The 56953-nt window shown below is 41.9% G+C and carries 61 protein-coding genes and 2 pseudogenes (2 of these 63 running past the window's edge); 21 read left to right on the top strand and 42 right to left on the bottom strand.

Annotated elements, in window-relative coordinates; genetic code table 11:
• Both KW060_RS05125 and fliP read left to right on the top strand, forming a co-directional pair.
• Positions 1–308, top strand: the 3' portion of a protein-coding gene (locus tag KW060_RS05125; RefSeq protein ID WP_249035302.1) for a FliO/MopB family protein. 4 nt of this gene lie to the left of the window's left edge; the window shows 308 of its 312 coding nt (coding positions 5–312); its start codon lies beyond the left edge, outside the window; it ends in the stop codon at positions 306–308.
• Positions 309–333: 25 nt separating this feature from the next.
• On the top strand, positions 334–1107 hold the full coding sequence (fliP, locus tag KW060_RS05120; RefSeq protein WP_274757319.1) for a flagellar type III secretion system pore protein FliP: 774 nt from the start codon (positions 334–336) through the stop codon (positions 1105–1107).
• Between the two features lie 10 nt (positions 1108–1117).
• Here the strand turns inward: fliP and KW060_RS05115 are convergent, their stop codons facing one another.
• From KW060_RS05115 to KW060_RS05080, 8 genes are all read right to left on the bottom strand, one after another.
• Positions 1118–4054: a tetratricopeptide repeat protein gene (locus KW060_RS05115; RefSeq protein ID WP_249035300.1), complete on the bottom strand. Its 2937-nt coding sequence runs from the start codon at positions 4052–4054 to the stop codon at positions 1118–1120.
• Between the two features lie 13 nt (positions 4055–4067).
• The gene (locus KW060_RS05110) at positions 4068–4775 is read right to left on the bottom strand and encodes an OmpA/MotB family protein (protein ID WP_249035299.1); all 708 of its coding nucleotides are present in this window, start codon (positions 4773–4775) and stop codon (positions 4068–4070) included.
• Positions 4776–4778: 3 nt separating this feature from the next.
• Positions 4779–5411 carry a hypothetical protein gene (locus KW060_RS05105; RefSeq protein WP_249035298.1) on the bottom strand — a complete coding sequence of 211 codons (633 nt, stop codon included), beginning with the start codon at positions 5409–5411 and terminating at the stop codon, positions 4779–4781.
• 193 nt (positions 5412–5604) lie between these two features.
• Positions 5605–6258: a protein phosphatase CheZ gene (locus KW060_RS05100; RefSeq protein ID WP_249035297.1), complete on the bottom strand. Its 654-nt coding sequence runs from the start codon at positions 6256–6258 to the stop codon at positions 5605–5607.
• Between the two features lie 138 nt (positions 6259–6396).
• The gene (locus KW060_RS05095) at positions 6397–7056 is read right to left on the bottom strand and encodes a MotE family protein (RefSeq protein WP_249035296.1); all 660 of its coding nucleotides are present in this window, start codon (positions 7054–7056) and stop codon (positions 6397–6399) included.
• Positions 7053–7511 (bottom strand): DUF6468 domain-containing protein, encoded by a 459-nt coding sequence (locus KW060_RS05090; protein ID WP_249035295.1) that lies wholly within the window; start codon positions 7509–7511, stop codon positions 7053–7055. The genes KW060_RS05095 and KW060_RS05090 overlap by 4 nt, the downstream gene beginning before the upstream one ends.
• The gene (fliM, locus tag KW060_RS05085) at positions 7508–8596 is read right to left on the bottom strand and encodes a flagellar motor switch protein FliM (protein ID WP_249035294.1); all 1089 of its coding nucleotides are present in this window, start codon (positions 8594–8596) and stop codon (positions 7508–7510) included. The genes KW060_RS05090 and fliM overlap by 4 nt, the downstream gene beginning before the upstream one ends.
• A 25-nt stretch (positions 8597–8621) precedes the next feature.
• Positions 8622–9158 carry a flagellar basal body-associated FliL family protein gene (locus KW060_RS05080; RefSeq protein ID WP_249035293.1) on the bottom strand — a complete coding sequence of 179 codons (537 nt, stop codon included), beginning with the start codon at positions 9156–9158 and terminating at the stop codon, positions 8622–8624.
• Positions 9159–9453: 295 nt separating this feature from the next.
• On the opposite strand from KW060_RS05080, the gene KW060_RS05075 reads away from it, so the two are divergent.
• On the top strand, positions 9454–10245 hold the full coding sequence (locus tag KW060_RS05075; protein ID WP_249035292.1) for a flagellar hook-basal body protein: 792 nt from the start codon (positions 9454–9456) through the stop codon (positions 10243–10245).
• A 50-nt stretch (positions 10246–10295) separates the two neighbouring features.
• A pseudogene (locus KW060_RS05070) lies at positions 10296–10562 on the top strand (flagellar hook-basal body complex protein); the annotation flags it as partial.
• Positions 10563–10591: 29 nt separating this feature from the next.
• Here the strand turns inward: KW060_RS05070 and KW060_RS05065 are convergent.
• The 4 genes from KW060_RS05065 to KW060_RS05050 form a co-directional block, all read right to left on the bottom strand.
• A complete protein-coding gene (locus KW060_RS05065) occupies positions 10592–11053 on the bottom strand; it encodes a YybH family protein (protein ID WP_249035290.1) in 462 nt (153 codons plus the stop codon).
• A gap of 27 nt (positions 11054–11080) precedes the next feature.
• Positions 11081–11584 carry a hypothetical protein gene (locus tag KW060_RS05060; protein ID WP_249035289.1) on the bottom strand — a complete coding sequence of 168 codons (504 nt, stop codon included), beginning with the start codon at positions 11582–11584 and terminating at the stop codon, positions 11081–11083.
• A gap of 120 nt (positions 11585–11704) precedes the next feature.
• Positions 11705–12121 (bottom strand): RNA polymerase-binding protein DksA, encoded by a 417-nt coding sequence (dksA, locus tag KW060_RS05055; RefSeq protein WP_249035288.1) that lies wholly within the window; start codon positions 12119–12121, stop codon positions 11705–11707.
• Between the two features lie 132 nt (positions 12122–12253).
• Positions 12254–12679, bottom strand: coding sequence for a flagellar assembly protein FliX (locus tag KW060_RS05050; RefSeq protein ID WP_249035287.1), 426 nt, complete (start codon positions 12677–12679; stop codon positions 12254–12256).
• 301 nt (positions 12680–12980) lie between these two features.
• Here KW060_RS05050 and KW060_RS05045 point away from each other — a divergent pair, with 301 nt between their 5' ends.
• The 4 genes from KW060_RS05045 (at position 12981) to KW060_RS05030 (ending at position 16002) form a co-directional block, all read left to right on the top strand.
• Positions 12981–14171, top strand: coding sequence for a flagellar basal body P-ring protein FlgI (locus tag KW060_RS05045; RefSeq protein ID WP_249035286.1), 1191 nt, complete (start codon positions 12981–12983; stop codon positions 14169–14171).
• Position 14172: 1 nt separating this feature from the next.
• The gene (locus KW060_RS05040) at positions 14173–14502 is read left to right on the top strand and encodes a rod-binding protein (protein ID WP_249035285.1); all 330 of its coding nucleotides are present in this window, start codon (positions 14173–14175) and stop codon (positions 14500–14502) included.
• Entirely contained in the window at positions 14499–14954 is a 456-nt protein-coding gene (locus KW060_RS05035) for a hypothetical protein (RefSeq protein WP_249035284.1), read from the top strand. Before KW060_RS05040 ends, KW060_RS05035 begins: the two co-directional genes overlap by 4 nt.
• A gap of 349 nt (positions 14955–15303) precedes the next feature.
• Positions 15304–16002 (top strand): flagellin, encoded by a 699-nt coding sequence (locus KW060_RS05030; RefSeq protein WP_249035283.1) that lies wholly within the window; start codon positions 15304–15306, stop codon positions 16000–16002.
• Here the strand turns inward: KW060_RS05030 and KW060_RS05025 are convergent.
• The 6 genes and pseudogenes from KW060_RS05025 to flbT form a co-directional block, all read right to left on the bottom strand.
• Positions 15886–16488 (bottom strand): flagellin, encoded by a 603-nt coding sequence (locus KW060_RS05025; RefSeq protein WP_249035282.1) that lies wholly within the window; start codon positions 16486–16488, stop codon positions 15886–15888. The genes KW060_RS05030 and KW060_RS05025 overlap by 117 nt on opposite strands.
• A gap of 91 nt (positions 16489–16579) precedes the next feature.
• Entirely contained in the window at positions 16580–17395 is an 816-nt protein-coding gene (locus KW060_RS05020) for a flagellin (RefSeq protein WP_249035281.1), read from the bottom strand.
• 97 nt (positions 17396–17492) lie between these two features.
• Positions 17493–17906, bottom strand: a complete 414-nt coding sequence (locus tag KW060_RS05015; RefSeq protein ID WP_249035280.1) for a flagellar protein FlaG — start codon at positions 17904–17906, stop codon at positions 17493–17495.
• Between the two features lie 84 nt (positions 17907–17990).
• A pseudogene (locus tag KW060_RS15905) lies at positions 17991–18806 on the bottom strand (flagellin).
• A 241-nt stretch (positions 18807–19047) separates the two neighbouring features.
• Positions 19048–19515: a flagellar biosynthesis regulator FlaF gene (flaF, locus tag KW060_RS05000; protein ID WP_249035277.1), complete on the bottom strand. Its 468-nt coding sequence runs from the start codon at positions 19513–19515 to the stop codon at positions 19048–19050.
• Complete coding sequence (flbT, locus tag KW060_RS04995) at positions 19505–19900, bottom strand: flagellar biosynthesis repressor FlbT (RefSeq protein WP_249035276.1); 396 nt, start codon at positions 19898–19900, stop codon at positions 19505–19507. The genes flaF and flbT overlap by 11 nt, the downstream gene beginning before the upstream one ends.
• Before the next feature lie 163 nt (positions 19901–20063).
• Between flbT and KW060_RS04990 the strand changes: the two genes are divergently transcribed.
• Positions 20064–21740, top strand: a complete 1677-nt coding sequence (locus KW060_RS04990) for a tetratricopeptide repeat protein (protein WP_249035275.1) — start codon at positions 20064–20066, stop codon at positions 21738–21740.
• 4 nt (positions 21741–21744) lie between these two features.
• Here KW060_RS04990 and KW060_RS04985 read toward each other — a convergent pair whose 3' ends face one another.
• The gene (locus KW060_RS04985) at positions 21745–22257 is read right to left on the bottom strand and encodes a hypothetical protein (RefSeq protein WP_249035274.1); all 513 of its coding nucleotides are present in this window, start codon (positions 22255–22257) and stop codon (positions 21745–21747) included.
• Positions 22250–22801, bottom strand: coding sequence for a response regulator (locus KW060_RS04980; RefSeq protein WP_249035273.1), 552 nt, complete (start codon positions 22799–22801; stop codon positions 22250–22252). Before KW060_RS04980 ends, KW060_RS04985 begins: the two co-directional genes overlap by 8 nt.
• A 227-nt stretch (positions 22802–23028) precedes the next feature.
• Between KW060_RS04980 and KW060_RS04975 the strand changes: the two genes are divergently transcribed.
• Genes KW060_RS04975 through KW060_RS04960 form a run of 4 tightly spaced genes read left to right on the top strand, consistent with a single transcriptional unit; the run spans position 23029 to position 27895 of the window.
• Complete coding sequence (locus tag KW060_RS04975; RefSeq protein ID WP_249035272.1) at positions 23029–25017, top strand: coiled-coil domain-containing protein; 1989 nt, start codon at positions 23029–23031, stop codon at positions 25015–25017.
• Positions 25018–25052: 35 nt separating this feature from the next.
• Positions 25053–26096 (top strand): TRAP transporter substrate-binding protein, encoded by a 1044-nt coding sequence (locus KW060_RS04970; protein ID WP_249035271.1) that lies wholly within the window; start codon positions 25053–25055, stop codon positions 26094–26096.
• Between the two features lie 37 nt (positions 26097–26133).
• On the top strand, positions 26134–26565 hold the full coding sequence (locus tag KW060_RS04965) for a TRAP transporter small permease subunit (RefSeq protein ID WP_249035270.1): 432 nt from the start codon (positions 26134–26136) through the stop codon (positions 26563–26565).
• Positions 26558–27895, top strand: a complete 1338-nt coding sequence (locus KW060_RS04960; protein ID WP_249035269.1) for a TRAP transporter large permease — start codon at positions 26558–26560, stop codon at positions 27893–27895. The genes KW060_RS04965 and KW060_RS04960 overlap by 8 nt, the downstream gene beginning before the upstream one ends.
• Positions 27896–27897: 2 nt before the next feature.
• Here the strand turns inward: KW060_RS04960 and spbR are convergent, their stop codons facing one another.
• Positions 27898–29010 carry a SpbR family protein gene (gene spbR, locus KW060_RS04955; RefSeq protein WP_249035268.1) on the bottom strand — a complete coding sequence of 371 codons (1113 nt, stop codon included), beginning with the start codon at positions 29008–29010 and terminating at the stop codon, positions 27898–27900.
• A gap of 351 nt (positions 29011–29361) precedes the next feature.
• On the opposite strand from spbR, the gene KW060_RS04950 reads away from it, so the two are divergent.
• From KW060_RS04950 to KW060_RS04935, 4 genes are all read left to right on the top strand, one after another.
• Positions 29362–29748 (top strand): c-type cytochrome, encoded by a 387-nt coding sequence (locus KW060_RS04950; protein WP_249035267.1) that lies wholly within the window; start codon positions 29362–29364, stop codon positions 29746–29748.
• Between the two features lie 73 nt (positions 29749–29821).
• Positions 29822–30535 (top strand): MlaC/ttg2D family ABC transporter substrate-binding protein, encoded by a 714-nt coding sequence (locus tag KW060_RS04945; RefSeq protein ID WP_249035266.1) that lies wholly within the window; start codon positions 29822–29824, stop codon positions 30533–30535.
• Between the two features lie 31 nt (positions 30536–30566).
• On the top strand, positions 30567–30788 hold the full coding sequence (locus KW060_RS04940) for a DUF4170 domain-containing protein (protein ID WP_249035265.1): 222 nt from the start codon (positions 30567–30569) through the stop codon (positions 30786–30788).
• Between the two features lie 47 nt (positions 30789–30835).
• Positions 30836–32065: a glycerate kinase type-2 family protein gene (locus KW060_RS04935; protein WP_249035264.1), complete on the top strand. Its 1230-nt coding sequence runs from the start codon at positions 30836–30838 to the stop codon at positions 32063–32065.
• A gap of 4 nt (positions 32066–32069) precedes the next feature.
• On the opposite strand, the gene KW060_RS04930 is transcribed toward KW060_RS04935, so the two are convergent.
• From KW060_RS04930 to KW060_RS04920, 3 genes are read right to left on the bottom strand one after another with little or no spacing between them, the layout of a single operon-like run.
• Positions 32070–33332 carry an aminotransferase class V-fold PLP-dependent enzyme gene (locus KW060_RS04930; RefSeq protein WP_249035263.1) on the bottom strand — a complete coding sequence of 421 codons (1263 nt, stop codon included), beginning with the start codon at positions 33330–33332 and terminating at the stop codon, positions 32070–32072.
• Positions 33333–33340: 8 nt separating this feature from the next.
• Positions 33341–34624 carry an aminotransferase class V-fold PLP-dependent enzyme gene (locus tag KW060_RS04925; protein ID WP_249035262.1) on the bottom strand — a complete coding sequence of 428 codons (1284 nt, stop codon included), beginning with the start codon at positions 34622–34624 and terminating at the stop codon, positions 33341–33343.
• The gene (locus KW060_RS04920) at positions 34614–36149 is read right to left on the bottom strand and encodes a sodium/proline symporter (RefSeq protein ID WP_249035261.1); all 1536 of its coding nucleotides are present in this window, start codon (positions 36147–36149) and stop codon (positions 34614–34616) included. Before KW060_RS04920 ends, KW060_RS04925 begins: the two co-directional genes overlap by 11 nt.
• A 141-nt stretch (positions 36150–36290) precedes the next feature.
• On the opposite strand from KW060_RS04920, the gene KW060_RS04915 reads away from it, so the two are divergent.
• Both KW060_RS04915 and KW060_RS04910 read left to right on the top strand, forming a co-directional pair.
• Positions 36291–38069, top strand: a complete 1779-nt coding sequence (locus KW060_RS04915; protein WP_249035260.1) for an SLC13 family permease — start codon at positions 36291–36293, stop codon at positions 38067–38069.
• A 15-nt stretch (positions 38070–38084) separates the two neighbouring features.
• Positions 38085–38486, top strand: a complete 402-nt coding sequence (locus KW060_RS04910) for a hypothetical protein (RefSeq protein WP_249035259.1) — start codon at positions 38085–38087, stop codon at positions 38484–38486.
• 14 nt (positions 38487–38500) lie between these two features.
• Here KW060_RS04910 and KW060_RS04905 read toward each other — a convergent pair whose 3' ends face one another.
• The 13 genes from KW060_RS04905 to KW060_RS04850 all read right to left on the bottom strand — a co-directional run bounded on the left by KW060_RS04905 (position 38501) and on the right by KW060_RS04850 (position 51440).
• A complete protein-coding gene (locus tag KW060_RS04905) occupies positions 38501–40045 on the bottom strand; it encodes a rhodanese-like domain-containing protein (protein WP_249035258.1) in 1545 nt (514 codons plus the stop codon).
• Between the two features lies 1 nt (position 40046).
• Positions 40047–41033 carry a tetratricopeptide repeat protein gene (locus KW060_RS04900; RefSeq protein WP_249035257.1) on the bottom strand — a complete coding sequence of 329 codons (987 nt, stop codon included), beginning with the start codon at positions 41031–41033 and terminating at the stop codon, positions 40047–40049.
• Between the two features lie 39 nt (positions 41034–41072).
• Positions 41073–41993: a tetratricopeptide repeat protein gene (locus KW060_RS04895; protein WP_249035256.1), complete on the bottom strand. Its 921-nt coding sequence runs from the start codon at positions 41991–41993 to the stop codon at positions 41073–41075.
• A complete protein-coding gene (locus tag KW060_RS04890) occupies positions 41990–43459 on the bottom strand; it encodes an AMP-binding protein (RefSeq protein ID WP_249035255.1) in 1470 nt (489 codons plus the stop codon). Before KW060_RS04890 ends, KW060_RS04895 begins: the two co-directional genes overlap by 4 nt.
• A complete protein-coding gene (locus tag KW060_RS04885; protein WP_249035254.1) occupies positions 43452–44189 on the bottom strand; it encodes a copper homeostasis protein CutC in 738 nt (245 codons plus the stop codon). The genes KW060_RS04890 and KW060_RS04885 overlap by 8 nt, the downstream gene beginning before the upstream one ends.
• A gap of 21 nt (positions 44190–44210) precedes the next feature.
• Entirely contained in the window at positions 44211–44525 is a 315-nt protein-coding gene (locus tag KW060_RS15900) for a substrate-binding periplasmic protein (protein ID WP_420833158.1), read from the bottom strand.
• Between the two features lie 30 nt (positions 44526–44555).
• Complete coding sequence (locus tag KW060_RS15895) at positions 44556–44987, bottom strand: transporter substrate-binding domain-containing protein (RefSeq protein ID WP_420833157.1); 432 nt, start codon at positions 44985–44987, stop codon at positions 44556–44558.
• Positions 44988–45053: 66 nt separating this feature from the next.
• Positions 45054–45971 (bottom strand): isoaspartyl peptidase/L-asparaginase, encoded by a 918-nt coding sequence (locus KW060_RS04875; RefSeq protein ID WP_420833177.1) that lies wholly within the window; start codon positions 45969–45971, stop codon positions 45054–45056.
• A 92-nt stretch (positions 45972–46063) separates the two neighbouring features.
• A complete protein-coding gene (locus KW060_RS04870) occupies positions 46064–46795 on the bottom strand; it encodes an amino acid ABC transporter ATP-binding protein (protein WP_249035252.1) in 732 nt (243 codons plus the stop codon).
• Between the two features lie 9 nt (positions 46796–46804).
• Positions 46805–47482, bottom strand: coding sequence for an amino acid ABC transporter permease (locus tag KW060_RS04865; protein ID WP_249035251.1), 678 nt, complete (start codon positions 47480–47482; stop codon positions 46805–46807).
• Positions 47482–48147 carry an amino acid ABC transporter permease gene (locus KW060_RS04860; protein ID WP_249035250.1) on the bottom strand — a complete coding sequence of 222 codons (666 nt, stop codon included), beginning with the start codon at positions 48145–48147 and terminating at the stop codon, positions 47482–47484. Before KW060_RS04860 ends, KW060_RS04865 begins: the two co-directional genes overlap by 1 nt.
• A gap of 3 nt (positions 48148–48150) precedes the next feature.
• The gene (locus tag KW060_RS04855; RefSeq protein ID WP_249035249.1) at positions 48151–49089 is read right to left on the bottom strand and encodes a tetratricopeptide repeat protein; all 939 of its coding nucleotides are present in this window, start codon (positions 49087–49089) and stop codon (positions 48151–48153) included.
• Between the two features lie 98 nt (positions 49090–49187).
• Positions 49188–51440 (bottom strand): EAL domain-containing protein, encoded by a 2253-nt coding sequence (locus KW060_RS04850; protein ID WP_249035248.1) that lies wholly within the window; start codon positions 51438–51440, stop codon positions 49188–49190.
• Between the two features lie 229 nt (positions 51441–51669).
• Between KW060_RS04850 and KW060_RS04845 the strand changes: the two genes are divergently transcribed.
• Positions 51670–51936 carry a hypothetical protein gene (locus KW060_RS04845; protein ID WP_249035247.1) on the top strand — a complete coding sequence of 89 codons (267 nt, stop codon included), beginning with the start codon at positions 51670–51672 and terminating at the stop codon, positions 51934–51936.
• On the opposite strand, the gene KW060_RS04840 is transcribed toward KW060_RS04845, so the two are convergent.
• From KW060_RS04840 to KW060_RS04820, 5 genes are all read right to left on the bottom strand, one after another.
• Positions 51937–52386, bottom strand: coding sequence for an SRPBCC family protein (locus tag KW060_RS04840; RefSeq protein ID WP_249035246.1), 450 nt, complete (start codon positions 52384–52386; stop codon positions 51937–51939).
• A 1-nt stretch (position 52387) separates the two neighbouring features.
• On the bottom strand, positions 52388–52711 hold the full coding sequence (locus KW060_RS04835; protein WP_249035245.1) for an ArsR/SmtB family transcription factor: 324 nt from the start codon (positions 52709–52711) through the stop codon (positions 52388–52390).
• Positions 52712–52798: 87 nt separating this feature from the next.
• Positions 52799–53764, bottom strand: a complete 966-nt coding sequence (locus tag KW060_RS04830; protein ID WP_249035244.1) for a threonine/serine dehydratase — start codon at positions 53762–53764, stop codon at positions 52799–52801.
• A 24-nt stretch (positions 53765–53788) separates the two neighbouring features.
• Complete coding sequence (locus KW060_RS04825; RefSeq protein ID WP_249035243.1) at positions 53789–54625, bottom strand: alpha/beta fold hydrolase; 837 nt, start codon at positions 54623–54625, stop codon at positions 53789–53791.
• Positions 54625–55815 (bottom strand): P1 family peptidase, encoded by a 1191-nt coding sequence (locus KW060_RS04820; protein ID WP_249035242.1) that lies wholly within the window; start codon positions 55813–55815, stop codon positions 54625–54627. Before KW060_RS04820 ends, KW060_RS04825 begins: the two co-directional genes overlap by 1 nt.
• 240 nt (positions 55816–56055) lie before the next feature.
• On the opposite strand from KW060_RS04820, the gene alr reads away from it, so the two are divergent.
• Positions 56056–56953 carry the 5' portion of an alanine racemase gene (alr, locus tag KW060_RS04815; protein ID WP_249035241.1) on the top strand. It continues 311 nt past the right edge of the window, so the window shows 898 of its 1209 coding nt (coding positions 1–898); its start codon is at positions 56056–56058; its stop codon lies off the right edge, out of view.

Raw genomic sequence — 56953 nt, 5'->3', positions numbered from 1 at the left:
AAGAATACTCTTTAGGCGCTACGATCATACAATTTTCAATCGCACTTGCTTTTGTCATTGCGCTTCTTTTCCTTTGCGCATATTTAGCCAAACGTCTCGGATTTATTGCACGCGTTACTGTTAATGAAGATGGCGAAAGAAAAAAGCGCTTAGACATACTTGAAATCATGCCTGTTGATGCGAAAAGAAGACTAGTATTAATTAGGCGGGATCAAACAGAACATTTGATTATGTTAGGTGCTGAGCGAGATATAGTTATTGAACAAAACATCAAATCTGATAATAAAAATAACAACATGCAAACCTAGGGAAAGATAATTGGTAGCGAAAACCATGAAAAAAACACCAAAAACCATAAGCTCGTTTACGGTTATCTTAGGGCTATTCTTATCAGCTTTTCTAATTCCTGCCAATGCACAGGAACTTTCCCTTAACTTACAAGAGGATTTTGCCCTATCTGGCCAAATCGTTCAAATTCTTGTGTTAATGACAGTGCTATCGCTGGCACCCGCCATTTTGGTTGTGGTTACTTCTTTTACCAGAATTATCATTGTATTTTCACTTTTAAGAAGCGCCATGGGCACGCAGCAAACTCCACCGAATGTGGTATTAATCAGCCTTGCCTTATTCATGACCGCTTTCATTATGGCCCCAACGATTGAAGAAGCATATGATCAGGGCGTATCACCGCTAATTGATGAACTGATCACCGAAGACGAGGCCTATGAACGCATCACAACGCCATTCCATACATTTATGATGAGCCAAGTACGTGAAAAAGATCTGCAGCTATTTCTTGATTTATCACGCATGGAAGTGCCTGCTGAACAAGCCGATACACCAATTCAAATTCTGGTACCAGCCTTTATCATCAGTGAATTAAGGCGCGCTTTTGAAATTGGGTTTCTGATTTTTATCCCCTTTATTATCATTGATATGATTGTCGCATCTATTCTGATGTCGATGGGTATGATGATGTTGCCACCAGTGCTTATTTCATTACCGTTTAAACTTATATTCTTTGTAATGGTGGATGGATGGCACTTACTGGTCGGAAGTTTAATACAAAGCTTTGGCCCAGGTGGCGTACCACCCGGGGTGACTTAATTCAAAATAATTAGTTCGTCGCAAATTCGTTACGATAAGAATCCATAAATGTTTCAAGACGATCCACACTTGCGATTGCTTGTGTAACCTGCCTGATATCTTCACCCGATCTTTGCTCTTCTGATGTGATCAGTTCAAATGCATCAGAAAACAACCCATTTTCCATGTGAGTAAGATACTGATTTCTTAAAACTTCAAGGCCATTACGGTCTTCATCAAGCGCAAGCGCAACAGCGATACGTAAAACAGATTGTCTTTCAAAATCATTCAGCTCTGCACTATCTGTCCAGCGATCACCGAGCATTCTGTATCCATGGTCAACCACTCTATTCCAATCTTCTGTTTTCCAGAATATATCCGCTCTTAAGTTTTCAGCATCATCACCTTCGACGCCTTCAAGCATCACTTCTGCTTCCTCGTAAGAACCAAGCTCGACCAAGGCACGTACTTCAATCATGTTGCGTGTGCGTTCGATATCTAATGGGATTTGCGCTTGTCTCGTTGCCCGTAATGTCTGAAGCGCTTTATCCGCTTCTTTATTCATCAAATAAATCATCGCAAGATCCGATGCAATATCCGCACGAGCCACCCCTTGAAGTCGGTTTTTCACTTGATGTTCCAATAGCTCTGCTGCATCATTAAGAAGATCAACAGTCACCATACGACGCGCCAAATTACGGGACATAGTATCCCCATCTGCACCAAGTGGTGTTAACTCACGAAATTCAAGAAACAGTGCCATAGCCTTAAGTGGCGCCATGTTATCCGCGCCACCGCCTAAGAATAGCTCATGATAAATATCACCCATTTGTCGGGTTAAATCACGGGTTCTTGGCGATCTTGGGAAATATGTCGCCGCTTGACGTAATATGGATAACCCCTCGCGGTATTCACCCATATCAACATAAAGATCACCAAGCTGTTCAAGAATATCCAATTCAAATTTATCACCACGCCACGCAAAGCGTAATTTTTCAAGTGCATCTATGGCCTGGATCGCATCAATTTCGCCAGTGCGGAATTGTTGTTTAAACCTAGCGAATTTCGCAAGTGCCGCTGGGTAGCGCACATTCGTTGCCATAACACTTTCATAAAGATCAGCCGCTAGTGGTTCGTTGCCGACGCCTTCTGCCATACGTGCTTTCCAATAATCAAGTTCAGTCAGCTGTTTTGCGTTAAGTCTTGTATTGGCCATACCGTTAATCTGGCCATTCATAAATTCAATATCACCGACAACTTCAGCGCTGCGGATTGCAGAAAATAAAAATGCAACTCTGTTATCGTTTGTTTGCAAGGAAATGACATCAATACCTTTGTTGAAATCTTCCATGGCCGCCGCATGGTTACCTAACGCTTCATGCGCAAGTGCTCGCCACAAAATAGCATCAAGTTCCGCGAGGAATGCACGGTGTGATAATAATTCAAGTGCCTCTTCAAAGCGGCGCAGCTTAATATTGGAGACGGCGAGTAAGGCTCTAAAAGACGGATTTTCTAAAAAGGCCGGTTCATCTTCTGCCATCAACTGTAAGACGCCAAATGCTTCGGCCGCATTATTATGCGCTAGATCAAACGTTGCAAGGTTCCACCTGGCCTCATTACGTTCATCTTCGGTTGATGTTGAAAGCCTGTAAAGTAATTCGTGACGATTATCGGTGAAATCCGTTGTCTGTAATGGCCCCTCTTCCCATTTGGAAAAATCGAGCAACATTAATGTTTCTGGCGCTTCCGCCCCATTTGCTGCTATCGCTTGATTATCATTGAAAATCGGTACCGAGCTTCTGGTAATCGCCAAGCCATTCTGACCAGATACGGAAACCCCATTATCATGGCGTGTTACAAATATGTCATCCGCAATTAATTGAAGCGCGATGCCTTGTGCAGATTGTAAAATATTAAATTCAGAAAAATTATTCTGTTCAATGACGCCATGTGAAGATTGACTTGCGGTTACCACTGTTAAATCATCACCAATCAAGGGATCTTCGAAACTAACCACATCACCAAAATCACTTCCTACAAGGAAAATATTCTCACCCACATTACTGATGCTTTGATGGCCAATTTCAATAGGTAATTGCGGCACGGCTATATTTGAACGCAGCGATACTTGCCATCCCCGCCCTGTCTTAACCATACGTGCATTTTGATTTGGTGCAATATTATAAGAAAGAACGGTTGGCGTAATATCACTAAGCTGATCTGCTGTTAATACACGGTCACCAAGTAACGGTCTCATCGCATCGTGATTTGCGGTGGTAAATTTATCAAACACCACCCACAATTTGTTTGCACGAATAAAGCTTGCGGCCTTAACATCGCTATCCCAATAATAATCAATGATATATGCATCGTTGGTGGCACGAGCCCTGATGGTAAGTTCACCATCAAATGCATTATTATCAACAACAGAAACAGGAGCTGGACTGGTCACAGGCGCATCGTTCGCTGTATTATCAGGTCGCGCTGGTGTCGGTACAGTTGCAGGTGGCTGCGTTGCACCACCCTGATTAGCAGAGACAACATTTGCCGTAACATTATCTGCAGGAAGTGGTGTACCATTACTTAGTAAATCCACAACAACTTTGGTACCTGATGTAAAATGACGTATGCGATCAACATTATTAGTATCAAATGTCACAACCAAATTGCCATTTTGCGAACTATAAGCTGGATTTCTGAAAAATGCCGGACCATTTATCATCACGGAACTAAAATCCGGTACCGCATCAGCATTAAATGTAATTGTAAGAACATCATTATCCAGAACTGGCGAATAAGTCACATTCCGCGTCCAATCAAATACAACACGGCTATATGTTGGATGATCTCCGGAACGGACAGCGAGCCTGTCTTGTGCATATACTTGTGTAACAAACATAAGCGACATCAATATCGACACCACCCATTTGATTTTATTGCAGGTATTATTTTTTATTATTTTTATCATTGAAATCACTTTATCAATTTCTCTTCTTCTGCAAAACAATTACATCAACGCGACGCGCCAAATTATATCTTTGATCAAGGGGGATTGATTCATCAAGTTCTGAAAATCTTGATGATCCATTACCATAAGCTTCGATCGGTCCTTCATAACCACCGGTTTTTATTAACCTTGAAATTAAAATTGCTCGAACTAATGACAGTTCCCAGTTCGTTGGATAAAAACGGCCACTGATCGGCGATAAGTCAGAATGTCCAACAACCATAATTTCATTATCAATGGTTCTAAGCGTTTCACCAAGTTCAATCATCGCAGCACGTGCATCAGGTTCAAGCTCTGCTTGTCCAAGTTCAAAAATAAGATCAGACGGCAATGAAATAGCAAGACGGTCATCAAGAACCGTTACCGTACTTCTGGAAAGAATAGCATTACGCGACATTTTGTCTTCGAACACATTTTTCAAGTAATCCAGGTTCATTCCTGTTTCTTCTAAAATCAAAGCTTCGTCGATTTTATTCCAATCATAATCATCAATTTTTGCACGTTCCGGGTTCAGGTTTTCACTCAATGATGTAACAAGTGCTTGCCACTCCGAAACCTGCACAGAACTCATGGAAAACATCAAAACAAAAAATGTCAGTAACAACGCCAACAAATCAGCAAAGATTATCATCCAGCTGTTCGGGTTTGATTTATTTTCTTCAATCATCGGTTCCTGTTCCATCAGTTAGCCCCCCCCTGGTGGAATGGCGGTGGGTTGTTCACCTAATCCCTGACGGTCAGCGTCTTCTAAGCTCTGACGTGATGATATCGCATCCCTGATGAAGAATGATACTTTGATCATATCTTCTTCACCGACAGCAACACCGATTGATAATTGGTTCTCACGAACACCTGTTTCTTTAAGGCGCTCAATAATGGCACCTGCACGAAGGATTGAAACATCCTCCCAATACGCGGGACCTGCAGGCAAATCGTCACCTGAATAAATCATATATTCAATTTCACGGATAGTACCGACACTTTCACTTTGCAAAAATCTTGATAGCTGAAAAAAGAAAGCTCTTTGATCGTCACGAAATGTGGCGCTATCTTCTTCGTAAATGTCGCTTTGATTAAATTCGACACGAATTACATTCCCGCCTTGCGTCGGAAACTTTCCTTCAAAACCAATAAGTGATGCAAACACCCCTTGGAGCTGCTCATAAAATTCATCATTAGGCAGAAGTGTATCTTCGGTTTCAGCAACATCAATAAAATCGGCTTCGGGCGCGAAGGGGTTATCAAATGCCCTGCTCACGCTATCCGTTGCAGATTCTACTTTTGTCTGGCTTTGATTTGAAATTGAATTCAGGACCATAAAAAACGCTAAAATAATAAGATAGAGCGACACAAATAAACTTGTGGTGTCTCCTCCTGACTTATTTTTGTTTGAACCAGCATCAAACAAATGATTTCGCGTTTTTTGTTCCATATTCGAAATTAACCATAATTTTTAACCAATTATGACAATATACAATTTCCTAACCTTATTCAATCTTTTGAAAAACCAATTAGAAATCGTCAAATAGTGCATCAATGGCTGCTTGATCCTGGGCCTCACCTTCTAATTGAGGGCCGTTTAAGAATTCTTCGTTTGCCATTTCATCGACTTTATCAAAGATATCTTCGTCTGCGACCTCTTCTTTTTCATCAACATCGGCGTCGCCAATGGCTTCAGCAAGTGCAGATAACTTTTCTTCAAGATGCGCAAGTGTTGTGACAACTTTGTTAATGCGCTGCCCTGTAATATCCTGAAAACCCGATGCTTCAAAAAGTACAGTTGAAATATCCATAAGACGCGCAGAAACTTCTTCGTCACATTTTTCTGCAAGCTCACCCAATTCATCAGCAGAATCCATAACCGTTTCGGCCGCTTTTTCAGTATGACTTACGATTGCATCAAGTTCATTTGAAGCTTCCGGAATGCGGTTTGTTCCATATTCTTTTGGCCTAAGAGCAGAAATTTCATCTTTTGCCTGCTGGATATAATTCAAAAGTCCCTTAAGTTCATCCTTAACATGCAAGTCATCCATGGGTGTTTCACCATCAATTGACCCCATAACTTCAGATACAACCTTGGAAACATCTTCTACCGGAATCTGGTTATCGAATTTTTCTTTGACGTTTTCAATGCGGTCCTCGATTGACGCCGTAGTATCCTGCATTCTTGCTCTCCAATTACAATATTTACCCACCCCGAGGTATAAACAGAAAAATAAGATACAAAATAGATATTAAGAAGCCGTTAAATAAACGGCTTCTTAATTTAAAAAATTACAAAATAATGGCTAAATTATTGAAACTTAACCTTCGATATTTGGAAGTTTCTTCCTTGTAGCCAGCTCAACAGTGATCTGATTTGCAGACGCCGTATTCATTTTCGCAAGCACATCCGCGACTTTTTTAGGATTCATTTGTTCAATAATTGCAATAAGAATTTCCATATCCAAGGTATTGAAAATATTGGCTGCATCCTTTGGTTTCATCGCAGTATATGTTTGAACAAGGCTTTGAATTTGCGCTTGTTCTTGTGCATCATGCTGTTCAACCAATGTACGGATTTGTGCTTCGATATTTTTCAATCTCTCGATTTTATCATCGATATTATTTTCAGTCGCAATCAATAGTTTCTCACGAACTTCCATATCACGTTCACGTTGATCCAATTCTTCACGACGTTCTGCAAGTCGTTGAAGCATTTCAATCTCTTGCCCTGTATATGGCATACCATTGGCATTATAACTAACCGGCGGAATATCTTCTGGCGCGATACCGTCATCGACGACTTCACCCTCTTCTGCTTCTTGACCGGCTGCGGTGGCAACATTGCTCATTTCAACAGCAAGTTCTTCGGGGGTTTCTTGTTCATTACCAAGACCCATCGCAAAATCGTATGACTTAAATCCAAAGACAGCCACAACAGCAATAATCATCATTGGAAATACTTGTAACTTCGATTTCATCGTACATTCCTTAAACTTTCGCGTAATTCAGATGTTTCATCCGTCGCGTTTTCATCTTGTCCGGCGGCCTCTTCCGTCACGTTCTCATCTTCATCAAAAAATGAAAAACTTTCTTTTAGTGCTTCCGTCTTGCCAGAGGTTAGCCCTTTTTCAATTCTATCGGCCAAATTTGATCCGGTTTTGTTGATCAAATCAAGTTCATCGGCCATATCAGCAGCTTCTTTTAATTTGTCTGCCAGTTTTTTTTCTTCAGTTAATACCAAATTTTTAAATTCTGCGATTGAACGTTGTGCATTTGCTGTCGACGTATTTAGCTGATTAATCATATCAGCCATTTCCTGCTTGATCGTCCGAAATGCCTTTAATCGCTTATTTAATACAACACAGTAGCCTATCATCACGGCGAGCATGATCAAAATTACGATGTTAATTAGGTTTTCTGCAGTAAATGTCATGACTGCCTTTCATTCATTCCTACAATACGCTCAACACGTACGGCCTTATGACGGCCCATCATGCCCGTTTTTCCTTTAAGCATCGGAACACCGGAACAACGAATATCTACATCAGCATCCTGACCAACATTCAACATTAATGTCTGACCAACTTCAAAGCCCATCACTTCGCCGAGTGTCATTTTCTGTTCATCAAGAACCGCATCAAGATCCACATCTGTCATCATTATTTCGTTGGCCAAATGGGTTTCCCAAATACTGTCGCGGCCGAATTTTTCGCCCATATAGCGTTGAAGCAATAATTCACGGATCGGCTCGATCGTCGCATATGGCAACGCCAGTTCCATTTTTCCGCCGCGATCCGCCATATCGGCACGCATTTTAATAAGCAATGCGGCATTACTGGACTGGGCAATGGTTGCAAAGCGCGGGTTGGTTTCCATTCTATCCAGTTCAAACGTCACCGGGCTTAATGGCTCAAACGCACCACATAAATCCTTAAGCATTACATTAAGCATTTCACCAACGAGAGTATGTTCGATGGTAGTATAAGGACGCCCCTCAATACGCATCGGCGCGTTACCGCGACGACCACCAAGAAGTGCATCCACCACGGAATAAATCATATTACTGTCAATGGTAATAAGACCGTGATTTTCCCATTCTCGTGCCTCAAACACAGCAAGCATCGCAGGAAGCGGGATTGAGTTTAGATAATCCCCGAAACGAATTGATGTCATACTATCAATCGACACTTCAAAGTTATCAGAAGTAAAATTACGAAGTGACGTTGACATCATTCTGACATAACGGTCAAAAATAATATCAAGCATCGGCAGGCGTTCATAAGCAACAAGACCACTGTTGATCAGCGCCTGAACACCGGTTTTGGTCCCTTCGCCGTCATCATCGCCATCAAATCCGAGAAGACTGTCAATTTCTGTTTGGTCAAGAACACGGTCGATCCCCATGGCCGAGGCCATATCGTCATCGCCTTCGCCATCTCCCTCTTCATCAGCTTCTGCCATCGCAGCCCATTCGGCGGCAACTGCATCATCATCAATTTCTTCGTCTTCGTCTGACATTCATTAATCCTTATTGAAAAGCGGTTTAACCGTTAATCAACATTTCTTTAAAAAGCACATCATTCACCCTTGTCGGGTAAATGGTTTCATTCACGCGTATCAACAATTCTTCTTTAAGGCGGAACATACCGGCTGAACCGTTGATGTCTTCCAATCTTAATTCTCTTAAGTAAACTTGAAAATTATCAACAATTCGCGGCAGATTTAATTCAAGCTCCTCAACGGAGCTTTGTTTATCCACTTCGAGTGTCACAGATAATTTTAAATATGCTGACTTGCCGCCAGCCGATGTCAAATTCACAAGCATCGGTTCGATATCATAGAATAACAGCTCAAGCGCCTCTTCTTCTTCGGCCTCTGCCTCAGCAACAATCGGATTGCCATTTTCATCAAGCAATTGTTCTGGTTCATCACCGCCCATAAACATGTAAGCCGCACCACCACCGATGAGCAACAGCAACACTGGCACAATGATCATGATCATTTTTTTGCCGCTGAACTTTTTCTGTTCTAGGCCGTCTTCAAGGCCACCTTCTAAATCAGCGTTTTCTTCATCACTCATGAGATATTATATTCCTGATATTATTATCAATCTATTTATACAAATTCACATGCTATAACCGTAAGGTTAAGAATTCGTTAGGAAATTCAACATCCGTTATGGTTAATATTTATAATTAACACAGCTAAATTGCAATAAGAAGTAAATTCATTTTTTCGTCCCCGATTAAAATCATCTCTTATACAGCTAAAAGCGGCATATTCTGCACGGCAAACTCTGCCATTTTGGTATTTCAACACACAAGCAGCAACATTAAGCCATTGAAATAAAACAATTTTATAATTTGGCACGGTTTATGCATCATGTGAGTCAGGAACAATCGAAATGGACAGAAGGACCGTTAGAGATGGACACACAAATTCTAGTTAGCTTATCACATCAGGTGGCAATGCGCCGTCAGATGGATATTATTGCAAATAACATAGCGAACATGAACACCACGGGTTACAAACGTGAATCAATCATGTTCAGCGAATATCTTTCCCAAGTTGACGGGTCACTTCCGAAAGACTTCAGGGAAGTATCATTCGTTCAGGAAAAAGGCATCGCCCGTCAAATGACAAACGGCGAACTTTCCGCAACCGGCAACCAGCTTGACATTGCGCTTGAAGGTCCGGGCATGTTTAAAGTTCGTAAAATGGATGGCACGATTGCATTTACCCGCAATGGTCATTTTGCAATTTCTGAAAATAACGAACTTGTTACTCCACAAGGGCATGTCATTCTTGATGATGGCGACGCCCCTATCGAAATTCCTATCACTTCTAATGGCTTCAAGGTTGCCGAAGACGGCACAGTTTCTGCTGACGAGGTCGGCGAAATTGCAAAAATTGCAGTCGTTGAATTTGAAAATTATGGCGCTATGAGAAAGATTGGCGACAATCTTTATACCTCTGAAGAACTCGGCACACCTGCCGAAGGCTATCTGGTTACCCAAGGTATGCTTGAAACATCAAATGTTTCACCAGTGCTCGAAGTTAGTAATATGATTGAACTTAGTCGTTCTTATGCAAGTACATCCAGAACTATGGAAAAACTTCAAGAAACTCAATCATCCGCCATTAACAAGATTACGAAATTTGCCTAATCCGTCGCCAGGAACCGACGTGATTTACAGAAAACAAGGAGTAGCTTAAAATGAAAGCCCTTAGTATCGCAGCCACAGGAATGCTCGCTCAACAGTTAAATGTTGAGGTCATTTCCAACAACATCGCAAATATGAACACCACCGCTTACAAACGTCAGCGCGCAGAGTTTCAAGATTTGCTTTATCAAAACATTGAAAGCGCCGGTGCCGCATCATCAGATGCCGGTACAGTGGTCCCAACCGGTATTCAAATCGGTGTTGGTGTTAGAACAGCCGGTGTTTACCGCGTGACATCACAAGGCGAGCTTGTAAATTCATATACCTGATATAGTACCCTCTACTTAAATCAATAGTTCGAAAAATTCACATGGTGCAATTTGAATTTACCGTTACTGTCTTTCGAACAAATAAAGCTAACAGGACCGCGCATTAACACTTGTTTGCCATCACGAAAAACATCAAATTTCCAGATCGCCGCAACCACGGCAATATCACCGATGTAATCTGTTTCGATGTTTTCGAGCCATAATTTTGCCTCCGATTGTTTACCGCCAGGCACAAAGCCGAACCCTTTATGGTGTTCGATCATTTCTTCATAGCCCCTGATCAAACCTTCTTTTTCTGATGAAAAATAGGTCAGACTATCACTATTGATAAATAATTCATTCATTTGATCAAGATCGTATGTGTTCCAGAATTTCTGCCATTCTGCGATCACTGGCGGCGCATCATCCGCTGCAGTCGCATTGATAGTTTGTGCAAAAACTGCAAGCAGAAATGAAAGCGTAATTAAAATTGTTTTTTTCATAATAAAACCTTTTAAAATCAATATTTATTATTCACTAGAACTCAAGAATTGTTCGATACCCTCATCGGAATAGCCCATCAGCTTTCCAAAATCATATGCGATTTGTCTTCTGGCCTCACCAACATATTGGTCATTATCAAGAAGTGCTTGTTTACGTGCCTTTACGGCCAGATATTGATCAAGCACATCACCCATATAAAAAATGACAATCTCATCCCTTGAAAATGGGAATAGGTCCGTTTCCATTGGTGATGTTTCCCGGTAAACTTTAATCCCTAACCTTTTTGCGACAATTTCCAAATCAGGATAAATAATATCCATATCTGATGATGAAAAAGAAGTACTGACGGAAAGTGGTTTAATCCCCCCTTTAACGAATTCGCCAAAGCCACTTAACATTCCCAATTGATATGATCGCTCGTTGACCTCAAAACCACGGTCTTCTGTGTATTCCATATCTTTTTGTTCTGTGCATGAAATTAAAAAAATTGTGGATAAAAATATTACGATAGAATTTTTAATTAATGTCATTTTGTTCCCTCACTTATAAATTGTATAAAATATATAATTGTATGGAATTCAAAACATTACAACAAAAAAAGGACCGCTTGGTTTTCCAGCAGTCCTTTTAAAAAAGTATATTCAATTATTTTAGAGATCTCTATGCACTTTTTCGTAGCTTTCGTGCTTTTCTTGAGATTCAATTGTCATTGTGGCAATTGGGCGCGCCTGTAATCTTTTAAGGCTGATCGGCTCACCGCTTACTTCACAATAACCATATTCTTTTTCATTAATTCTATGTAGGGCAGCGTCAATTTTCATAATCAATTTTCTTTGACGATCGCGTGTACGAAGTTCAACAGACCAGTCCGTTTCCGCAGATGCTCTATCCGCGATATCTGGTTCTTTAAGGCTGTCTTCTTGTAAATGATTTAACGTTTCACGAGAATCGCTTAGGATTGAATCTTTCCACTCTACTAACTTAAGACGGAAATATTCTAATTGAAGATCATTCATAAACTCTTCTTTATCTGAAGGTTCATATCCTTCTGGTAATTCTACTGACATTATTTCCTCAATATTATTATTGCCCAATAAAGTGGAGACAACCTACTTAAGTACACTTGAAAATTCAAGCAATTTTATTTCAGAGCTTTATGAAGTTTTTTTGACGTCGATTCTAATAGTTTTTTAAGGGACTTAGCCCTGATACTCTAGTTTCGCGAGTTCGACCTTTGCACGCAGTTCGATATCGTTGATGATCTGAACCAGCGCGGGGTCAAGATTCTTTTCCCGCTGTTTCCCAAGCGCACTCACGATACGTGTCAGCCGTTCGCGCGGAATGGTTCCCAAAAGCAATCCGTGACGAATGGCTTCAAGATGATCCAGAAGTCCCTCTGCCCGCTCGATTGTTTTGGCTCTGCCATCTGTAGATGATGGCATTTCCTGTAATGACAGCAAACTATTTACAGAAGTAATCGGGGCGGTACCACTCATGCTGCCGGCTTCTTGGACCTCTTCTGTTGAACCAAGCGCCTTTTCAAACGCAACACCGTCAGCTTTTGACTTGCCTTTAGTTTTTTCAACTCTTCCTGTTGTAACGCGGCCTGGGCCTTTAATCTTCATAGTTTGATCTCAAGAATTAGAATCTGTATAATTATTTTTTAAATGCCAACTTATAAAAGTGTATCAAAATATAATTATCTTTCCACATAATAAGTAGAATTTATTAACAAAATTTTACTGGGCAATGCTTTCCCCACTATTAGGAAAAACTTTACCGCCCAAAGCATTTTTATATTCACCAAAAACCCAACACTTAAAAATATCTTTATTTTTCAATAACTTAAAACAATGACAAAAACTGGCACGATTTTCGCATAAAGATTTGTGAATAATTAAAAGAAATTTGACAAGTGGAAATGAAATGTTATCACGCGTTACCATATTAGCCAGAATGCTAACAAACCAATCATTTAAGATTGCATCCAGTATTAAAGGTGCGGCAAAGGCCGTTACAATCACAACAGGTGCATTATTAATATGCCTCACAACAACAAGTGCGAATGCAGAATCGCGCATCAAAGACCTTGTGTCATTTGAGGGCGTCAGAGAAAACCAACTTGTTGGTTATGGATTGGTTGTTGGCCTTAATGGCACAGGTGATACGTTAAGAAACTCGCCATTTACGGAACAAAGTATTATTGCCATGCTTGAACGAATGGGGGTTAACACCCGCGGCACAAACATGAAATCCGTTAATACAGCAGCCGTAATGGTCACAGCGAATTTAAGCGCATTTTCCCGCGTTGGATCCCGTGTCGATGTTAGTATTAGTTCAATTGGTGATGCACAGGATCTGCGCGGGGGAACTTTGGTCGTAACCCCCCTATTCGGTGCTGACGGTAATGTATATGCGGTTGCGCAAGGATCACTTCAAATTTCCGGTTTTACTGCCGGTGGTGCTGCAGAAACTGTTACACAGGGTGTACCAACAGCGGGTCGAATTCCAAATGGTGCCCTTATCGAACGTGAGCTTAACTATTCCTTGAATGATAACAGCAGCTTAAACCTATCTTTACGTAGTCCAGATTTCACAACAGCGCGCCGTATTTCATATGCTATTAATCAGCATATTGGCTCACCAGTGGCATCGCCGCTTGACCCAGCAACTGTGGAAATCACGGTTCCAGATAGTTATTCTGGCAATATGTTCTCTTTCATAACTGATATTGAACAGCTTAATGTTGATCCTGATCAACGGGCAAAAGTGGTGGTTGATGAACGGTCAGGCATTATTGTAATTGGCAGCGAAGTCAAGGTTAGTGAGGTTGCGATTGCCCAAGGAAACCTGACCATTCGGGTTACGGAAACACCACAGGTATCACAGCCTGGTGCCTTCGCAGAAGGTGGTGAAACACAGGTCGTACCAAGAACCGAGGTTGAAGTAGATGAAAGCGAAATAGGCAGAAAATTTGCCATTCTGGAATCTGGCGTTAATTTGCAAGACTTGGTGGACGGGCTAAATGCCCTTGGGATAAACCCGCGCGATATGATTGCTATTTTGCAAGCGCTTAAAGTTTCCGGTGCATTACACGCAGATATTGAGGTGATGTAAGATGGATATGAATTTTGCACAACTTCAACTTGGGAACATTAACCCAAACAGCAAGATTAAAAATCAAGCGCTCGCTGAACCCAAGACAGAACGAGAATTTGCAGCCAAAAAAGCGGCTGATGAATTTGAAGCAGTTTTTATTTCCCAAATGTTAAAAGGAATGTCGATCGGCATTAAAACAGACGGTCCATTTGGTGGCGGCCAATCAGAAGAAATATACCGTGACTTAATGAATGAAGAACTTGGTAAAACCATGACATCCAAGGGCGGTATCGGCCTTTCTGATGCCATTTACAGAGAAATCCTTAAATCACAGGAGGTAGGCGGATGACACAAGAACAATTGACACATGAGCATAATCCTGTTTCGACTTTAATTGAAATTACCAAGCAATTGACCTCGGTTCTAAACGAAGAAATGGAATGTTTAAAATCAAAGCGCCCTTCCGAAATTAAAGATTTGCAGGAACGCAAAAATATTTTGACCGCATCCTATTATAAGGAAATGAACACCATCAAATCAAATGGTGGTCTTGCGTCCGCTGGCAACGGTGAAATTGTCCGCACCCTGAAAAAGGTAAGCCGTTTTTTCCAGGAAACGCTGGAAAGACATACCCGCTATATTAAAGCAAAAAAAGAGCTTACCGAAAATATGATTAAGGAAATAAGCGAAGAAATTTCCAAGAAAAATGGAACAAACACCAAATATGGCCGCAATGCCAAGATGGCGAATAATTCAGTCGCCAGTCGCACGACAACTATGGCTATCAATCAAACAGTTTAATACGAACGCAAGCTCCAACTTGTCAACTTGGCTCTCGTGAGAATTCATTCTCACGGGGGCCTTTTTTTTATTGAATCTTAATACAACCGATGTTTCATAACGCACCCGATAATGCAATCTTTTCCTATATAGGCGGAATCTTTTTCACCTCTTCAAAAATACTAGTCGGAATCTTTTTCCCTTATACCGTTTTCGACAATAATCAATTCAATGCAATCAAAAATAATATTTTAAAATCAATTAGTTAACGAATTTTACAAAAACTGGCACGCTATTTGCAAAGTATATCAGCGGATACCAATAAAGGTATTGATTTAGTCAGAATGAATAAAAGAAAGAGGAGAGCAAAATGGGCTTTTCAGTTAATACAAACGCTAGTGCTTTAAGTGCACTACAAAATCTAAACGCAACAACAAAAAGTTTAGATGGAACACAAACAAGAATTAATACAGGTCTTCGCATTTCATCAGCGAAAGACAATGCTGCCGTTTACTCGATCGCTCAGCAACTACGTGCTGATCTTAGAGGTTATAATGCGGTAAAACAAAGTCTTGATCGTTCCATCAGTACAATTGATATCGCACTTGCTGCATCAAGTTCTATTTCGGATCTCTTGATCGAAATGAAAGAGAAAGCTGTTGCTGCGGCGGATGCTGGTCTAGATACGGACAGCCGTACGGCACTTGCGCAAGACTTTGAGGCACTTCGCGATCAAATCACAACCATCACAACAAATGCTGAATTTAACGGCACAAACCTTATTGATGGTGGTACTGATATCATCGTGGCAATTACAAGCCCTGATGCACAGCAAAAGATCACAATCGCACACGAAGATCTAACTCTTGGCGGTGGTAATGTTGATATTACTGCAACACAAACTATTGCCACTCTTACGGATGCCGTAGCAGCTGTAACTGATGTTGAAAACTCACTCGCAAACGTGAACGCTGTTCTTAATCGCTGTATCAATATCAGCCACAGCATCACTAGCATTTCCAGCAGTTGTAATATCACTGCCGTTAATTCCAAGTGCCGTCGCGTTTAGATCCTGTGCAGTAACAGTAATGTCACTGGAAGCATCCGCATTCACGATCGCAACAATATCATCAGTACCATCAAGTGAATTACGACCGTTAAATTCAGCGTTATTCACAATGGTATCAATTTGAGATAGCAATTGTTGATAATCATTATCCAATAGTGTTCTTGACGCTGTATCATTACCAGAATCTTTAGCTGCTACAGCCTTCTCTTTCATTTGAATAAGAAGGTCAGAAGCCGCTTCAGCACCAGCGATGGCAACATCAAGCGCACCAGTTGCACGATCAAGACTGGACGTTACAGCAGAAAGGCCGCCAAGTTCAGCACGTTGCTTTTGCGCGATCGCAAAAATAGACGCATCATCTTTGGCACCAGACACTTTAAGACCAGTGTTGATTTTGCTTTGTACAGCGTTAAGCTGCATATTGGTTTTGTTAAGATTTTGCAGGGCAACGAGTGCACCAGCATTTGTATTAACAGAAAAACCCATTTTAAATCTCCATTCTAGAGTTTAAGCGAGAGAGCGTTTTGCTCAATTTATCTTCAGTGGGACCTATAGTCCCACCGAAAACTTAATACTATTAACGGAAGAGTGATAGCACTGTTCCTGGGGCTTGGTTGGCAATTGAAAGCGCCTGCAAACCAAGTTGCTGCTTAACCTGCAACGATTGCAAGTTCGCACTTTCTCTAGCCAGATCGGCATCCACAAGGTTACCAATACCAACCTCAATAGCGTCTGATAGTTTCTCAACGAATGAGCCAACCACTTCAACACGTTTTGCGCCAGCACCAAGTGCTGATAGTGAGGTATTAACAGTATCGATCGCGTTTTCAATCGCAGTCAATGCAGTAGTTGCATCTGTTTCTGAATCAATAGTTGTATCATCAAGGTTCAGTGTAGTTGCTGTAAGATCTTGTGCAGCAACACTAATTTGACTTGATGCATCAGCATTCACGATTGCAACAATATCATCAGTACCATTAAGTGAATTACGGCCGTTAAATTCGGCGTTGTTCACGATAGTATTGATTTGAGCAACCAATTGCTGATAGTCATTGTCCAGAAGACCACGTGAAGTCGCGTCATTACCAGCATCCTTAGAAGCAACCGCCTTCTCTTTCATTTGAATTAGAAGATCGGAAACCGCCTCGGCACCAGCAATGGCAACATCAAGTGCACCTGTTGCACGATCAAGACTTGATTGTACAGCAGATAGACCACCAAGTTCAGCACGTTGCTTTTGCGCAATCGCGAAAATAGACGCATCGTCCTTGGCACCCGCCACTTTAAGACCAGTGTTAATTTTACTTTGCACAGTGTTAAGCTGTGCGTTAGTTTTGTTTAAGTTTTGCAGTGCTACGAGAGCACCAGCATTTGTATTTACGGAAAAACCCATACTAAATTCTCCATTCTAGAGCTGTTAAGAAGCATTTTGCTTCTTGGTTAAAATTAAACAGAATTACTGTGATATTTTTCATAATAATCCTCTTTATTTAAGCGGTCTCATCGACCACTAATCCTTCTGCTTCGCGATAATATGAAATTAATGCTAATATCTCTTCCGCAGGGAATTGAGAAACGACTTCACCAGATTTTTTATCGATGCCTTTATAAACAAAAAGTCCTGATCCATCATCCACATCAATACTCAATTTCGTATTGATTGATTTCAAGGATAAAGCCTTGTTTAAAATGGCTTCTGCTTGACTGATAAAGTCACCTTTACCTTTAGTTTCTTCAGCAAGAAGATTCTTTATGGTTTGGGCCTGGTCCGCTTTCGTCTCTTCAGGACGTGCTTCGGTTTTTTCAGTGGCTGCGCCACCTTCTCTTTTTTGAGGGGTGGCCGCTTGCTGAACAACACCAGCAACGGTAGCACCCGCGCCATATGTGTTTAATCCATCAACCATAATATCCTCTTTTGTTCCAACTTTAAGTCAACTTTGTTAAATACCCTGGTGAGGAATAGCCCCACCAGAATAATGTTCGATAATTTATCTGAAGAGTGAGAGCACTGTTCCAGGAGCCTGATTGGCAATAGATAGCGCCTGCAAACCTAGCTGCTGCTTCACCTGCAACGATTGCAAGTTCGCGCTTTCACGAGCCAAGTCTGCATCCACAAGATTACCAATACCAATTTCGATAGCGTCAGATAGTTTTTCAACGAACGATCCAACAACCTCGATACGTTTGGCACCAGCACCAAGCGCTGATAACGCTGAGTTAACCTGGTTAATCGCAGTATCAATTGCGTCAACAGCATCGCTTGCGCCGCCTGCTGTCGCAATAGTACCACCACTAACACCAAGAGAACTTGCATTTAGCCCTTGTGCAGTAACAGTAATATCACTGGAAGCATCAGCATTCACGATCGCTACGACATCATCAGTACCATTAAGCGAATTTCTGCCGTTAAATTCAGCATTATCAACAATTGTATCGATTTGTGATAACAGTTGCTAATAATCGTTATTCAACAGTGTTCTGGAAGCTGTATCATTACCAGAGTCCTTAGATGCTACCGCCTTCTCTTTCATTTGAATAAGAAGATCCGAAACAGCTTCGGCACCGGCAATCGCAACATCAAGTGCGCCAGTTGCACGATCAAGACTGGATTGTACTGCTGAAAGCCCACCAAGTTCTGCACGTTGTTTTTGCGCAATCGCAAAAATCGATGCATCATCTTTAGCACCAGATACTTTTAGACCAGTGTTAATCTTGCTCTGTACAGCATTGAGCTGCGAATTTGTCTTATTAAGATTTTGCAAAGCGACGAGTGCGCCTGCATTTGTATTTACGGAAAAACCCATACTACTTTCTCCATTCTAGAGCATATATATTAGAAGCGTTTTGCTTCTATAAGTTAGAGCCGATTTTATATCAGCCAGTTATTGTTAACAATCCTGTCATTCTGACAATCACTAACGGTGCAACATTACATTACAACCCGTTAACAATAAGTTAATGATTTTAACGAATCTGTCAATTATTTATAAAAATCTTTAAACATCAATAACTTAAAAGTTAACAAAATCATTTGAAAAGTTAATTTTATACTTTAATTGATGCACTAGATCCTGCCCGAGCTGCAGGATTATTGCCCGCCTCTGGTGCAGATGGTGCGGTTTGATTCCCTTGAGGTGTTGTCTGGTTTTGTCCAGCTGCATTGCGTTCTTGCATGGCGAGCCCTTCCATTACCGTTTTGTTCACATCAATGAGTGCTTGAATATCTTCATCTTCACGAATAATTTTTGAACTATGCTTCCCTACCCAAATAGAAAGCGAAATAATTTGTGCCCGAAGCATTTTCGGTAATTTATTTCCTTCAATCGCACAATCGGTTGCAAAAGTGGACCACATACGCCTGTTCCAGTGTAACGCATCATGAAGCTTTGGATCTGTTTTCTCAAGATCTTTAGCATCCATTAAGGCACGTGTCACTTCAACAAACAGTCGGTATTCGGTTTGCTGTGGCGATTCAGTTTTTTGTATCGATTGCTGATAAGGGTTACTCTTCATATGCCAATCTCGATTGCTCGTATTTGAATAGCTTTTTGCATTTCATTAACGCTTTATAAAATTCCCCGTCCATGACATCCTTACTGATTGCAACACAAAGTAATTTAGTTTCAGCATCTTCTACAACACTTAGAAACTCCGTCATTCGAAGAACAAATTGTTCATGATACTTTTTGTATCCATCCGGATCCATGTACATCAACATAATTGGGAAATATACATGCTTTACTGGTGTATCGACATCTTCAGCCAGTAAAATATCCTTTTCCCTTAAAAGTGATGCTTTATTTTGCAGGACTAATGTGCTTCGTCTGTCACCATTAACGATCACTGCCCCGTTAACGACGAACTTCTCTCCCGGTTTTAATGACAATTTTAAAGCCATTTATCTTTTATTCCTTTTAATTATTATCTTTTTACAAGATAATACACACTTATTGCCCATTTCACAATTAAATGGTTAATATTGTATGAACGCTACTTTTTATTAACTATATCATATGATTATTAAGTTAATTTTTTATATATAAAATTATAAGGCTATTATTATGGCAAAAAAACAGACTGGAAAATTAACAGCACCAAAAAACAGAGCCCAATACAATAAACAAGTAAGAATGGGCTTTAAACTTCATAAACAAGGTAAAAACCTGGAAGCTTTACAGTACTTTACATCCGCTTGGAAGTATGACGATACGGACGCAAAGGTTTCTATTGCTGTCGCCGACTGTCTTGCGAAAAACGGCAATAAGACTGCTTCCATGAATTTACTTGAACATGTGCTGCAAAAAAATCCAGATAACCCCAACATTGCATCCATATTGGGCAATACTGCACTTAGCCTAAATTATTTTGACCTGGCGTTAAAATTTCATAACCTTCATATGCAGTTAGAACCTGGTGAAATTGTTCCTTATAACAACTATGCCACCGCATTACGCGAAGCAGGACAACTAGATGAAGCCATTGACTTTTTAAAAGATGTTATTCCAATTTTCCCCGATAAAGATGCGCTCTGGAATACGTTAGGCGCTACCGTAGGCTTTCGAGATGGCCCTGGGCACGCTATCGTTTTTTATGAAGAAGCACTTAAAATAGACCCAAACAACAAACAGGTATTAAATAATATTGGACCAGCATATTATTCCGTTGGCGAATACAAGAAGGCTGAAGAAGCAGGTTTAAAAGCGTTAAAACTGGATCCAAATCAAGCTGACCCTAAGTTATTTTTATTTAATTTTTACGTCAAACAAAACCAATATGATAAAGCATGGGATTATTATAAAGGCAGAAAAACCCGTCTGCATTTTAATTATTCACTTAGATATCACGGCAAGCCGTATTGGAATGGCCAAGATTTAAAAGATAAAAAGATCCTTATTTTTGCCGAACAAGGGATTGGTGACGAAATTCAATTTGCTTGGCTTTATAATCAAGTTATTAAAGATGCAAAAAAAGTTGGTCTATCCTGTCAAGATAGGCTTGTAAATTTATTCAAATACAGTTTTCCAAATGCTGATGTTGGTAGTACAGTTTTTCTATTAAACAAAAAACTTGATTATAATATATATACTTGTCCAGACCTCGAAATAGAAGAATATGATTATTTATTTATGGCTGGTGATTTAATGGGCCAATATTGGCATAATAAAGAAGATATTCAAATAAATAACAAGCCTACTCTTAAACCTAACCCTGAAATTGTAGATAAATGGCAAATAGAAATTGAAAAACTGCCGCATGATATTTCTGTAGGCATTGCGTGGCGAAGTGGACTTCAATATGCAAAACGTGCCAGAAACTATGCAAGCATTCTTGACTGGGTTCCGTTCCTAAAGGAAAAAAATATTAATTTCGTCAATGTACAATATGGTGACTGCAAAGATGAACTGGAAGAACTGGAAAAAGAAACCGGCATTAAAATTCACCAAATAGAAGGCTTAGATTTAAAAAATGATATCGAAGGCACTACTGCGATGATGACATCACTTGATTTAGTGATGGGACCAGCATCAGCACCGCTTATGCAATCTGGTATGGCAGGTGTTGAAAGTTGGATTTTCTCAGCCGGCGATCCATGGTGGATTTTTCATGAAGAATACTTACCTTATCAAACAAATAAAAGAGTGCTTTTCAAAGGTATCAACGATCCGTGGCCGGAATTCATGGAAGAACAGGCACCAAAATTTCAAAAGTGGTTGAAAGATAAAAGAAAAGAAAAATAGCAACTTATTTTTTGTTGCTATATCGCTTCACAGATTCTTCAAGCCCTTCTTTTAGGGCTTTACCAATATCGCCACCGTCACCTTCAACACGGTCACGAATAACCACACGCATCGCATCAAGATGGGCTTTAATAATTTCAACGTGACTGTCTGATAAGCCGGACCCCCGTTGGGTGAAGTTATAAAGTCCTTCTGCGAAATCCGTGATCAACTGGTAACCAAACGTTCCACCCTGCCCGCGCATATCATGGGCGATGGCATTAATGCGTTCAAAATATCCTTTACGGTTAACATCATCATCGACACAGCGGCGAAATATTTCAAAAAGTTCATTGATCAACCCCATAACCCAATCCGGATACTCTTCTGCCATTTCCTGAAAGGCATCTTCCGCATCGGCAAGGACATCTTCGTCAAACTCGATGATTGCCCCAGGCTCAAGTGCAAGACCAGCGGTTTTTTCCTTGAGCTTATTTTTTAATCGGTAATATCTGACTTTTACGGCTGGCTTAGACATTGACGACCTCCACTTCTGGGCTATCATACGTGAATTTTCGGCGATCTTCGCCACTTATCGGAATGACCTGACGTCGTCTATCGGGGCCAAAATATGAATTTGTATGAACAAATTGGCGCTGCTTGAAGATGATAGAATAAAATTTATCCGCGAGCGCGTTCACAGAAAATGGTTTTGACATAAATTCTGTCACACCCATTTCACGAGCTTCCTGAACACGTTTTGGCTCAGAATACCCCGTCAACATAATGAACGGCTTAAACCTGTCGCTGGATTCTTTATGTCTTCTGATCCAACGAAGCAGCATCAATCCATTAACAGGACTCATTTCCCAGTCACTGATGATCACATCAACAGACATCATCCCTGCCTTCATTGGATTTTCATCAACAAGTTTCAGAAATTCAATTGCTTCTGCGCCATCATCCACTGATCGGACTGATTGAACGCCCAATACACGAATACTATTTACCAATAAAGAACGTACAAATGGACTGTCTTCAACAACAAGTACGCTTATTCTGCTAAGGTCAATACCGCTCATATTTTGATCCCGGTTTTTATTCTTTTTATTAATTTATCTATAAAACATTATTATGGTAAATAAAATATAAATAAGAAAAGTGATTTTCATAAAAAATTTTATCTGCCTGTTAATCATATATAAGTAATTGAAATTTAAATAATAGAACGCTAAGAAGACAGTGTGCTTGATGTAATATCAACCACCTGATAAAATATAAAAAAATCTTCCAACGACGGGCAATGTAAATGAGTGAAAATAAAGGCGCACGATCAAGACAGGTGGTCACGGCACACCCTTCTTCCGTCAAACACTCAAACACCAATGAGTTGCCGAAAAAATCATTCGTAAGAAATTGGCCAGTTACTCTATCTTCCTTACTATCGGTAATTTGGCTTTCAGTATGTATCTTTTATCTTGCAAATTCATCATATGAATTTGGTGGCAATATCGTCGAGATTGCATCACTTATCATGGGCGTATCCGCCCCAATAATTATCATTTGGATGATTTGCTTGGTTATTTTACGTATTAATCCAATCGAAGAAAACAGACGTGCCCTAGAAACGGGATTAGATCAATTATTAAGCCCTGTGGAAGTCACACAAGACCGCATAAATAAAGTTATTGAAAATATGCAGCAGGAAATTGAAAAAATTGATGCTGCTGGTGATCAGGCCACAGACAAGTTTAATTCACTGAAAGAACAGATTGAACAACTCTCTACCATTAGTGAAAATTCCATAAGCGGCATTGACGCGAGCGCAGATAACATTGCGAAAAAAGCCACTGCGATGGAAGAAGCCGTTAAATCTGTCACCGAAAAAAGCAAAAAAAGCATCACTGAAGCCAGCGAACATTATACTGAAACAGTTAATGAGCTAGGCAACATCACCGGAAAGATAGAAGAACAAATTACGCAAGGGCTTGATGACGTTCAAAACAATCTTTCTGAAAACACTAATGCAATGCGCGACAATATTTCTGAACACTTCCAGTCACTCGAAACGGAAGTCGATCAAGGAAACAGCCGGATGGGTGAATTGCTTTCTGGAAATCTTGATACTATTGAAACACATGTACGCGACACATTAAGCACCATTCAATCGCAGTCAGAAAAAATCGAAAGCACTCTCGAAGAAACCAAAAAGCATATTCAAGAACGATCAGATAGTCTTGGAAATGAACATCAGCTCTTTAAAGAATTCGCGAATGAATTCAGCACCCGAATTGAAGGCGCCGAAGAAGAATTTAACAAGCAACATAAAAACATTCTTTCTTGCGTAAATGTTATCGAAGACGGCCTTGCCGTTGCGATTGATAAGATGAACAATAATTCGACCCGACTTGGCGCGCACGGGCAAAAAATTATTGAAAATATTCTCTCACTTTCTGCTGATGTTAATGATCAAATCATTGATATTCAAAACCGTAGCAAAAATGGTATCCGCGAAATTGAAAACGCCAGCCTTAAGGCCAGTGAGAATCTGATTAATCAAGAAGAAAACACAACAAGCATCATCAATACTTGGTTAAATGCAGCGAACCATGTACGCCGTGAACATGCGGAAAATATGAAAAAACTTGAAACGATGCTTGAAGAAGTGGCGACCATTGAAAGAAGCACAGCAAAAAGCGTTCATTCATCAGAAGATAAAATTAAACGTATTTCAAATGACCTACTCCGCACTTCCGACCGCATTCACGTTGCATCCAACGCTGCCGTAGAGGCTGTAGAGGAAACCAATTATGCCCTTGACCAAAACGCTGAGAAATATCAGCAGATGATCAATGCCATCCAGTTTTCAAGTCAGAGCCTCGCCACAAATGCAGAGGCTATTGAAAAACGCTTAAAAAGAATTAATGCAGAAAGATTTTCCGACGTTTCAGAAAAAATCATGGAAAAGCTTCAATCCGGCTCAATTGATATCGCAAAATATTTGGATGGCGATATTCCGAAGGAATTATGGGATAAATATATTTCCGGTGATAAAAATCTGTTTATCCGCCGCATTAAAAAACACATCGGCAAGAAAACAACCGCGGAACTTCGAAAACATTATTTAGAAGATAGAGACTTCAGAATGAACACCGATAGCTTCTTACAATTATTCGAAGAAATGCTCGGTACGTTCACTGAAAATTCCGATGACCTATACCGTGAAACTTTAGTCACTTCTGATGTCGGCAAGGTTTATTTCGTTCTTGCTGATGCCACAGGTCGTTTAAATTCATAATGTTGAATTTTAAGCACATAGTCAGCACGACAATTATGTCTGCCTTTCTATTTTCATGTGGTACACCAGAAAACACAGAAACCGTCCAAAACCAGGATAACGACCCTGTAAACTTAAAACTGGCCAGCACATACCCAAGTACGCTTACTATACTGGGTACCATGGCTAAACGGTTTGAAGAACAAATAGCTATCATTTCAAACGGTAATATTACTTTCCGTTTTTTTGAACCGGGCGCGCTTTCACCACCGCTTGAAACATTTGACGCTGTATCATATGGCGCGCTTGATTCAGCATGGTCATCCCCCGGCTTCTGGAGCGGTAAGGTCCCTGCCCTCCAAACCTTTGCTGCCATTCCATTTGGCCCAGACGCACCAGAATATATGGCATGGTATTACGAAGGCGGCGGTAAAGAAATTTATGAAGATATTTACCACCAACATAACATCCACGGCATCATTTGCGGCATCAGCCCACCCGAAGCATCCGGCTGGTTTAAAGAAGAGATCAAAACCCTTGATGATCTTAAAGGTTTAAGAATGCGTTTCTTTGGCCTTGGTGCACGTGTGATGAGCAAACTTGGCGTTTCCACACAGTTACTCGCGACGGGTGATATATTCCCTGCGCTTGAACTGGGCGCCATTGACGCTACAGAATTTTCCGTACCTGCCGTAGATGAAAAGCTCGGTTTTGATAAGGTCGCGAAACATTATTATTTCCCCGGATGGCATCAACAATCCACATTTTTTGAATTGATGATTAATCTTGAAAAATGGGAAAGCCTATCCGATTTACAAAAAGCGCAAATCAATATGACATGCGGTGACAATATGCGTTTTGGCATTGCAAATGGTGAAGCCTTGCAAGCAGAAGCCATCAATAAATTGAAACAATCCGGAACAATCTTTCATGAATGGCCAGGTGAAATCATGCAAGCCTTTGAAGCCGCATGGTTAGAAGTCGCAGAAGAAGAAGCCGCAAAGGACCCGGATTTCAAACGCGCGTGGGAATCTTTACAAAGTTTCAGAGCATCATATAAATCTTGGAAAGATCTTGGGTATATTAAAGCGGACAATTGATCGGATATTAAAGGGATCATCTTACCTTGGGCGGTTTATGCTAATCGCACTGATGATCACGATCATTTTCGATGTTATTGGACGCCGTTTTATGAATACTGGCTCTGTGGCTTTACAAGAACTTGAATGGCATTTTCACGGCGCATTATTCCTTTTATGTCTTGGGTTTAATTATATTCAAGATGCACATGTTCGCGTTGATTTGTTCCGGGAAAACTTTTCTTATAAAACAAACCGTCTCATTGAAATTTGTGGATGTCTACTTTTTCTGATCCCTTATTCGGGTGTTGTGATATATTTCGGTATTGATTTTGCACTTAAATCCTATCTTGCCGGTGAAATGTCCGCAACATCCGATGGCTTAAGTTATAGATGGATCATCAAATCATTTTTACCACTTGGCTTTTTACTGCTTGGTCTTTCGGGTGTCTCTATTCTATTAAACCGAAAGGAAGTTTCAAATGATTGATTTGCTTCCTTTATTCATGTTTCCGGTATTGGCCATATTCCTTTTTTCCGGATACCCCGTTGCCTTTGTCCTTGGTGGTGTCGGATTGATGTTCGGCCTTATTGGTATGGGTTTTGATGTATTTAATTTTAAAGAATTTTTCTTGATCAATTCGCGTATTTTTGGCGGTGTCGTTGAAAATATCGTTCTGATTGCCATACCAATGTTTGTCTTTATGGGTTTAATCCTTGAACGTAGCGGCATTGCAAAAGAACTACTTCATAGTTTACAGGTCTTAACAAGACGCGCCCCAGGTGGGCTTGCGATGTCCGTGACCTTACTTGGAACCATAATGGCGGCAACAACCGGCATTATCGGTGCCAGTGTCGTGATGATATCATTAATGGCATTCCCGGCAATGCTTAAAGCCGAATATGACAAGAACTTCACAAGCGGCACCATTGCAGCTGCAGGAACGCTAGGGATATTAATCCCACCAAGCATCATGTTAGTGATCATGGGTGACCTTCTTTCCATATCTGTTACAGATTTATTTATGACGGCCCTTATACCCGGCTTAATGCTTGCGTCATTTTATCTGATTTACATAATATTCAAAAATCGCGGAACCCCTGCTCCGGAAAGCATTCAAGATAAAGAATACAACATTACCCAAATTCTTAATGGGTTTCTGCCAGCTGTCATTCTAATCTCGCTTGTTCTAGGATCAATATTCACTGGACTTGCAACCCCAACAGAAGCAGCCGGTGTCGGCGCATTTGGTGCATTGCTCCTTGCACTGATAAAAAAGAAGATGACCCGGGCAAAATTTTGGGAAACATGCGATGAGACCATCAATACCTCAGGCATGATTTTCGGTATTTTTGTTGGTGCAACCGCATTTTCATATGTGTTTCGGTCACTTGGTGGCGATGATCTGATTATTCATTTTATGAATAACTTTGATGGCGGGCCTTGGATTGTCATAAGCATCTTGATGATCCTCGTATTCATCCTTGGTTTCTTTTTTGACTGGATTGAAATCACATTGATTGTTTTACCGATTTTTGCACCAATCCTAAACGGACTTGATCTTGGTGGTCATGTTGAAACGGCGCAGGTTTTACCATGGTTTGCGATACTGGTTGCCATCAACTTGCAAACATCATTCCTGACGCCACCGTTTGGATTTGCCCTCTTTTATATGAAGGGGGTCGCGCCAAAAGAGATTAGAATGCAAAATATTTATAAGGGGGTAATCCCTTATATCATTATTCAATTAATCGGATTATTGCTGATTATGGCTTTTCCGGCAATCGCGCTTTGGTTGCCAACATTACTTAATCAATAAGATTAAATCTCGTCGCTTCCAACAATCTGCGTTAGGAAATATTCAAACGTTTCTTCATCAACAGAAGTTTCACATTGAGTGATAATACGTTCCACCATACGGCTTTTATATCTTTTTGGGTCTTCCGCTGCAGTTGATGACATTTCTTTTGCAACTTCCAGTGCCACTTCAATCACGGGCAACAGATCAGGTGAAAATTCACATTTTTCATAAATCGCCTTAAGGCCCAAATCACCACGGTCATGAATAAGTTGATACGCGTTACCAATCGGAATATCTGCAAGTTTTGCCAAGGCTGCTTCAAAGAAAATCACATCACCAGCACATAATGCACGGAAAATCAGTGTTTCTGTTAATCTGCCATTGTTATAAAGCTGATCAACAAAATTACCGAAATCCATTTCCGCTTTTGTACCATCGTGAATAAGGTTTGCTGTCGCACGTTCACGGGCATTAAAGAATAGATCCATCAATGTGTCTTCTGACATTTCATGATGGGTCACAAGGTGATCACGAACTTGCTCGGAAACAAGGTTTACCAAGCGCTCAGTCACGCTTAAAGGTAACTGCGCACGTTGTGCCATTGATTCATTAACGCGTTCATCTTCGCCGTATTTATCGAGGGCTTTACCAAGTGTATCTTCCTGTACGTCGGCACCTTCGTTTTTCATAAGTGTTGCTACGACTTCGGCATCGGCGCTATTCTCAACAAGGCTATCGGCCAAATCTGATGAAACATTTGCACGGTTCGCGATTGCTTGCTGTGAATCGCTATCTTGGCTTTGAATAATTTCCAGCAAGTCTTCGTCCGTAAGAACTTCTGAAAATTCAAGCATTGGCATAGATACTTCTTTGACATCATTGGCAAGCGTCACCGCAACATCATGTGGAATACTATCAGAACTTTTAAGACTTTCTGAAAGAGCTTCGCGAACACGTACTTCCGCGTCCTTCACCATAATCTTAAAAATTTCTTCCGCAATTTTTCGTTCTTCAGCGCTTAAATTCCCGGCTGTGAATTGCTCACTAACCTTGGTCGCAGCAACAGCGCGATTTTCTGCGGTTGGTTCGGAAAGAAGTCGTGCTACATCAGAACTGTCAAGATTTCCTGCCATAAAAAAAGGTGCCTTTAATCACTGTGTTAAACCCAAAACGAATCTAACCAAAAAATATTTATTCGAATGCTCCATTTATAAAATGGAAATAGTTAAACTCCCGTTAATTTAACAGGTTATGGAAATGAAAGCTACTGCTATAAAATAAAATGATATAATATAACATATTGATTTCAATCGCTTTTACCCGTTTAAGATAAATCGTCACAATTCCGCCTTAAAAAATTGTATAAAATTCCCCTGTGAAAATAAGGCGAAATAACGCAGTTTTTAACGATTTAAATTGTGGAATGAAGATTTTTTTGCTATGGCATGCCATGAATTATTTAGTAGAAGCCAAAGGGACTTGAAATGAAAAATATTTTAAAAGTTTTCAGTGTAGCAGTAGTAAGTTGTGTAATTTTACCGCTAACATCACATGCAGAAGGTGATATTGCGAGCGGCGAAACAATTTTTAATAAAAAATGTAAAGTTTGTCACACAACAGCAAAAGGTGACAAAGCAAAAGTTGGTCCAAACCTTTGGGGCATTCATAGCAAAAAAGCCGGTCAATTCGAAGGTTACAAATATTCAAAAGGTATCCTTGCAGCTGACCTTACATGGGATGATGCAACACTTGATGCATATCTAACAAAACCAAGAGACGTTGTTAAACGTGGTAAAATGGTTTTTGCTGGTCTTCGTAAGGAAAAAGAGCGTCAAGATATGATCGCATATCTGAAAACATTACAAGATTAATAACCTAAATTTAATTTTTAGGTTATAATGTAGACCTTGTCACAAGACACAATCAGACACAAAGGCACTAAAAATGAATAAGCAGGTAAGAAATAAAGCGATCGCGAAAGCCCGAGTTAGGGACACGCAAGCGGAATTTGTTAAAAAAATGATCATTGGTCTTTTTTCGACTTTGATTATTGCTGCAATTTTCATTTTTGGCGGAAACGCCCATGCTGATAATAAAGATCCAGCTGAACAGGAAAAAGCACGTCAATTTATAGAAGCCTTTTCCGAGCGTGCAATCGGTGTTCTAAACAATAAAGAACTAACCGATGCAGAAACACTGGCTGAGTACCGTTCTATTTTGAACGAGTCATTTGCCTTGCCATATATTGCGCGCCTAAGCCTTAGCCGTCACCGTAAAAAAGCAACCGAAGAAGAGCTTGCTGAATATAACAAGCTCTTCCCTGAATTTATTCTTAAAGTCAATTCTACCCGTTTGAAAAAATTGGATACGACCAAGCTTGAAATCGATAAAGTGACACCGCATGCAAAAGCGGATATCTTTATTCGTACCAAAGCCTTTAATTCTGAGAATAAATCAATTGATGTTGACTGGCGTGTCAGAAGCGACAAAAACGGTAATGTTAAAATTATCGATGTAAAAATCGAAGGTATCAGCCTTGTGGCGACACAACGTGATGATTTTACATCACGAATAACAAGCAGTGGCATCAGCGGTCTTAATCAATATATGAGAGATATTATTGATGGAACCACTTTTGCTGAAGAAACAGCGTCCTAATATTATTCAGGATCTATGAGAGGGAAAAACCATGACTGATGGTCAATTATATTTAGTATTTGGTGGTAAAGTATCCGACCCGCGCACAACAGATTTCGTTGATGCGTCCGAACTTGACACAGTAGGCATTTACCCAACCTACGAAGAAGCCAAGAATGCCTGGAAAGGCGCCAGCCAATCAAAGGTTGATGATGCAATGACAAAGTATGTTGTTGTGTGTCTTGATAAGCTTCTTTATCCAGAAGACGAATAGAAATAAATTCGATAAGGCATCCTAACAGGGTGCCTTTTTTATTTATTATGACTTTATCACCGGACAAATATTTAAAGGAACTATTCCAGTTTGCCGTTCGGTGTAGCCACCCCAAAACACTTCTAAAAAAACATCTTCCCGAGAATACGAATGATCCCGTAACCATTATCGGTGCCGGCAAAGCAGGTGCAGCAATGGCACAAGCCTTTGAAAGTGTTTGGAAGGGCCCAATTTCAGGGACCGTTGTTGTGCCGCACGGGCAAGCAGTAGAATGTAATTACATTGATATTATTCAGGCATCCCATCCTGTTCCGGATCAAAACTCGGTCATAGCATCCGAAATCATCTTGAATAAAACACGTGGTCTAACGGATAAGGACACGGTATTTGCTTTAATTTCTGGTGGCGGTTCATCATTGTTATGCTCACCCACAGACAAGATATCGTTAGACGAAAAACAGCTGGTCAATAAACAACTATTAAAATCCGGCGCATCCATTGATGAAATGAATATTGTAAGAAAGAAACTATCGAATATTAAAGGTGGGAAATTATTATCTCATATTCATCCGGCGAAGTTACGCACACTTGCTATTTCTGATGTTGTTGGCGATGACCCGACGACAATCGCATCCGGCCCCACGGTTCCGGATCATTCAACCAACCAAGATGCCCTTCAAATTATTCGGAAATATATAATTGATATCCCCGAAAGTGTGAAAAATCACTTATCTAGTGATGAAGCAAGCCCTGATCATTCAACATATAATTATGACTATTCGGTAATTGCTTCGGCGCGAATAATGTTGAAAAATGTGCAGGAAAAAATCGAAAATGATGGATTTAATTGCATTAATCTTGGCGAACTTGATGGTGATGCAAAATCGCTTGGATTTAAACATGCTGAAATGGCAATGGCCTTAATCCCCGAAAAACCAACGATTATAATTTCCGGCGGCGAAACCACGGTTAAAGTCATCGGAAATGGTAAGGGCGGCAGAAATTCTGAATATTTATTAGGGCTATTCTCAAAGCTTTCCAACAGCAATAACATTTATGCCTTATCTGCGGATACAGACGGCATTGACGGCATGATGGATAATGCTGGTGCCTATTTCTTGCCCGGTGATATAGGTCGTGATGGTCTTGCACCAGAAAGCTATCTTAATAACAACGATAGCTATTCATTTTTCAAAAAAATGGACCGGCTGATTATAACCGGCCCAACACATACAAATGTGAATGATTTTAGGGCAATATACATCGCCCCTAAATAACGAATTATCCCGTTATATCCTTGATCGCCGCAGCAAGTTTATCGCAGTCCGCGCGTGAATTATAAAGCGACGGGCTAACACGAATGGCGCTTCCTTTCGCAAGACCGCCAATCGCCACGGTAAAGATACCATACTTTTCATGAAGCATTGTCATAAGTTCCGCGTTATCTTCGTATGATGTTTTGCCTTTAATCCTGAAAGACGTGATCGCCGCATACATATTTTCATCATCCGGCGTCAGTATTTCTACTTTGTCATTCCCCCTCACCTGACTAACCCACTGGTTCCTTAAGGCACGAAGACGTCCTTCGATATTGCGCTGTCCTATGCCCTCACGAAAATCAAGCGCATCTGGAATGGTTAGCACCGATGCAAAATTCACAGTACCTGTGTGAATTCTTGTTCTGACATTATCATTTTCCGGGCCCGCTTCACCGCGTAATGGATCAATATCAAGCACGCGGTTCTTGCGAATATATAAAAGCCCAACACCAAGCGGCACGCCAATCCATTTGTGCATATTAAAGCCGCAGAAATCGACACCTAAATCCTGAAAATCAAAATCAAACTGTCCCCAAGAATGGGCCGCATCCAACAGTACATCCACGCCACGCCCCTTTGCCATCGCGGTAATTTCCTTGACCGGGTTAATGATACCCGTGCGGTTACTGACGTGTGTAAGCAAGATCATTTTACATTTCGGATGATCGTTCAATGCCCGTTCATAAGCATCAATCATATCTTGTTTTGATGCTGGTTCAGGTGCAGCGATTTCAACAACATTTACGCGGCGATATTTTTTCAAATAACGCATTTCGGATTGCATTGCGCCATAATCCTGATCCGCATAAATAACCGTATCGCCCTCGTTAAGTTTGTTATAACCGTTAATCAGACTAGACATTGCCTCTGTCGCGTTGCGGGTTAATACAAGTTCATCTTCACCAACCCCAAGTTTTTTAGCAATACGAGCGATGATTTTATTATAATCACCACGATATTCGCGCCTAACGTAATAGGTACTATTGGAATTAATGAAATGCGTATTACGGATATAGGCCTGCGTCACCGGTATGGACATGATCCCCCAATATCCCGCTTCCATATTGGTTATTTTATCAGTTACTTCATATTGTTTTCTGATGAAATTCCAATAATCCTCGTCTTCCGGGCTGCGGTGCGTGGCCGCAAGGCTCATCATTGGTGTTGCGGCCATTGATGCACCCGCGAGTGCGGCTGAAGCCGTTAGAAACTGTCTTCTATCCATTACTATTATTATCCTAATTTACCTGCGATATCTTTAATCGCAGCAGCTAGTTTTCTCATATCTTCTTTGGAACTATAAAACCCTGGGGCGACGCGTATTCCATTATACTCCGGAATTGGTGCCGTATTGATTTGATAATCCTGTAATAATGTTCGTCCAAGTGCACGTGCATCGGTATGAGCATTAATTCTAAATGATGTTAGTCCGCAATGCATACGCGTGTCTTGTGGCGTTAAAATATCCACACGGTCATCATCCAAAAATTCTTTCACCCATTCATGACGTAAGGCGCGAAAACGTTTATCAATGTGTTTGATACCAATATCATCCACAAATTTAAATGCATCACGCACGGATAATACCGCCGCAAGGTTCATTGTACCCGTTTGCACACGATTATTGATGTCCGTATTGCCCGGTTTACCTTTACTGCTTTTCGTATCGATATCAAGCATCCGGTCTTTCTTGATATACATAAGACCGACACCAAGCGGTGCACCAATCCATTTATGCAGATTAAAGCCAGCAAAATCGACACCTTGATCCGCAAAATCAAAATCAAGCTGTCCCCATGAATGGGCCATATCGACGATCACATCCACACCATAACCACGGGCCATGGCGGAAATTTCCTTAATCGGAATGATCACACCGGTTCTGTTTGCCATATGGGTTAACAAGATCAGTTTTGTTTTCGGGTTTGCTTTAATCGCATTTTCAAACAGGTCAATTGACCCCTGAAAATCAACAGGATCCGGCATTTCGACCTCAACCACATTGGCTTTACGGTGCACTTTCAAATGACGCATTTCCGCCGCCATACTGTAATATGCCGCATCGGCATAGATCACCGTATCGCCCGGGTTAATTTTGTTATATCCGCTAATCAAAAGCTGCATAGATTCTGTGGCGCCGCGGGTAAAGACAAGCTCATCCGCATTGACACCAAGTTTCTTCGCCGCGATTTCAATTATTTCATTTTGTTCCTGATAAAAATTACGCGCGGACGGAATGGCAGATTTTCCATGACCAATATAATAAGAACTATACATATTGATGAATTCAGTATGTTCTGCAAATGCCTTACGCACCGGTTCCGACATAATCCCCCAATGACCAGCATTAAGATTTATAAATTCATCCGTGACTTTATATTGATCGATAATTGTCTGCCAATATGCATCACTATCTTTATCCATCATGGCTTGCGCATTTGTGCCAACCGCGCCCGCAACCATTGATGCACCGGTCAAAGCCGCAGTCGTTTTTAAGAAATTCCTTCTATCCATCATTATGCTCCCCTATTGCTTTTAAGTCGTTATCATATTGTTTTTGAAGCTCTTCATCAGGTTTTATTATGCTTACGATATACCCAACGATAAATGAAAACAAGAACGCTGGCGGCATTGTTTCCATGGCGACGAAATATGGCCCGATCCCCGGCATTTCTGAAAAGACAAATTTCGCAAGAACCGTCATTAAGAAACCCGCAATCATCGATGCAATTGCCCCGCGTATGGTAAACCCTTTCCAGAATAAAGCCATGATCACCATCGGGCAGAACACCGCCGCAATACCGGACCAGCCGAAAATCACGAACCAGAAAATCGTCCTTGTCGGCGAAATAATCGATACTGCAATCGCAATGCCAAGCGCAATTATGGCAAAGAGTACCGTTAACCACCGTGAAATGGATGCTGATCTTGCGCCGTCCATTTCAACGCCGAAAACCTTGCGGTACATATCATGGGTAATTGACCCCGCCGCCACAATCAACAGTGACGAAACCGTCGACATAATTGCGGAAAGAACCGCCGCCACATAAAGGCCAACAAGGATAGCTGGGAATACATATTCCACCAGTGTCGGCAAGACATTCTGCGCCCCGTTACCAAGCGTTTCAACAGGGTCCGTTCCGACCTCAGTAAACAGATAACGACCGAGCACACCAATGCTTACCGCTGCCGCGTCCACAAGGAATGTAAACATCAACGCCACCCAGCGGCCACGTTTGATTTCCTCTGTGTCTCTAATCGAAAGAAACCGTGCGAACACTTGTGGGGAACCAAGGAAGCCAAGGCCGATTAACATCATACCAAGAACAATGGCAAAATTCATGGATGTAAGCCCGCCATTGCCCCAGATATTCACCAATCCTGGATCAATATTTTCAAGTGTCGCATAAACATGATCAGACGGGCCAAGCATCATATATGCCACAAGCGGCAACGCCACCAGACTGATCACCATCACCGCCCCTTGGAACATATCGGTCCATGCAACCGCGACGAAACCGCCAATCACACTATAAACCACCACAATGATGAAACCGACGACCGCGCCGGTCATATAATCCCATTCTAGGAAACGTTCAAACGCGGAACCCGTCGCATCAATTTGCGCGGCAATATATATCAAAATAAAAATAGCCAAAGAAACGGACGCAACCACACGTAATGTATTGGTTTTGGCACCAAAGCGGCTGACCAGAAAATCCGTCATGGTGATGCTGTCATAATGATCGGTGAATTTTTTATACCGTTCCGCCATGAAGAACCAGGCGATAAAAACCCCGATCATTTCCCCAACAACAATCCAATAGGCACTAAACCCAACCATGGCACCCATACCGGTGACGCCTAAGAGCAGCCAAGAACTTTCGCCCGTTGCCTGCGCCGAAAAGGCCGCAACCCAGTAACCAAGCGTTTTATTTCCGGTAATAAACCCGCGGATGTTATTCACGCGTTTCGCGGCAATGATACTTAAGCCAATAAGCACCGCGAGATACAGAAATAACATTGAATATTTTTCAATCATTATACTCCCCTAACCCCAAGTCTATATTTTGCTATAAATTTTTTGTTTTATTTTTGTGATTATTACCCTAGCATCATTTATGGAAACCACAACGCCTAAGCAGAAAAAAATAAAGCGGAAAAAAATAAAGGGGAAAATTGCGTGAGCCAAGAACAGATTAGTATCATTATTATACTGGCGGGTGTTTTCATTTTCTTTTTATGGGGACGTTGGCGTTATGATGTGGTCGCCTTTAGCGCGTTGATGATCAGCGTTTTAACCGGCGTAATTGACGCGGAAAGCGCGTTTAACGGATTTTCCCACCCTGCGGTGATAACCGTCGCCGCCGTTCTGGTGATCAGCAGCGGCCTTGCGGTTTCCGGTGTGATTGACCGCATCGCCCATATTGTTGTGCCCCCGTTAAAAAATCTGTTTTTTCAAATTTCGATCATGTCGAGCTTTTCCGCGATCCTTTCCGCGATGATGAATAATGTGGCGGCGCTCGCATTATTAATGCCCGCAACCATCGATAGCGCGAAAAAGGTGAAACGTTCACCGGCATTATTATTAATGCCGCTGTCATTCGCTTCAATCCTTGGCGGTCTGATCACCCTGATCGGTACGCCGCCCAATATCGTGATTGCCCATTACCGTGAATCTGTTGCCGGTGAGCCATTTTCCATGTTTGATTTTTCCCCTGTCGGCATTGCCGTTGCGGCGGTTGGTATATTCTTTCTTGGCACCGTTGGCTGGCGGTTCCTGCCCAAGGACAGACAATCAAAATCAGCCACCGATGATTTATACGACATTGATGATTATGTCGCCGAATGTAGCGCACCGGAAGGATCCGCGGCCATCGGCAAAACGGTTAAAGATATTGATGACATCGCCGATAAATGCGACGTGCGTATCGCAGGTTTAATCAAAAACGGAAGACGCATTTTACGCCTTAGCCGCACACGCATCATCGAAGAAAATGATATTTTCATTTTAAAAACAGGACCAAAAGAACTGGATGATTTCGCCCATAAATTGGGGCTTGAAATTAAGGGCGGTGAATATGACAGCTCGTTATTTTCCAATGATGACGTCGCCTTATCCGAAGCCGTGGTTTCCGCCGACAGCCGCATCATCGGCCGCAAAATTGGTGAGATCAGATTAAAATCAAGATCAGCACTTAACTTGCTTGGCGTATCCCGCCAAGGACAAAACATCAACCACCAGCTTCATCAATTAATCTTCCAAGCGGGTGATATTTTATTATTACAGGGCGATAATGATAGTATGACCAAATCCATGGATCGCCTCGGGCTATTGCCGCTCGCGGGACGTGGCATTAACATGGGCAAACGCAAACATGCGGGTATCGCAGTGCTACTACTAGCGGGGGCCATTGGTGCGGCAGCAACGGGTCTTACCAGCCTGACCATATCCCTTGCAATCGCGGCCCTTGGTATGGTGCTCTTTAACATTATCCCGCTTAGGGACTTGTATAACACCATCGATTGGCCCGTGATCGTGCTTGTCGGTTCGATGATCCCCATTGGCGGGGCGCTGGAAACCACCGGCACCACGGACTTGATTGCATCGGGCATTCTATCGGTCGCCGATGGCAACAGCGCCTTTTTCGTCATGGCGATCCTGTTCATCGTCACCATGACTTTATCGGACCTGATGAACAACGTCGCCACCGCCGTCATGATGGCCCCCATCGCGGTGAGTATGGCCGAAAGTTTAAATAGCAACCCTGATGCTTTCCTCATGGCCGTGGCGGTATCATCATCCTGCGCCTTCCTAACCCCCATCGGCCACAAAAACAACGCCCTGATCATGGGTCCGGGCGGATATAAATTCGGTGATTACTGGCGCATGGGTCTGCCGTTAGAAGTGATAATTACCATCGTTGCATTGCCGATGATTGCGCTTGTTTGGCCGTTGTAATGAAGTATTTAAAAAATGAACAATGAACTTAACATCCAGACATTTGTTCAAATAGATTTTTATGCGTCCATGCGAATGTATTCGCCTGAAGATGCTATTAATGAGAAAAATGTTTCTAAATCAGAAAACTACCTACAAAGTACAAGTGACAAAACAGAAGAAGTAGAAGTCAGTGTTGAATTAGAACTAGAGAATGGAAATCTTTCATTTTTTGCTCGAATGAACAATATTGAGCCTGACCTTATTATCAGCGGAGGTGAATTCACATGTAATATTCATCTTTTTGGAACTTCTCTCAAAAAAGAATATGTGACGGAAGGTCAGACAATTTTCTTTATTGGCAATAGACGTATTGCAAAAGGCCAAATACTTGAGGTTTCTAATGTCGTAGAAAAACCTATTATAACAAACACATAACCTCTAAATTTAGTTTAAACCTTCAACGGCTTAAGCGTGCCCCGTTCCTGATCATCCATTTGGTCCATCAAACCCGTTTCCCAACGTAAGTATTCCCTTGCGTGTTCCATGTTGCCGCTGTGGCGGGCGTGGGTGTGGAACATGAAATCTATGCGTTCCTCATCCGTTGGGATGTCGGGGGTTGAGACCAGTTTTATGTCAGCGGCTTGCCATTCGTCGGCCTCGGTTAAGGAAATGATGGCATTGCCGCCGAGGTCCTTGACGATGAATTGGGCAGTGAACAGGTCGGCGCCAATCACAATTGGCTTTCCTGTAATTTTCATTTTGGAAAGGTTCGCGCGGCTTGTCCAGATGGCGCCTTCGATGTGACCTTTACGGTATTCACCGCTTGGGCGCGCATCCAAAATCATCGCGTCAGTGTTTTTAAGTTCCGCTGCACCGATGAATTCAAGACCCGATACGTCAATATCAAATTCATCGACGTGTTCCAGTTCCTTAACCGTATCCGGATCAAGGATATAGGCATCATGCCCCATGCCCTTTAACCAAATCGCCGTCATTACCGCGCGTATTTTTAATGGGTCAAATAAAACGATGCGGCCGTTTCTGGTGGCGAACCATTGGTCGGTTGCCTGCACGAGTTGTCCACCGGGTGTATGGCGAAAACCATTTACATGGCCCGCTTCATATTCTTCGCGGGTTCTGACATCATATTGAAATGTGGTTTTGCTGTCATCAACGCGCCATTCATTTAAGGTGTCCAATGACACAACCGGAATGTCATGTTTATTAATTAATTCATCCGCTTTTTGTTGCGTTTCCGTAACGATATTATCGTCAATATTATTGGGGTATGTGCGTTCTGCGCCATATTCAAGTTCAAGCCCCGCCAGTTTCCAGCCCATGGTGCCATTTTCAAGTGCGTATACCTTATTCGGGATATCAAGCTGTCTTAATGTTTCCGCGCCGATCAAGCTACGGGTACGTCCGGCGCAGTTAACGATAATGTCCTGATCCGGTCTTTTTAACATCGCTTTATAGCGTAAGGATAATTCGGCATTGGGGCACGATGTGGAGGATGGGATCGTCATGCGATTAAATTCTTCTGGTGTGCGGCCATCAAGGATGATGAAATTATCATCGCCCGCATCCATGCGTGTTTTTAACTGTTCCGCGGTAATGGATATGGTGCCAAGTTCATGTTCGACGACCTCGCCGAATGATTTGCTGGGTGCGCTGATCCCTTCGTATAATGCATAACCCGCATCCCGCCATGCGGTGATGCCCCATTTCAGGATGATGACATCGGTATATCCCATTGCTTCAAGGTGTGTTGCGGCCTTTTCAGAAATGCCGTTACCACCATCAAACAGGATCAGTTTTGTACCCTTTCGCGGCACATATAATCCGATACGCGCTTCAAGGATACTATACGGCACATGCGATACAAAGAACGGGTGACCACGGCCATATTCCGCCGTTTCACGAATATCGATGAAAGCCCATTCGCTTTTCAACGATAGTATCTTTTTTACCTCATGTGCCGATTTATAGTTCATATTAATCCCTTAGGCTAAGCTCTTTTTCAGCCGCAATGAAACCAAAGGCGCTCCACGCGCTTGTTTCCATGAAACGTTCCATCAGGTCATATGCCTTTTCTTTTTCATCATTATAATAGAACCAGTTGGCCACACCGAATGCGATCGCCGCGCCGCTTGGGTCATTTGGATCAACGTCTGTTAATTCTTCTGATGGGATGATGCCTTTATACATCAGTGTCAGATTATGATAGGACATATTTTCAACGATGGTCATTTCTTCCTTGATGTTATCAAGGGAGGCTTGTGCCTCTTCAAGCTTACCAAGGCGACGAAGGTTCATATACATCCAATGGCCCGTTGAAACGATATTATCATCGTTAAGACCAAGGTCCTGCCCCATTTTGAAGGCATCATATGATTTCTGCCATTCCTGTCTTAAGAAATAAGCAAGCCCCAGATGGTAATAAATATTACTGTGGGTGCTGGTTAGGAAAATACCTTGCGGGTTAATCACGCCGTCTGGCTCAATCGCGTCTTCCGTGCCCTTAATCAGTTCAGCCGCCATTTCATAATCGGCAACCGCACGATCAATTTCACGGATCGAAATATAACGGTGGCCACGGTGGCGATAAAGACGTGCGTCAGTTGGGTGTTTTTCGATGCCCTCTGAATAAATTTCAATGGCGCGGCGATAATCACCGGTATAAGCAACACGGCGACCATACCAAATGATATTCATCACATCATCCGGGTCCGCGTCATAATTTGCCTTTGCTTCCGCAAGTTTATCGAGCAGCACTTGGCGTGGCTCGGCCGGCACCAGCGGCTTACCCAGGAAAGAAACGGCCTGTGCCCCTTCCGGAACGTCGGTTGTGAAAAGTGATGCGTCCATTGCTGGCGCTTCTGCTTTTGTCTGTTCTGTGGATTGTTCCATCGTTTGTTCTGCTGAACATGCCGCAATAACCGTTGCGGCGCCCGCGAGTAATAATGATTTATAAATATTCATAAATTTTTCCCTCTTTAATTTCTCGTTTTAAATTCTTAGTTATTTTCTGTTTTTCAAATCGACTTCGGCTGCGATATAGCCAAATGCGCCCCATGAATTGGTTTTAAGAAATCTTTCCATCAAATCATAGGCCTTTTCCGTTTCACCGTTATATAAAAACCAGTTCGCAACACCATATGTGATGCTGGCCCCCGCCGGAATATTCGGATCGGCGTTTAATACTTCTTCTTCTGGAACCTCGCCCTTATAGAACATATCAAGCTTGTGGTAATTATGTACCTCAATAATATCCATATCTGCTGTTATGTGGTTTAGGGCTTCTGCGGCTTCCGCATCACGGCCAAGGCGGCGCAGGTTCATATAAATCCAATGTGTGGTCGATGATGTATTATCATCATTTAATTCAAGATCACGACCCATTTTGAAAACACGTAATGAATTTTCAAAATCATGCTTCAAATAATAAGCAAGCCCCAAATGGTAATAAATATTGCTGTGGGTGCTGGTGACCGGAATACCCGCCGGGTTCGGCGCACCGTCCGGTTCAATTTTATCTTGCTTACCTTTAATCAGGCTAGCGGCGATTTCATAATCCTCAATCGCACGGTCAAATTCACGGATTGTAATATAACGGTGACCGCGGTGACGATACATGCGCGCATCCGTTGGATGTTTTCTAATCCCTTCTGAAAAGATTAAAATCGCACGACGAAAATCACCCGTATAGGCAACACGGCGACCATACCAAATAATGTTATCTGCATCCATCGGGTCGGCGTCATATTTTTCCTTCGCCGCGGCAAGGTTTTCAAGCACACGTTCACTTGGCGCTGGCATGGATAATGGCTCACCAAAAAGCGATACCGCCTGTGCCCCTTCTGGCACGTCCGGTAACAAGTGTGATTGTGCGTATGCGTTAGAGCTGATCATCAAGGCGATAATTGCGATTATTTGTTTCATTTCTCTTTCCCGTATATCTTTGCGTATTCTTCACGCAGTGCATTTTTTTGTACTTTGCCCATTGTATTGCGGGGCAGTTCATCAACAATATATATTCTTTTTGGTACTTTAAAACTGGCCAGCTTTTCTGACGTATCGTTTATGATTATATCTTCCGAAATCTCGACACTGCCGTCTGGCACAACGATCGCCGTTACCCCTTCGCCGAAATCGGGGTGAGACACACCGATCACTGCGCTTTCCTTAACACCGTCCATATCATCAATCAGGCTTTCAATTTCCTTTGGATAAACGTTAAGGCCACCTGTGATGATTAAATCCTTGGCCCGCCCAACAATCGAAACTCGGCCCTCATCATCCATGATGGAAATATCGCCGGTGATGAAATATCCGTCATCTGTGAATTCTTCGGCTGTTTTTTCCGGCATCCGCCAGTACCCCTTGAACACATTTGGGCCTTTTATTTCAAGAACGCCTTTGCCGTCTTTAATATTACCAAGCCGGGCATCCACATCAGGAAGCGGAAAACCAACCGTTCCCGCAACGCGGTCCCCATCATATGGATTTGACGTGATCATGCCTGCTTCGGTCATACCATAACGTTCAAGAATTTTAATGCCTGACACTTTTTCAAATTCATGAAATGTTTCGGTCAGTAACGGCGCTGATCCCGACAGGAAAAGGCGCATATTTTTGCATACATCACGACCAAATTTTTCATTTTCCAAAAGCCTGACATAATGGGTCGGCACGCCCATCATCACCGTTGATTTTGGTAAATCGGCGATCACATTATCCGGGTTATAGCCATTATGGAAAATAACCGTGTTCGTGGTCCATAATGCGCAGTGTAGCGCGACAAAAAGCCCATGAACATGGAAAATCGGCAGTATGTGAAGCAGCACATCATCTTCCGACCACTGCCAATATTCGCTTAAAACCTCAACATTTGATCTTAAATTATCATTACTGAGCATTGCGCCCTTGGAACGGCCGGTCGTGCCCGATGTATAAAGGATCGCTGCGATATCATCACCATCAAGGTCAGTGATTTCAACATCGCCCGATTGCTGTCTCGCCATTTGCCAAAGATCATCAATCGCCATGACTGTTTTCGCGCATGTAAATCGGTCTTTCGTTTCTTGTTCACATACACAAAGGTCCGGTTCTGCATTTCCGTAAAAATATTCCACTTCGTCTTGTTTATATCCTGTATTCAGTGGCACAAAAATCGCGCCCATGCGTAAACACGCCAGATAAAGCATCACGGCTTCCGGTGATTTATTCACCTGAACCAATACGCGGCTTCCTTTTGATACACCGACGCCCATCATCACTTGCTGGATTTTTGCGGCATTTTCATCAATATCGGAATATAAATAATCGCCTACCTCTGAAGCGATAAAAACCTTATCACCCGCATCATGAATGCGACATATCAGATGTTGATATAACCCCTTACCCATTTAAGTTATCCAAATAATTACGAATGGCTTTTACCTTCACCGGGTCGGTAATATGGCGACTGAAATCATCACCAGGTGCCATACTTGGTGCATTTTCAGTATAGGGACTGCCGACCAACGTACGGCAAGATGAATGAATTTCTGATGTCTTAAAAATTTTAAACAGGTTATCCAAATTTGGCGGATTGATTTTTGAACATGGCATAATGGAAATACGCCCAGCAGCCTCTTCGATCACAGATTTGATTTTAAAAGCGCCCTGAATGGCCGTTTCTTTTTGGCCGGATGTAAGGATCCGCTCAATCCCCAGATCAATGGCCATTTCGAGGGCCTCACTTGTATCCGGTGTCACATCAAATGCACGGTGAAGCGTCACACCCATGCCATCCGCATGATCAATAAGGCGTTTTAATTTCTGATAATCAAGGGCCCCATTTTCATGGGTTATGCCAACCACAATCCCCGCCATACCGTATTTACGGCATGTATCAATATCATGCAGCATCACATCCATATCTTCGAAATTGAAAATAAAATCACCACCGCGCGGGCGGATCATCGCATATATCGGCTTACCGAGTTTCGACGCGCGTTCCATCAGCCCTGCCGATGGCGTCGCCCCGCCGATACCAAGCGCATCACAAAGTTCAATACGGTCAGCACCGTTATTCACTGCGTCAATCGCACCTTGTATGGTATCCACACATACTTCGAATGTAATATTTGTCATTGTTATATACTTTACTAAATTCTATTGAGTTAGATCAGGTGGTGTGCTCTCATCACCCCACCATTTATGATAAGTGCGTGCAAATTCACCACTTGCAATGTAATCAGCAATAAATTCATTGGTCCAATTTTGGAGGGCCACTTCCCCTTTTGCCATCCCCATACCAATATCACCGCTTAAAAATTCGCCGGGCATTACTTCGAGGCTTCTGATATTCTTCACCAGAAAATCGATATTTGACCCATCCTCAATCCCCGCATCAACACGGCGTTGACGAAGCAGCAAAATTCCGTTTGGTGCGAAGTTATCAGTATAAACCAGTTCCGCACCCGGCACTTGTTCACCTAGAAAAATTGCCCCGCTCGTTCAACGCCCGACAACAACTTTTTTCCCCTTTAAGTCATCAAGTGATTTAATACCCGAACCACGCTGCACAGCAATTTTTAACCCAGTGCGGTAATAGGGCCTTGAAAAATCAACCACTTTTGCGCGTTCTTCGGTAATGGTCATATTACCGATCACCAGATCAAGCTGACCGGAACCAAGCATACTGACCCGCGCATCACCATAAACATCAGTAATCCGTAGCTCTACACCCAGTTTTTCTGCGAGCATGTTCGCTACATCGACATCATAACCAATTGCTTCATTGCGCGCATCACGCCCGCCCATGGGCATACCACCAAGGGAAATACCCACCTTAATAAATCCGCGTTCTTTAATATCGGAAAGGACATCTGCATGCGCGGTCATGATGCTGAAAATAAATGTAAAAAAGGTAAGAATTATTGTTTTCATTATTTTTTATTTCTTCGACTTAATGTGATCACGCATGCTCGCATTTGAGACAATTAAAATCAAGCGTTAAACCATTTCACTTTCACGAAGTTCCGGTGCGCTCATGGATGGTTTCCAGAGCCAGTATTTTCCCGGCTCGTCCAGATTATATGAAACAACCTTGTGATTACCCGATACGTCAATGGCATGGATTACAAGGCCAGCGATAAAGCCGCCTTTTAAACCATCCACTTCTTCGACCGCGAATTTAACCGCATCATCAAGTGTCTTACCCATTTGCAAGGCCATGACAATACTGCGAGACGTGCTGCAACGGATTGCCATTTCCCCCGTATGGGTACAGGCGGCGGCACCAAACCTGCTATCGGCATAATAACCACCACCTGCAATTGGACTATCGCCTAGGCGTCCTGGATATTTCCATCCCCAGCCGGACGTGCTTGTGGCCGCATGGATGCCCTGATCCGCATCCTTACTTAAAAAAACGGTCGTATCACGCACCTTTTCAGGATCAGTAATAGTACTATTCAGTGGCGCGAGCGGGATATTGGGGAATTTTTCAAATTCTTCCTCGCTTAAGACTTCGCGTAATTTTTGTTCCCAGACCTCCCCCGAATTTTCAAGCAAGGTCTTTACTTTTGGCAGGCCAATTTCCGCAGCCAATCTATCTGCGCCATCACCAGTGACCATCACATGATTTAATTTTTGCATCACAGCGCGCGCCACTTGCGCGGAATGATAGGTGTGTTTTAAGGCGCCAACCGCGCCGACCTCACGCGTGTTACCGTCCATCACGGCACCATCGAATTCCATTTCACCAAGAATATTGGGCCAGCCCCCAAACCCGACACTACGGATGGTTGGGTCGGCTTCCACCTTGTTAATGCCTTCAACCATAGCATCGATGCCGTAAGCACCGCTTTTAAGCTGATTCACCGTTATTTCAATTCCCGGGCCACCCGTTTCATTGGTTAAAAGTATCATGTTATCCTCTTTTTCTTGAGCCGTTGTTTTGGATGCTACCATTGAAAAGGCAGCTGCAGCCGCCGTCGTTTTCATAAAATCACGCCGGTCCATCATTCACCCATCTTACTTAAAAAGCGTGCGATGCGTTCTTCGGATTTACCACCAGTTTCAGAGAAAAAATCATCCGTCGGCAAATCTTTTAATACGACACCCTGATCTAGGAAAATGATCCGGTCGGATATTTCACGGGCGAATTCAATTTCATGAGTGACAGAAATCATGGTCATACCATCATGGGCTAACTTTTTAAGAATATCCAAAACTTCCGCCGTCATTTCCGGATCAAGCGAGCTTGTGACCTCATCCAGTAAAATATAGTCAGGTTTCATCGCAAGGGCGCGACATATACCCACGCGTTGCTTTTGTCCGCCGGATAGTTGAGACGGGAAATAATTCGCACGATCCGATAAACCAACCTTTTCAAGCAGTTCTCTTGCGTTGATGTCTGCATCCTGTTTTGAAACGCCAAGCACTTCGATCGGAGCAATGGTGATATTTTCAAGTACAGTTAAATGTGGATAAAGATCGAATTGTTGAAAAACCATTGCGCATTTTTTACGGGCTTCTTTCAGCGATGATTTGTCGGTCACATTATAGCCGTCGACCGTAATATCACCTGACGTCATGACTTCAAGTCCATTGATACAGCGCATCAATGTGCTTTTTCCGGAACCGGAACCGCCAAGAATGGAAATAACCTCACCTCTCTTAATCGTAAGATCCACCCCTTTTAAAACGTGCAAGTCGCCAAAGCTTTTATGTAGGTTTTTAATTTCTATCATGCTATCCCCTTATACTTCCTGCATCATTCTATAGCTGCCGAAACGCTTTTCAAGTTTACTACCAATGATCCCGATTATTTTTGCCAGTATAAAATACGTTAAACCAACCACCGGCCAGACAATAAACGGCTCAAATGTTCTTTGGTTAACAATATCCCCAACCCTCGTCAGATCATAAACACCAATAACCGAAATAAGTGATGTTACCTGCAATTGATTAATCAGCAAGCCCACTAACATCGGCATGGCGATCGCAAGGCTTTGTGGATATATAATGCGTTTTAAAATGGTAACTTCATCCATGGCGAAACTTCTTGCGGCTTCAAGCTGTTTTTTATCGATGGCTTCGATTGATGAAATTACGATGACCGCAATAAAGGCCGCGGTATTGGCGGCAAGCGTGATAATCGCCGCCTGATTTGGTGAAAGTTCAATTTGTAATAATGCCGAAAGACCAAAATAAACGAGAAATAATTGCACGAGAACAGGTGAATTTTTAAGAAATTCGCTGATCGCCATCAACAACTTACCTATGAATGGCAAACGGTAATAACGAACCAAGCCAATGCCGATACCTATGGTAATACCAATAATCATGGATATAGCAAAAACCCACAATGTTATCCCAAGCCCTTCCGCCCAAAGCTGCAGATCATAAATGGTGAAACCTTCGTCGCCGTATCCCATTATGCCCCCTCACTGGCAAAGCGGTTAAGCCTCACATGCCATTTTGTAATTAAACCAGAAAGGATAAATGTCAAAACGCCATAAAAGAAAACAATGAACACATAAACCTCGAAAGGGCGAAATGTTTCCGATGCGATTATTTTGCTAACGCTGGTTAATTCATTCAGTGTAATTGTTGATAGAATAGATGTGGTCAGGATCAAATTAATAAACACTGAACCAAGTGGCCTTACCGATGTAGTTAGTGCAATCGGCAAAATGATTTTTCGGTAAACTTTGATTTTTGAAAATCCAAACGATTGTGCCGCTTCGATGATACCTTTATCAATATTCATAATCCCTGCACGCAGTGTTTCCGCGACATATGCGCCAACCGCGAAACTTAACACCAGCACCCCCGTCCAGAAGGCATCAATATAAACACCCACTTCCGGAAGGCCATAAAACCCGAAGAAAACCAATACGATAAATGGAATATTTCTGAACAAATCAATATAAATTCGAGCCAATCGATCCATAAAAAATTGCCCTGACACACGCATCAGGGCAACGATTGTTCCAAGAATGAAGCTGCCCATGATCGAATAAATGCTGACCTCTGCAGTCATCAAAAAACCTTCCCAAAACTCAGGGAAATATTCCATCATGGATGAAAAATCAGCCATATATTATTTTAATGCAGCCAGATCAGCTTCTGCAGCGATATAGCCAAATGAACCCCAAGCTTTCGCTTTCATCATGCTTTCTAGCATGCCTTTTGCCTTGGCCTCGTCACCATTGTAATAATGCCAGTTTGCAAGGCCATATGCGGTTGCCGCATCTGCGCTATCTTCCATATCGATACCTTCTGAAATTTCAGCTTCGGAAATCTCACCTTTATAGAATAGAGCTAGCTTGTGATATGTATAATTTTCAAGAATTTCCATATCCGCATTAATTTCGTCAAGTACATGCACAGCTTGTTCATGACTATCACCCATGCGACGACGGATCATGTAACGCCAATGAGCAACGGATACTCTGTTATCATCGTTTTGTGCTACTGAATGATCAAGATCATAAACGCGTTTTGCATTTTCCCAGTCCTGCTTCAGATAATATGCAAGACCAAGGTGATAATAAATATTGCCATGTAATGTACTTAGAGGAATTCCAAATTCATTTGGCGCACCATCAGGTTCCGATTGGTTTGGCTTTCCTTGTATCATTTCCGCTGCTTTTTCAAGATCGGCAATAGCACGGTCAAATTCACGGATTGTGATATAACGGTGGCCACGGTGGCGGTACATGCGTGCATCATTCGGATTATCTAGAATACCATCGGAAAACGCCTGAATTGCTTTACGGAAATCACCCGCATAGGCAAGACGACGACCATACCAAATTGCATTTTCTGGATTCATCGGATAATCCATATATCTGTAACTGGCTTCATCCAGATTTTTAATCACAGCCTCATTGGTTGGATCCGGCATCGTTAGCGCGCGACCATCAAGAAGCGATACGGCCTCTGCCCCTTCCGGTACTTCCGGTAGGTTTTGTGCAAAAACACTGGTAATTGAGATAGCTGAGAATAAAACAGCGGATTTCAAGATTTTTTTATACATTATGAAGCCTATATTTTTTTGGGTATTTTCCGTATTATTTTGATCATATATATGAACAATACCATTTATTTTGTCAATAAAACAAAAAGAAGGCAAAATTATGCGTAATGCTGTTTGATCCAGCTTGTAATTTCGTCCGATGAAGCGGGTTTACGGATATAAAAACCTTGCGCCTGATCACATCTCATCTTTTGCAAGTCCAAGAGCTGTTCTTCCGTTTCAACCCCTTCTGCAATCACATCAAGATTAAAACTATGCCCCATTCTAATAACCGCTTCTACGAGTGATCTGGAATTATTATCAGCGCACATATCTTTAATAAACGCCTGATCAATTTTTAATTTATCCACTGGAAGACTTCTAAGGTATGCGAGCGATGAATATCCGGTTCCGAAATCATCAATGGATAACTGAACGCCCATCTCGGATAATTCTTGCAAGATTTTAATTATTTCTTCTGTCTGGTTCATGATCACGCCTTCCGTGATTTCCAGTTCAAGAAATTCCGGTTCTAGGCCAGCCCCCTCAAAACATTCGCGCACAAATGCTGAAAAATTCATTTCATAAAAATGGAACGGCGAAATATTCACTGACATTTTTAAAGGTGGCAAACCTTGATCTTGCCATTTCTTTGCTTGCAAGCATGCTTCCGGTAGAAACTGTTCAGTCAGCGGGATGATCTGTTTCGTATGTTCAACAAGCGGGATAAAATGCCCTGGTGATATAGATCCCTTGACCGGGTGTTCCCATCGCAATAATGCTTCCACCCCTAGCACATCACGGCTTTCGATATCAATTTGCGGCTGGTAATGCAGCAGAAATTCGCTTTTCTTCATGCTTTCACGGATATCGAACAAGATATTGGAACGTTCCATAATTTCCGAGTGCATTCCATGATCATATATAACCACATTACTGGTATGCGGTGATTTTGCCTTATTAAACGCAATTTTTGCATTTCTATTTAAGATATCGGTTTTATCAGCATGTTCCGGATAAACACTGATACCAATTGACATGGTAACGGTTATTGAATTTTCCCCTACCTCAATCGGCTCAGAAAGAACTTCCATCAATTCATTGACGAGCTTTAAGACCTCACCCACATTATTTTCATTACAGGTAATTATGTGGAATTCATCATATGCAACATGTGATAAGTGGACATCGCCACTTAAAAAATTCTGACATTTTTTTGCGATTTCTGTGACAACCTGATCACCCGCACTTAGCCCCAAAAATTCATAAATTTCATTAAGCGAATTTAGACCAAGATAAATCAAGGCCATAAATTGAGTTTCTTTGACGCTTTTATTCGCTGTAGCTGCTCTTCTGAAATCAACAATTCTTTTTCTGACTTCTTTTTTATGAAGCACCTGATTAGGAAGACCTGTTAAACTGTCATGTTGCAAAACATGAATGATATCTTCTGTTCTGGCCTGCTCAAGCGACGTGACATCCGTATAGTTTAGTACCATCTGATCATCACTGATCTTCATGACTTTACTGTATAAATTCCGACCATCCGCCATCACAAGCTTCACGAGGTTATCTTCTGATCGGTCTTCAAGAATTTCTTTCAGATGAGTTTCAGCCGCGTGATCAATATCGATATTATTTTGCCAGGATTGTTTGATAATTCTACGGATCAGTTCTTTTAACGTCATACCACGCTGAATAATGCCCGCAGGTAAATTGAATATATTTTCAAAAGATTTATTCCAGGACATAAGCTTTTTATCTTTATCAAACATGGCCGCACCAGCGCCAAGATTATCAAGTAAAAGCTGAAATCCTTCGTATGATTTTTGGTTTTGCCTGGCTATTTCAACAACATCATCCATAAGAACGGAATTTCGTTTTTGAAGATAAAGGGCATCAACCAAAGTATTGCTTAAGTTATGACCGACAAACCCCGCAAAAATACAAAATACAAAAACCCCAATCCCAAGCACCATATCAAATTGATTAGTCGCGGCATTTAAAAGATTTGTACTGCTTAATATGGCAATAGGTGTCATAAAGGTCCAAATCATATATGGATGTGCACTACTGCTTATGGCTGAAATACAGCATAATGCTAATAGCATTGTTACAATCACCATATTTGTACTATCTGCGACAACTCCGTCTGCCGGGATATAAGTCATCATTCCCCAACCTATCCCCATGGCAAAAGTTACCCCAGCATAGAGATAGAGCCATTTTTTGGCGTTATCTTCAAAATTTTCTCGTTTTGGAACCGTAATCATAAAAAGGCGAGCAGCGTACAAAACCACCATCACCATAAGCCATAAATACTGAAGACCTGCATTAAATTCACCGTGAAACGCCCATAAGTAGATTGCCATGACGATAAAACCGCCAAATGTATTTGGAACAACATGAGAAAATAATATTCTTAATTGTTCCGGCAAAATTTGATTTTTTTGATCTTCAACCCTCTCGGATTTCAATATGTTGTCGAGACTACTTATTTTACATGCTCCAGATTTTTGCTCTGAATACCATTGATTTTTCTTTATATAAATATATGTATTTTATTAATATATCATTACATTTTAAACACGGATATTATTCATGCTTAAAGCAAGCCAATTAACCATCACAAACATCCGAAAAGAACTCGATGTCATTAGCGCGGAAATGCTGACGTTAATCAAGAAATATAATCTTATGGCCAATTCACAACTTGAAGTGATTGAAATGGCCAGAACCAATATTACTGATCAAAATGATTATATCAGGTTTCTTGAATTATCATTAGAAGGGCGTATTTACGGCGAAGCGGCAGCTGCGCTTGAAAAAGCAACTGTTACTGAGGACCAGAACAATAAACCACACTGATTAAAGCTGTTTTTCTAGCCCGTCAAAAATCATATTCCAGCCGTCAATGGCGCTAGCTTCATATTCTGACCAGATATCATCCATTTCATGAGTAACGGATACGCGGCATCCTTCATCCGTTGTTTCAAAATCAACAATGACATTTGATGGCATATCTTCGTTTACATTTTCCATATAGTAACTAAAAACGATCCTGTTCGGCCTATCAATTTCATGATAGGTACCCACATGCATGGCCATTTCATCACCACGCCTTTCGCCAATCCTGAAATCTCCACCAACACGCGGATCGACTTCTGAGGTTTTATCTTTCCCATCCGGCGTTCCAAACAACCAATTACCAAGATTATCAGGATCAATCCAAGCATCAAAAACGCGTTCGATATCAATATCAAATTCACGGCATACTTTTACCATGAATAATTTCTCAATGTTTCTTCTTTCAACCATATTAATAATCCTGCTTCTTCAAAAAACCATAAAGACTTGATAGCTGACCATCCCAGAATTGTTTGTACTTTTCGACCCAATCGGACGCTTCTTTTAGCGATGCGCCTTCGAACTGGCAATGTCGCCACTGGGCTTCTTTCGTTCGTGTAATAAGCCCTGCCTTTTCCAACACCTTTAAATGCTTGGAAATTGCTGCCATGCTCATATCATACGGTTCCGAAAGTTCCCCAACAGTTGCCCGCCCCTTAGCAAGGCGTTCTAATATCCCACGACGGGTCGGGTCAGCAAGCGCACCAAAAATTAAACTGAGTTGATCTGTAGCCATTTATTTAACCATTTTGTTAACAACCATATGGTTAAATACTAAATATACCTGTATTTGTCAAGAAAACGAAGGTCAACTCGAATTTCGTTAAAGGATTTCTTTTAATGTATTTCTGGAAATATTACCGCCACATGCCACAATTGCGATCTTTTTACCTTGCCATTTTTCCTTCTGGCGTAAATAGCCCGCAACAGCAACGCCAACGGCCCCTTCACCAATAGTGTTAGTGTCATCGATAAATATTCGAAGGCCCGTTATAAGTTCATCTTCGCTAACATCAATAAATTCATCGACATAATCACGGCAATATTCAAATGTGATTGTGCCCTGCTCAACGCCACCAGCTGTTCCATCTGATAAGGTTGGTTCAGATGGCAAATCCAAAACTGTACCCGCAGCAACACTTTCCTGCATCACTTTTGAATTGGTCGGTGAACAGGCGATGATCTTTGTCTTGGGAGAAAGATTTGCCAATGCAATAGCGATACCGGACATTAGCCCGCCACCACCAAGCGATATAAAAACCGCGTCAAGGTCCTGAATTTCAGCGAACAATTCAAAACCGATTGTACCCTGACCACCGACTATCAATGGGTCATTATATGGTGATATAAACGGAATATCATTGTCGCTTGCATATTTCCTCGCGTTGATTTCTCCGTTAATTGGGTCGCCATCATTTTTAACCACCTCTACACCATAAGAAACCATTCCGTCATATTTCGCTTGTGACATATCAGCTGGACCAAATACCGTTCCTTTTGTGCCTGTTTTTTGACACATATATCCGACCCCCGCACCATGATTTCCGGTTGATGCGGTCACGACGCCTTTTTTACGTTCTTCTTGCGACATGGAAAGAATTTTATTTGCTGCGCCACGCAGCTTGAATGAACCGGTCGGATTTAAATTTTCCATTTTATAATAAACACTTGTGCCATCATCACTTAACGACTTACTTTTCACTAATGGCGTAGGGTCAATCACGTTTCTGATGCGTGAACTGGCGCGTGCGATTTCAATAAATTGGTCTGTGCCGATTTTTTTGGTCATTCTTTATACTCTTTGAATTTAATTTTAATTTAAAAAATCATGCATAACTCTATGCAATAAATCCGGTTTTTCCTGATGAACGAAGTGCGTTGCCCCTGGCACAACAAAAAGTTCGCTATTGGCTAAAGCTTCATGCATTTCAACAGTGTGGCTAATGGATATATCATAATGATCACCAACAATCACAAGTGTCGGAATATTAATATTATTTAAATCCGTTTTGTTAAGTGCTGGGGACGTCGCCCACATCATTGCCATTTCCTGATAATGGCTTTCAAAGTCCGCTAAATCTTTACGACCTAACAAATAACTTTCAATCGCCATGCCTGGAAATCCATTTGGATCATTATCACGTTCGCTGTCTTTATCCCACGTAACACTTTTCCACCTATCGCGTTGTGACTGCGGGTAAGCATCATAATGATACACCGCCCCATGAATGATTTGTTTTTCAACGCGCTGTGGGTGCATATGTGTAACCATTAATGCGGTAATTGCACCATCGCTTTGTCCAAACAAATTAAACTTTTCAATATTAAGGTGATCCATAACACCAATTACATCTGATGCCATCAATTCATATGATATTTGCTGTTCCGATTTTCCGCTACGTCCTTGTTCGCGCGCATCGATGGCGATGACTTTATAATTATTGGAAAAATAATCTATCTGCGCGGCCATATCATCACGTGACATCATGCCGCTGTGTAACATAACAAGCGGCTCCCCCGCCCCGCTGACAGCAAAATCAATATTCGTTCCATCTTTTGCGATATAGTTTTCTGCTTGTGCAACAGAAACAGATAAAATCACAACAAGGATGCAAAATAATTTCTGACAAAAGTTTTGCATCACTACCATTAATTTTGACCTCCTACGGGTGACAATTTCTGATCATAATTTGTCACATTATACTTTTCGAGGATCTCTTTAACTTTATCAACATCAATTGCCTCAAGTGTTCCTTGTGTGCTGGTTACCGTTTCCGCTTTCAACATTGCGTTAAAAATGGCTTCCTGTGTTGCTTCAACCACGGCTTGAAATAGCGGTGACATGGCTGAATTTGTAAGTGTTTTTGATGGAACAGGTTCACGCGCACCGCGGTCACGTCTTACATCCGGATTTGTGGAAAAAGCAATCACATAATCACCTGAACTATTATGGGCAATTGATCCTGTACGCGCTAACCCCATCATGCCTCGTTTTGCTAGGCGGTCCAGATTACGGGATAAAATCGGTGCATCGGTCGCAACAACAATCATGATAGAACCACCATCCATCGGCACCTCACCAGCGCGCGCCTGTTCAAGTTGGGTTTTATATGAATATTGACCAAGCTCACGCCCAACCGGTGCCCCATTCATCATTAATTCACCACCATAATTGGTTTGAACCAGAACACCGACAGTGTACCCCCCCATACTTTCAGGAAGCACACGAGAACTGGTTCCGATACCGCCCTTCCAACCAAAAGCCTGCGTCCCGCGGCCAGCACCAACGGAACCTTCCTCAACAGAGCCGGTTTTCGCATTTTCAAGCGCCGCAACCGTATATTCCGGTTTCATGGCATCTTTATTCCACATGTTGTTAACACGGCTATCGTTAGTTTCGCCAACAATCGGGTTAATCGTGTGTTGTCCCTCACCCGGCTTGGATAGTAGCCAATCTTTCATACTTTCCGCAGCCGTCCAGACACAAAGCGTGCACCCTAGAATAATAGGCGTTTCAATTTCACCAAATTCTCTTGCTTGCGTTTCTCCGATCAGCTTTCCATAACCATTACCAGAATGTATCCACGCCGGAACCGGATAGCGGTACATATCATGATCCGACGGAATAATGGCCGTGATGCCCGTTCTAACATCATCACCAATATTGACGGTGTGGTGACCGACACGCACCCCTTCCACGTCCGTTATGGCGTTATATTTCCCTGGCGCAATCGTGCCAATTTCAAGTCCAATATCACGAGCACGCGGTTTCCCGTTATCTGCTAATACAGTTGTGCCACTTAAAATAATCCCCAGAATCGCCAAAGAAGTAATTTTCATATTTTCCTCATTTAATAATTTCGGGTAGGCTCGCATGGAAACATTTTTAAATCAAGGGCGATCTAGATATATTTAATAGTCTTTCCACAAAGATGTATATACAACCTATATATCACGGAGAATTTCAATTAAATTTATCAGCAAAACTTTGTAAAATCGACATACAACATTTTTACTTGTATATACAACCATATTGTGTAAACTACCTATATATAAAATTCAAAACGATACGAGGGAAACATGAATATATCCAGAAGAAACCTGCTGAACGCAGCAGTTGTTGGCACAGCGGCAACCACATTGCCATTATCATCCGCGAACGCACACACACCGCCCAACAAAGCCATTCATTCATCGTTCGATCCCTGGATCGAAATCAGACCTGATCATGTAAAACACAATATTGCTGAAATCAGCCGCTTGGTTGAGGGTCGCCCTATTATGGCTGTCATCAAAAACAATGCTTACGGAATGGGCATCGTGAACATGGGACGTATTCTGGATGATGAAGCAAGTGTTTCTGGTCTTGCCGTTGTCAAATTAAGTGAGGCCATAGAACTGCGTGACGCCGGAGTCAAAAAACCGATTTTATTAATGGGGACTTTTGACGAAAAGGGGCTTGAAGAATTAATCATGCGTGATATTACGCCGATGATTTATACCCCTGTCGGTGACGCACTGGAACGCATTGCTGCAAAAAAAGGAACTTCAGTAAAAATTACCATATGCGTTGATACGGGTATGGGCCGGGTTGGCGTGCCGTTTCGTGAAGCGGCGGACTTAATCCGCGACCTTGCATCAAGACCATCCATTGAAATAGTTTCAACGATGACCGGTCTTAATGAAATTCCGGATTATGAAAAAATGCAAATTGCCCGACTTCGCGATATTCAAAGCGAACTGGAAAGTGATGGCATTTCACTTGGACTTATCCATGCGGCCTCGAGTTACAGTTTATTCCAAAGTCCTTATTCATATCTGGATATGGTTCGCCCGGGAATGGCCATTTTTGGACAATATTCCAGCCCAAAATTCAAAGAACAAGGTTTAATGGATTTAAAGCCAACCATGGCACTTAAAGCACGCGTCGTATACGTCAAAAAACTATTAAAAGGTGAAAGCGCCGGTTATGAAAAAG

Origin of the sequence: Pseudemcibacter aquimaris (assembly GCF_028869115.1) — a bacterium.
Lineage (GTDB): Bacteria > Pseudomonadota > Alphaproteobacteria > Sphingomonadales > Emcibacteraceae > Pseudemcibacter > Pseudemcibacter aquimaris.
Note: the sequence above shows the minus strand (reverse complement) of the source record. Positions and strands in the feature narration are given on the sequence as shown.

Excerpts from the sequence above, each read along its gene's own strand:
- KW060_RS04870 (WP_249035252.1), bottom strand. The coding sequence starts at position 46,795 with ATGATAGAAATTAAAAACCTACATAAAAGCTTTGGCGACTTGCACGTT.
- KW060_RS05075 (WP_249035292.1), top strand. The coding sequence starts at position 9,454 with ATGCATCATGTGAGTCAGGAACAATCGAAATGGACAGAAGGACCGTTA.
- KW060_RS04895 (WP_249035256.1), bottom strand. The coding sequence starts at position 41,993 with ATGAAACAAATAATCGCAATTATCGCCTTGATGATCAGCTCTAACGCA.
- KW060_RS04950 (WP_249035267.1), top strand. The coding sequence starts at position 29,362 with ATGAAAAATATTTTAAAAGTTTTCAGTGTAGCAGTAGTAAGTTGTGTA.
- KW060_RS05060 (WP_249035289.1), bottom strand. The coding sequence starts at position 11,584 with ATGACATTAATTAAAAATTCTATCGTAATATTTTTATCCACAATTTTT.
- KW060_RS05025 (WP_249035282.1), bottom strand. The coding sequence starts at position 16,488 with ATGGGTTTTTCTGTTAATACAAATGCTGGTGCACTCGTTGCCCTGCAA.
- KW060_RS05050 (WP_249035287.1), bottom strand. The coding sequence starts at position 12,679 with ATGAAGATTAAAGGCCCAGGCCGCGTTACAACAGGAAGAGTTGAAAAA.
- KW060_RS05095 (WP_249035296.1), bottom strand. The coding sequence starts at position 7,056 with ATGAAATCGAAGTTACAAGTATTTCCAATGATGATTATTGCTGTTGTG.
- KW060_RS04820 (WP_249035242.1), bottom strand. The coding sequence starts at position 55,815 with ATGAAAATTACTTCTTTGGCGATTCTGGGGATTATTTTAAGTGGCACA.
- KW060_RS05065 (WP_249035290.1), bottom strand. The coding sequence starts at position 11,053 with ATGAAAAAAACAATTTTAATTACGCTTTCATTTCTGCTTGCAGTTTTT.
- KW060_RS04835 (WP_249035245.1), bottom strand. The coding sequence starts at position 52,711 with ATGGCTACAGATCAACTCAGTTTAATTTTTGGTGCGCTTGCTGACCCG.
- KW060_RS05105 (WP_249035298.1), bottom strand. The coding sequence starts at position 5,411 with ATGGTCCTGAATTCAATTTCAAATCAAAGCCAGACAAAAGTAGAATCT.
- spbR (WP_249035268.1), bottom strand. The coding sequence starts at position 29,010 with ATGGCAGGAAATCTTGACAGTTCTGATGTAGCACGACTTCTTTCCGAA.
- KW060_RS05015 (WP_249035280.1), bottom strand. The coding sequence starts at position 17,906 with ATGGTTGATGGATTAAACACATATGGCGCGGGTGCTACCGTTGCTGGT.
- KW060_RS04990 (WP_249035275.1), top strand. The coding sequence starts at position 20,064 with ATGGCAAAAAAACAGACTGGAAAATTAACAGCACCAAAAAACAGAGCC.
- flbT (WP_249035276.1), bottom strand. The coding sequence starts at position 19,900 with ATGGCTTTAAAATTGTCATTAAAACCGGGAGAGAAGTTCGTCGTTAAC.
- KW060_RS04900 (WP_249035257.1), bottom strand. The coding sequence starts at position 41,033 with ATGAATATTTATAAATCATTATTACTCGCGGGCGCCGCAACGGTTATT.
- KW060_RS04845 (WP_249035247.1), top strand. The coding sequence starts at position 51,670 with ATGCTTAAAGCAAGCCAATTAACCATCACAAACATCCGAAAAGAACTC.
- KW060_RS04840 (WP_249035246.1), bottom strand. The coding sequence starts at position 52,386 with ATGGTTGAAAGAAGAAACATTGAGAAATTATTCATGGTAAAAGTATGC.
- KW060_RS04885 (WP_249035254.1), bottom strand. The coding sequence starts at position 44,189 with ATGACAAATATTACATTCGAAGTATGTGTGGATACCATACAAGGTGCG.
- KW060_RS04860 (WP_249035250.1), bottom strand. The coding sequence starts at position 48,147 with ATGGCTGATTTTTCATCCATGATGGAATATTTCCCTGAGTTTTGGGAA.
- KW060_RS05020 (WP_249035281.1), bottom strand. The coding sequence starts at position 17,395 with ATGGGTTTTTCCGTAAATACAAATGCTGGTGCTCTCGTAGCACTGCAA.
- KW060_RS15895 (WP_420833157.1), bottom strand. The coding sequence starts at position 44,987 with ATGAAAACAATAATTCTTACCTTTTTTACATTTATTTTCAGCATCATG.
- KW060_RS05045 (WP_249035286.1), top strand. The coding sequence starts at position 12,981 with ATGTTATCACGCGTTACCATATTAGCCAGAATGCTAACAAACCAATCA.
- KW060_RS04825 (WP_249035243.1), bottom strand. The coding sequence starts at position 54,625 with ATGGTAGTGATGCAAAACTTTTGTCAGAAATTATTTTGCATCCTTGTT.
- fliP (WP_274757319.1), top strand. The coding sequence starts at position 334 with ATGAAAAAAACACCAAAAACCATAAGCTCGTTTACGGTTATCTTAGGG.
- KW060_RS04830 (WP_249035244.1), bottom strand. The coding sequence starts at position 53,764 with ATGACCAAAAAAATCGGCACAGACCAATTTATTGAAATCGCACGCGCC.
- KW060_RS05115 (WP_249035300.1), bottom strand. The coding sequence starts at position 4,054 with ATGATAAAAATAATAAAAAATAATACCTGCAATAAAATCAAATGGGTG.
- KW060_RS04935 (WP_249035264.1), top strand. The coding sequence starts at position 30,836 with ATGACTTTATCACCGGACAAATATTTAAAGGAACTATTCCAGTTTGCC.
- KW060_RS04925 (WP_249035262.1), bottom strand. The coding sequence starts at position 34,624 with ATGATGGATAGAAGGAATTTCTTAAAAACGACTGCGGCTTTGACCGGT.
- KW060_RS04875 (WP_420833177.1), bottom strand. The coding sequence starts at position 45,971 with ATGATACTTTTAACCAATGAAACGGGTGGCCCGGGAATTGAAATAACG.
- KW060_RS05035 (WP_249035284.1), top strand. The coding sequence starts at position 14,499 with ATGACACAAGAACAATTGACACATGAGCATAATCCTGTTTCGACTTTA.
- KW060_RS05080 (WP_249035293.1), bottom strand. The coding sequence starts at position 9,158 with ATGAGTGATGAAGAAAACGCTGATTTAGAAGGTGGCCTTGAAGACGGC.
- KW060_RS04960 (WP_249035269.1), top strand. The coding sequence starts at position 26,558 with ATGATTGATTTGCTTCCTTTATTCATGTTTCCGGTATTGGCCATATTC.
- dksA (WP_249035288.1), bottom strand. The coding sequence starts at position 12,121 with ATGTCAGTAGAATTACCAGAAGGATATGAACCTTCAGATAAAGAAGAG.
- KW060_RS04985 (WP_249035274.1), bottom strand. The coding sequence starts at position 22,257 with ATGTCTAAGCCAGCCGTAAAAGTCAGATATTACCGATTAAAAAATAAG.
- KW060_RS04890 (WP_249035255.1), bottom strand. The coding sequence starts at position 43,459 with ATGGGTAAGGGGTTATATCAACATCTGATATGTCGCATTCATGATGCG.
- KW060_RS05100 (WP_249035297.1), bottom strand. The coding sequence starts at position 6,258 with ATGCAGGATACTACGGCGTCAATCGAGGACCGCATTGAAAACGTCAAA.
- KW060_RS04850 (WP_249035248.1), bottom strand. The coding sequence starts at position 51,440 with ATGGCAATCTACTTATGGGCGTTTCACGGTGAATTTAATGCAGGTCTT.
- KW060_RS05040 (WP_249035285.1), top strand. The coding sequence starts at position 14,173 with ATGGATATGAATTTTGCACAACTTCAACTTGGGAACATTAACCCAAAC.
- KW060_RS04970 (WP_249035271.1), top strand. The coding sequence starts at position 25,053 with ATGTCTGCCTTTCTATTTTCATGTGGTACACCAGAAAACACAGAAACC.
- KW060_RS04910 (WP_249035259.1), top strand. The coding sequence starts at position 38,085 with ATGAACAATGAACTTAACATCCAGACATTTGTTCAAATAGATTTTTAT.
- KW060_RS05110 (WP_249035299.1), bottom strand. The coding sequence starts at position 4,775 with ATGGAACAGGAACCGATGATTGAAGAAAATAAATCAAACCCGAACAGC.
- fliM (WP_249035294.1), bottom strand. The coding sequence starts at position 8,596 with ATGTCAGACGAAGACGAAGAAATTGATGATGATGCAGTTGCCGCCGAA.
- KW060_RS04905 (WP_249035258.1), bottom strand. The coding sequence starts at position 40,045 with ATGAACTATAAATCGGCACATGAGGTAAAAAAGATACTATCGTTGAAA.
- KW060_RS04980 (WP_249035273.1), bottom strand. The coding sequence starts at position 22,801 with ATGAGCGGTATTGACCTTAGCAGAATAAGCGTACTTGTTGTTGAAGAC.
- KW060_RS05030 (WP_249035283.1), top strand. The coding sequence starts at position 15,304 with ATGGGCTTTTCAGTTAATACAAACGCTAGTGCTTTAAGTGCACTACAA.
- KW060_RS04945 (WP_249035266.1), top strand. The coding sequence starts at position 29,822 with ATGAATAAGCAGGTAAGAAATAAAGCGATCGCGAAAGCCCGAGTTAGG.
- KW060_RS04940 (WP_249035265.1), top strand. The coding sequence starts at position 30,567 with ATGACTGATGGTCAATTATATTTAGTATTTGGTGGTAAAGTATCCGAC.
- KW060_RS04855 (WP_249035249.1), bottom strand. The coding sequence starts at position 49,089 with ATGTATAAAAAAATCTTGAAATCCGCTGTTTTATTCTCAGCTATCTCA.
- KW060_RS04975 (WP_249035272.1), top strand. The coding sequence starts at position 23,029 with ATGAGTGAAAATAAAGGCGCACGATCAAGACAGGTGGTCACGGCACAC.
- KW060_RS04930 (WP_249035263.1), bottom strand. The coding sequence starts at position 33,332 with ATGGATAGAAGACAGTTTCTAACGGCTTCAGCCGCACTCGCGGGTGCA.
- KW060_RS04965 (WP_249035270.1), top strand. The coding sequence starts at position 26,134 with ATGCTAATCGCACTGATGATCACGATCATTTTCGATGTTATTGGACGC.
- KW060_RS04865 (WP_249035251.1), bottom strand. The coding sequence starts at position 47,482 with ATGGGATACGGCGACGAAGGTTTCACCATTTATGATCTGCAGCTTTGG.
- flaF (WP_249035277.1), bottom strand. The coding sequence starts at position 19,515 with ATGAAGAGTAACCCTTATCAGCAATCGATACAAAAAACTGAATCGCCA.
- KW060_RS04920 (WP_249035261.1), bottom strand. The coding sequence starts at position 36,149 with ATGATTGAAAAATATTCAATGTTATTTCTGTATCTCGCGGTGCTTATT.
- KW060_RS05090 (WP_249035295.1), bottom strand. The coding sequence starts at position 7,511 with ATGACATTTACTGCAGAAAACCTAATTAACATCGTAATTTTGATCATG.